Origin of the sequence: Pseudomonas sp. FW305-28 (assembly GCF_017351395.1) — a bacterium.
Classification (GTDB): Bacteria; Pseudomonadota; Gammaproteobacteria; order Pseudomonadales; family Pseudomonadaceae; genus Aquipseudomonas; species Aquipseudomonas fluorescens_AA.
The window spans coordinates 1-41,322 of sequence record NZ_JACNDD010000054.1; the positions used below are offsets into that span (position 1 = coordinate 1).

A 41,322-nucleotide genomic window follows, 5' to 3' on the forward strand; every position below is an offset into this window, starting at 1 on the left:
GCCTCGCTTTTGATCTTGATCTGGGGCGCCCCGTTAACCACGCTGGCCGAACGCAGGCATTGTGGAGTGGGCATCCCGGCATGCATGCCGGGATAGCCGTGGCATTACTCCACAATCCGACTAGAACAGATAGCCTATGTAAATCGCAGCGCCGCCACCGGCCTGCAGGCCAGCGTTTATACCGGCCATGACCACCGCCCCCTTGGCCGACTTCGCCAGCCGCTGGTTGACCAGGGTGGCAGCGATGAGCGAGGTCGCCGGGTTGGAATTCAGTGCCATCGACAACGCCAGCAACTTGGGATCAAGCCCGAACAACAGCGCCGTGGCCGAGCCGCCGATTCCCAGGCCCACCCCAACTTCGGTGTACATGCAAGGTCCGGTGATGTCGTCACTGGTCAGGTCGCGAGCGACCAAGGCATCGCTGACAAACACCTTGCCGGTGCTGGGAAACGCCTCCGCCGCGCCGGCCGCAGCCACCCCCTTGCCCTTGATCTGGATATTGATCTTGCCGAAACGCGGCAGCCGCGCGCCGAATCCGGCACCGACTCCGACGCCGCCGTAGCGGTAGCTGATGTCCTCGCCCTCGGGCGAACGCAGGATGATCGAACCGCCGCTGCCCGCCACCATGACCACGGTCAGGCCGCCGCCGCTGGCGGTCTGATACTGCCAGCGACTTTCATTGACCGGGATCGGGATGTTGTAGCTCATACGTTAAAGTCCTTTATGTGAATGAACCGCACCGCGACCGCGCTGACGGATAGCTTTTGCCAGACCGACCAGCGTGAACACCAGACCGATAAGACCCAGGACCCCGGAAGTGCCCCACAGCGCGGCCAAGTCATCGACGATGGCGCTGTTGGCAGGCTGCTCGGGCAGGTAATGCACCCGCACCGGCTGACCCTGCTGATAGCCGAAAATGAAGCCGCCCTGGGGGTAGGAGATTTTTTCACCACTGCTCGTGGTGAAGGCGATCTCAGGATGCGAACCACCGGCATTCAAGTGGCTGACGATGCCATCGGCGGTCTGTGCGCGATCGAGAAACTCGCGTCGCTCAAGCGTGAGATTGATGGCAATGCTCAACAAACCGATACCAATCAGGGCAAACAGCAGGCCCAGCAATATCTTCCCGATGTGTGACGGGGTGTAGTTAGCCATGGTTTGTCTCAGTGTTCGTCCATGAAGAGGGCGACCAGAATAGCAAGAAGCGGCGCTATGCCGCACCTCCGGAAAATCATTCCCGCAATCGTACGACGCCAGGAGAAGACCGCTCAGTGGCGAGTGGTGATAAACACCCTGATCGACTACCATGCCCAGCGCCGGTTCCCCCACGGGACTAATAGGGAATCCGAGATGCCACGCACGGCATCAAACGGAACTGCCCCCGCAACTGTAGGTGCTGAGCCTGCTCCTCAATGGCCACTGGGATCACCCCGGGAAGGCTGGAGCCAGGCGATGACGCATCAGTCAGGAGACCTGCCGGCCAAGTCAATCACTAACCGGCGGGGTGTCCGGGAAGGGCATCCTTGCGTTGCGCGTCACTGGGCCGATCGGCACTTCAGTGCTTCAGCGGCAGCGTTCGATGATGTGTTTTCCAGTCCGTCCCCTGCTCCGTGTACGGTCAACTGGAGTTTGCGTCATGCTGCTGCCCCGCCTTGCCCCCCTTGTCATCGCCCTGGGTCTGCCGAGCCTCGCCCACGCGGCCCCGACTCACTATCCCCTGACCCTCGAGAACTGCGGCAGCACGCTGACTTTCGAGCAATCGCCCAGTCGCGCCGTGACCATCGGCCAGGCCGGCACTGAAATGCTCTATGCCATGGGGTTGAGCGACAAGGTGGTCGGCACTTCGCTCTGGTTCAACGATGTGCAGATGAAATACAAGGCGCAGAACGACAAGATCGAACGCCTGGCCGATAACGAGCCGAGCTTCGAGGCGGTGATCGGCAAACGTCCGCAACTGGTGGCGGTGGAACTGGAATGGATGGTCGGGCCGCAAGGCGTGGTCGGTACCCGCCAGCAGTTTCACGAACTGAAGATCCCGACCTACCTGATGCCCTCCGATTGCGAAGCCAAGGATAATCTGGTCGGTGCGGACGGCACGCGGCTGGAGGCGTTTCGCATCGACAGCATCTACAAGAGCATCAGCCAGTTGGCTGAAATCTTCGACGTACAGGAGCGTGGCCAGCAGTTGAACGCCCAACTCAAGGCCAGCCTGGCGAAGTCTATCGCCACGGTGCAGGCCAAGGATCTGAAGCAGACGAGTGCGCTGTTCTGGTTCTCCAGCGCCAGTCTGGACATCGATCCCTATGTGGCCGGGCACAAGGGCATTCCTGACTTCATGCTCAGTACCCTGGGCGTGCGCAACGTGGTCGAATCCGATGAGGAATGGCCGACCGTCGGCTGGGAAACCATCGCCAAGGCCAACCCGACCTTCCTGGTCATTGCCCGCATGGATCGCCGACGTTTTCCGGCTGATGACCATGAAAAGAAGCTGCAATTCCTGCGCAGTGACCCGGTGACCCGCAATATGGACGCGGTGAAAAACAACCGCATCATCATTCTCGATGCGATGGCCATGCAAGCGAGCATCAGAATGTTCGACGGCCTGGAAACCCTGGCGACGGCCATCAGCGGCTACGACCTGCCGAAATGATTCCGACGCTGATTCGAACGTTGCTGGCGTTGGCGGCGCTGCTCCTGGCAGTGATTGCCGGCGTGGCCATCGGTGAGACGAGTATCGAGCCGAGTGTGGTGTTCCAGGTGCTGGCCAACAAACTGTGGGCCGCAGGTTATGCCCTCGACCCGATAGACGAAGGCATCGTCTGGAACTACCGGCTGACCCGTGCGCTGGTGGCGGCGGCCTGCGGTGCGGGCCTGGCGACCTGCGGGGTGATCTTGCAATCGCTGTTGCGCAACCCGTTGGCCGATCCTTACCTGCTCGGCATCTCCGCCGGCGCCTCGACAGGCGCGGTACTGGTGGCGCTGCTGGGCATTGGGGCGGGGCTGATTTCGTTGTCGGTCGGGGCCTTCGCCGGGGCCGTTGCCGCGTTCGCCGTGGTCGTTTTGCTGGCCCGTGCCAGTCGCTCACCCGCTGGCACCGGGCAGATCATCCTGGCCGGGATTGCCGGCTCGCAGTTGTTCAATGCGCTCACCGCGTTTCTGATTACCAAGTCCGCCAGCTCCGAACAAGCTCGCGGCATCATGTTCTGGTTGCTGGGAAATCTCAGTGGGGTCCGTTGGCCGTCGGTGTGGTTGTCGGTGCCCGTGGCATTGATCGGTCTTGCGGTGTGCCTGTGGCACCGACGGGCGCTGGACGCCTTTACCTTTGGCGCCGACTCGGCCGCCTCCCTTGGCATTCCGGTACGCCGGGTGCAATTTCTGCTGATCAGCTGCGCGGCACTGGTGACAGCGGTGATGGTGTCGATTGTGGGCTCCATCGGTTTCGTCGGGTTGGTCATTCCCCATGCCGTGCGTTTGTTGCTGGGGACCCGGCATGCGCGCCTATTGCCAGCAAGCGCGTTGGGTGGCGCGGTGTTCCTGATCGCCGCCGATGTCTTCTCCCGAACGCTGATCAAAGGCCAAGTCATCCCGGTCGGCGTCATCACTGCACTGGTGGGTGCTCCGGTGTTCGCGTTGATCCTGATCGGTCGGAGAAATGCCCGATGAATGCCGTCACCTCTGTTATCGGCGAATCCGTGCTGAGTTGTTCCGCCCTCGGGTTCCATGTGCGGGACGCCGAGTTGTTGCACGATATCCACTTGGACATCCGTCGGGGCGAAACCCTGGGCCTCGTCGGGCCCAACGGTTCGGGAAAATCCACACTGCTCAAACTGCTGGCGGGCGTGCGCGCCCCCAGCCGGGGCGACATTCGCCTCAACAACCAGCCCCTCAAGACACTGGCACGGCGAACCGTCGCGCAGACCCTGGCTGTGGTTGAGCAACAAGCCGACACACTGGATGCGATCAGCGTGTTCGATGCCGTTGCCTTGGGCCGAACGCCGTGGTTGTCAGCCTTGAGTCCGTGGTCAAACGAAGACGCGGCCATCGTCCAGCAGGCGCTGTGGGACGTCGATGCGGCGCACTTGAAAAACCGCACCTGGCACAGTCTGTCCGGCGGTGAACGCCAACGCGTCCACATCGCTCGGGCCCTGGCCCAACGCCCGCAGATTCTATTGCTGGACGAACCCACCAATCACCTGGATATCCAGCATCAGCTCGCCATCCTGAAAGTCGTGCAAGCGCTACCCGTCACGACGGTCATCGCCCTGCACGACCTGAACCAGGCGTTGACCTGTGATCGCCTGGCGGTACTGGAACGGGGCCGGCTGGTGGCCCTCGGCAAACCACTGGAGGTGCTGACCCCGCAACGCTTGCAGGATACGTTCGGCGTGCAGGCCCATTACCTGATCGACCCTTTCGACGGCGCGCAGATCCTGCGCTTTCGTTCCGTTTGACTGAATCTCGGGGTTCGGAAAAAACCGAACCCTATGCAAGCGCTGAGTTTAGCCAAGCGACGGGGCGAGCCCCGAAGATAAAGCCGACACATTGGCCCGCGCCGCGTGCAGTTTTTTGTAGCTGTCGATCAGGCGCAGGTGTCTATCGAGCCCCTCCAGCTTCATGCTGGTCGGCGTCAAGCCATGGAAGCGCACGCTGCCGTCCACCGAGCCGATCGCCGCATCCATCCGCTCGTTGCCGAACATCCGGCGGAAATTGACCTCGTAGTCTTCCAGCTCCAGGTCTTCGTCCAGCTTCATCTCCAGCACCACATTCACGGCCTGGTAGAACAACCCGCGCTCAACCGTGTTGTCGTTGTACTGCAAGAAGGTTTCCACCGCTTCCTTCGCCTCTTCAAACTGCTGCAAGGCCAGATAGATCAGCAGCTTCAACTCCAGGATCGTCAACTGGCCCCAAGCCGTGTTGTCATCAAACTCGATGCCGATCAAGGTGGTGATGTCGGTGTAGTCGTCCAGCTCGCTTTCCACCAGACGCTCCACCAGCGCCTGCAGTTCGTCTTCGGCCAGGCTGTGCAGGTTCAGGATGTCGGCGCGGAAAAACAGCGCTTTGTTGGTGTTATCCCAGATCAGATCGTCCACCGGATAGATTTCCGAATAGCCCGGCACCAGGATGCGGCACGCTTTCGCGCCGATATGCTCGTAGACCGCCATGTACACTTGCTTGCCCATGCCTTCGAGGATGCCGAACAAGGTCGCGGCCTCCTCGGCATTCGAGTTTTCACCCTGGCCGGAGAAGTCCCACTCCACGAATTCGTAATCTGACTTGGCACTGAAGAAGCGCCACGACACCACGCCGCTGGAGTCGATGAAGTGCTCGACGAAGTTATTCGGCTCGGTCACCGCATGACCTTCAAACGTCGGCTGGGGCAAGTCGTTGAGGCCTTCGAAACTGCGGCCCTGCAACAATTCGGTCAGGCTGCGTTCCAGCGCCACTTCCAGGCTCGGGTGCGCGCCGAACGAGGCAAACACACCGCCGGTACGCGGGTTCATCAACGTGACGCACATCACCGGGAATTCTCCCCCCAGGGAGGCATCCTTCACCAGAACCGGGAACCCCTGCTCTTCCAGCGCCTGAATACCGGCCATGATTCCCGGGTACTTCGCCAGCACGTTGGCCGGTACATCCGGCAGTGCGAATTCACCTTCGATGATCTCGCGTTTGACCGCGCGCTCGAAAATTTCCGACAGGCATTGCACCTGAGCTTCGGCCAGCGTGTTACCGGCGCTCATGCCGTTGCTCAGGAACAGGTTTTCAATCAGGTTGGACGGAAAATACACCACCTCGCCGTCCGACTGGCGCACGTACGGCAGCGAGCAGATGCCGCGCTCTTCATTACCCGAGTTGGTATCGATCAGGTGGGAGCCTCGCAGCTCGCCGTCGCGGTTGTAGATGTTCAGGCAGTACTCGTCGAGGATTTCCGCCGGCAGCGCATCTTTACGGCCAGGCTTGAACCAGCGCTCGTCCGGGTAATGCACAAACGCCGCGTTGGCGATGTCTTCGCCCCAGAACTGATCGTTGTAGAAAAAATTGCAGTTCAGTCGCTCGATAAACTCGCCCAACGCCGACGCCAGTGCGCTCTCTTTGGTCGCGCCCTTGCCATTGGTAAAACACATCGGCGAGTGGGCATCGCGAATATGCAGCGACCACACATTGGGCACGATATTGCGCCACGAAGCGATCTCGATCTTCATGCCCAGGTCCGCCAAAATACCCGACATATTGGCGATGGTCTGCTCCAGCGGCAGGTCCTTGCCGGCGATGTAGGTGCCGGCTTGGGAAACCGAATTGGGCATCAGCAGCGCCTGGGCATCGGCGTCGAGGTTTTCCACCTCTTCAATGACAAACTCAGGCCCGGCTTGCACGACCTTCTTCACCGTGCAACGGTCGATGGAGCGCAGAATGCCTTGGCGGTCCTTGTCGCTGATATCCGCCGGGAGCTCGACCTGGATCTTGAAGATCTGGTTGTAGCGATTTTCCGGATCGACAATATTGTTCTGCGACAGGCGAATGTTATCGGTGGGAATATTGCGTGTCTGGCAATACAACTTCACAAAGTAAGCCGCGCACAACGCCGATGAAGCCAGAAAGTAATCGAACGGCCCGGGGGCCGAGCCGTCGCCCTTGTAGCGGATAGGTTGATCGGCCACCACCGTAAAGTCATCAAACTTGGCTTCAAGTCGAAGGTTGTCGAGAAAGTTGACCTTGATTTCCATACGGGATTACCAGCATCACGAGCAAAAAATAGGCGGCCATTATCCGCTTTTTCAATCGGAAGTCTTGTGCTTTAGCCCACCCCTTTTGACTTTGAAACGTCCCAGCACACGCTGCATCAGTGAGGCCCGCTCCGAAAGATCCTTGGCCGCCACCGCGCACTCTTGCGAGTTGGACTGGTTTTTCTGCGTCACTTCATCGATCTGCTCCAAGCCGATGCTGGCCTGCTGCAAACCCGAAGCCTGCTCGCTGGAGGCCTGGTAGATCAGCGAAACCAGGTTGGAAACCGCGCTGGTTCCGTGGACGATGTTTTTCAGCGATTCGGCGGTCCGGCCGGCGATGATCATGCCGCGCTGGGTCTTGCTCGACGAATCGGCGATCAATGCCGCCGTCTGTTGGGCGGCCTCGGCGCTGCGGGCGGCCAGGCTGCGCACTTCGTCGGCGACGACGGCAAAACCGCGCCCAAGCTCACCCGCCCGGGCGGCTTCGATGGCCGCGTTCAGGGCCAGCAGGTTGGTTTGAGCGGCAATGTTGTCGATGGTGGTGATGATCGCGGTGATGTCCTTGCCCGAGTTGTCGATTTCAGCCATCGCGGCAATCAGCTCGCTCATCAATTTATCGCTCTCCCCCGCATCGGCGCGCGAGGCCTGGGATTGCTCATCGGCTTTCTTGGCGTTGGCGGCGTTGTCCCGGGTCTGCGCAGCCATTTGCGTCATCACCGCGCTGATTTCGGTAATGGACGACGCGGAGTTCGACGCACCATCGGACAACGACTGGCTCAGGTCGGTGACCTGCGCCGAGCTGCCGGTAATCTGGGTGGCGCTGGTCTGCACCTCGGAAATCAACTGGTTCAGGTTGCTGACCATCTTCTCCAGTGACTTGCCGAGGGTATCGTGGGGCGACGACAAGCGGACCTCCAGGTCCAGATCCCCTTCGGAAATACGCTCGGCCACCCTCACCTGCCGCTGCAGGCTTTCGGACATGTCATTGAGTGCCGCAGACAGTTGCCCGACTTCATCCTCGGATTGCTGCACCAGGCGGCGCGAGAAATCGCCCAGGCTGATGTTGGCGGCCAACGCCGCGGCCTCGCGAATCGGCCCGACGATTTTCGCCGTGGCGAACCAGAGGGCGACCAACGCCAACAGGGAAATGCCCAGCCCTACCGACACTTGCCAGATGCTGTTGCTGATACTGCGCGCTTGCAACTCCTGCTCCAGGGCAATGGCCTGGGCCATGACCACGGCCTTGGGCAAACGAATCAACACCGCCCAGGGCTTGCCTGTGCGACCGAGTGCAATGGGCATCAGCACTTCGATATTCTGGGTTTGTGGATTGAGCAGGCCGTCACCCCGACCGCCCTGGATATCGCTGAGCACTTTTTCCCAAGACTCAGGCAACAGAGCCTTGATGGATTGCCCGATCAGGTCGGTGCGCTGGCTGTCCGCAACCACCAAGCCCTGGTTACTCAGGATCGAAACCGTGCCTTTGCCGCCGTAGAGTTCGGCAGACATCTGTTCGCTGAGTTTCTGGATAAAGGCGATATCGAAGTCAGCCCCGACCACACCGTAGAACTTGCCGTTGGCCACGATGGGCACCGACAGGGTGGTCAGCCAGACGTTCTTGCCCTGGACCACATAGGGAATGGGATCGAGCACACTCTCCTTCAGGGTGTCGCGCGGGCCGCTGTACCAGCCGCCCTTGGGCACGCCGTTAGGATGACGATCCGGGGAGTCATACTCGACCAATGGCTGCACCGCGACATGACCGTCGGCGCTGCGAGTCCAGTAAGGCGTGAAGCGTCCCGTCAGGGGATTATTGCCGTCGGTAGCGTTACGGAACGCCGGATCCTGGCCGTCCAACGCATTGGGTTCCCAGCAGGAGTAGGTGCCGTTGAAGTCCGGGTTATCCTTGAGGACGCTGAGCAATACGCTGTTGATCTGCTCACGCCCCAACGCCAAGGGACTTTGCGCGGCCTTGCTGGCGGCAAAGGTGTTGGCCATGGTGCGGGCGGCGTCCAGCGCATTCTGCAACTTGGCCTGGATGGCATTGGCACGGGACTCGGCCAGGTTCTGGATTTCCCGGATCGTTGACTTTTCAACCAGCGCCGAGACTTCGGAAGCGACGTATTGCTCATTGGTCCGAGCGGTAAAGAGCCCGTAGACAACCAGGCTGATGGATGAAACAAACAGGCATACGCCTGCTGTGACACAAATGCGTGCCTGCAATGACTTGAACTTCATATCATCCCCTACCTGATTCTATTTATTGCCAACGCTAAAGACGACGGCCTTTAACTTGTGCACGACGCGGCAAATAACAATCGATCACGGCTGTTTACGCTGTCCACAAGGCAATCGCCTTGAAAGGGCACAGCGATGCAGCGCTTTATAAGTATTTGAATCGTGGCAGGTTGGGGCGTAAATCCGCTCTATCCACCTGAAAAGCAGCTAGAGGTATTCAAATCAAGAACCGAAGGCCTTAAGTGCCAGGGCAATAAGGGCGATAGGTGGAAAGAATGCGCGATCCCTGCTTTTCCAGTAACCCTGGGGTCACTCTTGAATAATCTCGCAGAATCCATTCAGACCAATAACCACAGCCACAAATTAACACGACCGACTTTTGTACAAAATCGAACTTAGGCGTTATACAAAACAGTACTTTGGTCGTAATTCAACACCGACGCACGAGGTATCACGCCGGGCTATTCGCTCCTGAAGGGGCGGGACGCGCCGTCGCGTCACCTGCTGTAGGAAGGCGCCGCCAATGGCACCGGCTGCGGGTTGGCGATCACCCAATGCACGGCCAACTCACAGAGACGATCAGTCTGCTCGGCGTTATCGTTGCCACCCCGCAAAACAGCAGCCATCGCCCGGGCTTCAGCGAGGTCGGCCTCAGGCAAGGGCACGGCGCTGCCCAGATGGTCAACCAGAGCCACCAACATCGCTTTGAAATCGGCGTCCCAGTTGGCCGATCCGTTGTGGTGAATCTCTCGGGAGATACGGCCACTGATGCGGATCACCTCACCCTGCGCCGTCGCTGCGGCGCCTGAGGATGGCACCAGCAGCTCCCACAATTGCTGATGCTGGTCTGGCCAGCCACTGGCCGTCACGACGATGGCGGCCTGACCGTCGTGAACCTTGCGAGAAGCAACGGGCGCGACGTCGAAAAGGCGATAGAGACGGGTCAAGGCAGCGTCCGTTGCTTCGAGGTAGTCCGGGTTGAAAGAGGCCCGGTGAAATTCGAATTCACGGCCGATGCGCTGCACTTCAGCGAGCATACCGTCATCGCATTGCAGCCCTGCCGCCAGCAGCGTCTGGGCGATTTTCGCGGTGGCCTCGATATCGGCATTGCGGGTAGTGGCCAAGGCAATATGCAGGACACCGTGCCCCTGCCGACTCTTGGCATCGACATTGGCGCCCCGGCGGATCAGGGCCGCGATGGCCTCGGCTTTGTGGCTGTTGGCCGCGGCATGCAACGGCGTATAGCCCTGGTAGTCCTGCGCCTCGATATCGGCGCCCAAATCCAGCAGCAGATCGATACCCCCGATCCAACTCGAACTGCGATGGTGCAGGGGCGTTCGTTGGTAAGTGTCACGGGCATTGATATCGGCGCCCTGCTCCACCAACCAGCGGGCCAGTGCGTCGGGACAGTTGTAAAAGCCCAGCGCGGTGCTTTTGCTGTAGCCGCCAGTGGCTTCAAGCTCGCACGCATCGAACACGGCGACCAACTCGGCAAACGAGGCCTGTTCCAGCAACTGACCGAAATCCTTCGGCAGTGTCTTGCGTTTACGCTTACCCATGGCGGCGGTCACCGTTCTGATCAAAAGATTTTTCAGCATGAAACTCAACGGCTATCTGGAGGCGGATCAGACTTTTTTAGTCCTCGGCAAGAAAATCGCCAACACCCCGAGTAACGGCAAGAACGAGCACAACCAATACACGTACTCAATGCCACGGATGTCCGCCAGATGCCCCAGCAGCGCGGCGCCAATCCCGCCGAAGCCAAACATCAGCCCGAAGAACACGCCGGCGATCATCCCGACATTGCCCGGCACCAGTTCCTGGGCGTACACGACGATGGCCGAGAACGCCGAAGCGAGGATGAAGCCGATGACCACGCTGAGGATGCTGGTCCACAGCAGGTCGACGTGAGGCAGAATCAGGGTGAACGGCGCCACACCGAGGATCGAGAACCAGATCACCGCCTTGCGCCCGATCCTGTCGCCAATCGGTCCGCCAAAAAAGGTCCCCGCCGCCACTGCGCCGAGGAACAGGAACAGATACAACTGCGAAGAGGCCACCGACAGGTCGAACTTCTCGATCAGATAGAACGTGAAGTAGCTGGTAAAACTGGCCATGTAGAAGTACTTGGAAAACACCAGCAACCCCAGCACCACCAGCGCGCTCAAGACCCGGCCCTTGGATAGGCCATGGGTGGCCGCCTGGCCTTGCTTGAGCTTGAACAGGTTCAAGTGGTTGGCGTACCAGCGGCTGATGCGGTACAGCACGAACAGCGCAAACAATGCAAACAACCCGAACCAGGCCACATTGCCTTGCCCGTAGGGAATGATGATCGCCGCCGCCAGCAGCGGGCCGAAGGCAGAGCCGGCGTTACCGCCCACCTGGAACGTCGATTGCGCCAGCCCGTAGCGTCCACCCGACGCCAGTCGTGCCACCCGCGATGCTTCCGGGTGGAAGGTCGACGAGCCGATACCGATCAATCCCGCCGCCAATAGGATCAAGGCAAAACTGCCGACCATGGACATCATCACAATGCCGATCAACGTGCACACCGTCCCGGCCGGCAGCAGCCAGGGCTTGGGATGGCGATCCGTGTGATAGCCGACCCAGGGCTGCAACAAAGATGCGGTCAACTGGAACGTCAGGGTGATCAGGCCAACCTGGGTGAAGGTCAGGCCATAGCTGTCCTTGAGCATCGGGTAGATCGAGGGCAGCACGGCCTGGATCAAATCGTTGATCAGGTGCGCCAGCGCCACGGCGCCGATGATGCGCATGACCAACGGGCTGCTTTGCACCGGGGCGGCAACGGATGGGGTGGCAGCTTGGGTATTGCTGATAGCCATGGGAGTTTCCATACGACAGAGGGTGCACATGGGCAGGTGCGTCAATGTGCCATTTTTCGGTGCGACAAGGCTATCCCCTTAGCTTGCTATCGACCTTGAAAAATTTGTCGAATTCCAAAGTGATAGCCCAACGCCATGGTCTGAATCTTGCCTTGTTAATTAGCTATAACGCGGCTCCTTACAAAGGAGACCGAGAATGGGAAGTTTCGCTACAGAGCTGGCCTATCAAGCCGATTTGGACAAACTTTCGAGGCCTTTTAAAAGGGCACCCGTTTTAGCACTGTGTAAAAAACGCACAAAAACAGTGCAGGGGTGTCCAGGGGAGTATGGGCATGCAGGCTTTTCTATCACCGGGAATCAGGTTGTTGGGGCGTTTCGGCTTCGCCCGCAAATTCCAATTGCTGTTCCTGCTTTTTATCCTGCCGCTCATGGGCAGCCTGTGGCTGATCGGCCAGGACTATCGCGACAAGCTCAGCCTGATTTCCGGAGAACGCGCCGGGGTTCGCCAATTGCTGGCCCTGGATAATCTCGACAACCTGCTCACCGCCCAGCGCAACCGCGCCGCCCGCTGGCGTGCCACCGAGACCAATCGGCAGCCGACACCCGCGACGCTGGCCGCCATGGCGGCGTACGAAACGGTGCAACCCGCCCTCAACCAAGCCGCCAGTGACCTGGCCAATACCCTGCAAACCGAAGGAGTCGAACCCGATACCCTCGCCCGCTATCAAACCCTGCAAACCAGCCTCAACGGTCTGGACTCCAAGAGCCTGGGCAGCGTGGGTTGGTGGCCGGACGGCTACGACCGTTTCACCGCGGCCCTCAGTGCACTGCAGGCGTTGCGCGAGCAGATGGTCATGGACAACCGCCTGACCCTCGCCTCCTGGCTGGAAACCTACCTGCTGACCCAGATTTCGACCCAGCAGACACCGGACCTGATCGAACGGGTCGGCCGTCTGGCCAGCGTTGGCCAGGCCTCCGTGGTGTCGGGCCAGTTCACGCTGCAGAGTCGCCTGCAACTGCGGGACCTGCGCAGCCGTATCGGTGATGCCCGGGACCAACTGGTCAAGACCGGAGCATTGCTGGAAACCCGCCTGCCCAGCGATCTGCAAACCTGGGCCGGACAATTCCAAGGCAGCCTCAAGCACTTGGACGCCGGCCTGAAAGTGCTGGATGACGGCGTGTTCGGTGGCGCCATCAACCTGAAGCCGGAAGACTTCGAAAAACACATGGACGCCCTCCTCACCGACCTGGCGACCCTGCGACAACAATCACTGGTGGCACTGGACACGCGGCTGGATCACTACCACGGTTCGGCGATTCGCCAGTTCAGCCTGGTAGCGACGGTGCTGGGCTGCCTGCTGCTGGCGGCGCTGTATCTTTTTGTGTGCCTGCAAGCGTCGATCCGGCGCAGCGCCAGCGGCATCACCCTGCTGGCCGAAGCCCTGCGCGACGGCAATCTCAGCCTGCAAGTGCCGGTGCAAGGGCGCGATGAACTGGCGGCCATCAGCACCGCTCTCAATGTCGCCGTGGTGCAGTTGCGCAACAGCCTGCTGGGGGTGGACCACGAAACGTTGCAGTTGAGCAATGCCGTGCGCACCCTCAATACCCACTCCAGCGGCGCCCTGGGAGAAGTCGAGGCCCAGCAGATGCAGATCAGCCAGATCGCCGCCGCCGCGACGCAACTGGCCGCCACCTCCCAGGGCGTGGCCAAGAGTTGTGAACAGGCCTCCGACAGTGCCCAGCAGACCCGCCGCATCGCCGCCGACAGCAGTCGCGACAGCCAGCGCACCACGGCGAGCATCCAGCAGCTCAACCAGCGACTCAACGAAACCGCCGCCGCACTGGGACGCGTCAGCGAACAAGGGCAGCAGATCCAACTGGTGGTCGATACCATTCGTGGCGTGGCCGAGCAGACCAATCTTCTGGCCCTCAATGCCGCCATCGAAGCGGCTCGCGCCGGGGAACAGGGCCGTGGTTTCGCCGTGGTGGCCGATGAGGTGCGCAGCCTGTCGCAACGCACCCAGTCCTCCACGCAACAGATTGCCGGCACCGTCGACAGCCTGCGTGCCACAGTCAACGAAGCGGTCAGCCTGATGGAAGCCGCCTGCGGCCAGGCCCAGACCGACGCCCAAGCCGTCACCGGCCTGGGCGAACGGCTGGGAGAAATTGCCAGCGCCGTGCAAAGTGTCACCGACACCCTGGCGCAAATCGCCACCGCCGTGGATGAACAAGCCAGCACCGCCGACGAGGTCAGCGGCAATATCCAGCAGGTCGACCAGGCGGCCATGCGCTTGCTCGAAGGCGCACGGGCCGTGAACGTGGCGGCGGATACCTTGAGTCAGGGGAGCCAGGCCTTGAGTGCCAACACAGGGAGATTTCAGCTCAGCTGACAGGGATTTGCGGCGGGGATTGTTAAGCGGTTGAAAGCGCAGAGAAATATTTCAGATTTACGCTTGACACATCTTCGTTACCGGCGAATAATGCGCGCCACTTGGCTACATAGCTCAGTTGGTTAGAGCATAGCATTCATAATGCTGGGGTCCGGGGTTCAAGTCCCTGTGTAGCCACCAAGTACCGATTCATAGATGTCTACAGCAGTCTATGAATCACCTCAAGAAGCCCGCCTCGTGCGGGCTTTCTTGTTTCTGGCTGTTCACCTCTGTCTACTCCTATCTTTCCCCACCGCAATGCAAAGCCAGCCACCGTGGCGCTTTATCGCTTCCACCTTCAGCCCGACGCCGTTGAACTGGTGCAAACGCGCCGACGGCAAAACCACTCAATAGCGCCGCAAGATCTGCCCGATCCGCGTCCTATGCTGCGCCTTGATAACCGACCCAGGGCGATGACGCATCGGTAAGGCTCGCGCCAATGATCGAGGACAAGCGGGCCGACAGGTACAGGAGTGGCGCTTGCTGTTTCTTTCGACGGGCGAGAAGACGCTGGCACAGCACATGGAGGGGCGCATGCTGGCCGTGCCAGCGGACGCCAGCAAAGGCCTGGGGATGTTCGACGTGTTGAGTGGTTTCAACGGACGCAGCGGCCCTCTCTGACGCACTCAAGGCTCGGGTAGCCAAATGCTACGGCACGCCACTCACCGCATTCCTGGCGGCCCTTTGCGAGCCCGGCAAGATGCGCTGATGGTCAACCATCCTCCGTCGGACTCTGGAAGGGTTCGTCGCCAAAGCCCTCCCCGCCTCGGCCAGCGGACAAGCACACCGAGCCGCTGCACGCTTTGGGCTGGCCGCAGCAGCCGGAGAATTGGCTACCGCTCTCGGCATCACCGGCTGGCCCGACGGCACCGCGACCACGGCGGCACGCGTATGCCTTAGCGCTTGGCTGAATGAGCGTGGCGGCGCCGGAAACCTTGAAGGTGATGCGATCTTGGCCCGCCTCCGCCAGATCATCGAGCACTTTGGCGAAAGTCGCTTCACCCGGTGGGAGTCCACCGCCGCGAAGATCAATGAGCACGGGCCACGCACCATTGACCCCCTGGGCTTTCGCAAAACGCTGGAACATGGCATGGGCGACACCATGCACACCACCCACACCTACTACGTGCTGCCCGAGGCAGGCGATCCGAGATATTTCGGGGGATGAACATCAATGCCGTGAGATCGGAGATACCCTGGGGGGGGTCCGCAATGGTTTGAATGACCTGCGACGCCGAGGCCGCCTCACGGTGACAGCTAGGCTTGCAGTGTACCTGGGCGCCTTTTCCTTGGCCCCACGTTTCGGGCAGGATTTGGGGTATAACTGTTTTGTACCCTGTTATTAATAGCACGGCAAATAATAGATTATATTTTAAAAACTCGATCTAAAAACCCCTCAGATGCAAAACCTTTCGGAATTCCCGAACGTGTGACACCTTGTTTTTTCCAATAATCAGAGACATGCTCAAAGTATAACCCTTCTAATTTATCGCGATCTGCATTTGTTATTTTTTCCAAGCTCATAATAAAGCTTACCGCATGCACACCCCTTAAATAATAATTAATAAAATCACAAGAATTCAAAGGCAAATACAACACATCTGGATGAGACCAGTACAACGTAATATCTTCATCATAAACCCAATCACTCACTTCATTATCTTTGTTTTCTATTTTAGCCTTAAGCCGCTCAATATGATCTGCCGCTTTTTCTTGATGCTTCTCAACAAGTTCTTTTACATACTCAATACTCAACATATATCAACCCATATTCAATACAATTAAAATATAAACTTTGGCTAAGGGCGGGCTTGAGGGTGAAGCTCATTTCCTTGGGAATTCGACTGCTTGATTAAACAGCAATTTCAGCCCATGCCTCTCCAATGCCGAAAATCGAAGGATCGCCAGACGGGAAGACTACTGCAAAAGCCTTCGTCTGAGCATACTGACCATGGCCACGCGGCTCGTTGTCCCAAGCTGCAACCACATCAATCGCGTCTTTCAGCTCTCCACTCCCTAATTGGTGATTTGGCAGTAATGATGGTAGATATCGAGCGCGTCAGGTCGATCAGACTCTGATAGCTTGCCCCCAATCTCCGTCGCCTGTCGCAAGACGTTGTAACAGGCTCTTGTGGCAGTCAGAGTAGTGAAAACCGTACCGATCTTCACAATAACTTTCTTTGCCATGGCGCTTTTCCTATGCCGGTCGGATATCTGCTCTTTTTCAAGCGCAATCAGTGGCCTGACGAATCAGGCAACCTAGTCCTTTCACGGTAGCCGTCCTTGCCGATAGAGTGTGACTATAGTCCACCGTGGAGGTTGACGCCGCAGCAGTCGTGCTCGATCATCACGCACTAACGAATCACAAGGAGAAATACCATGTTCTGGATCGAACGATGCGCCGATGGCAGTTATCTGCACCAAGGCGTCGAATACCCTCTACTAGCGGAAGCCATTGAGCAGCTCGACGCTTATGAGATCGACAACTCGGGAAATGAAGGGGCTAGGATCGTTTACCCATTCGAGTTGGAAACCAAACACGGATGGTTCAAGTGGGATTTCGTCATCATCGAATACGTTGAGCAAGACGCCGCCAGCTTCGTCGGCTTCGAAATCACCGACTTCCCTACTGGGGTTCGACTCAAAGACGAGCTGGAGCTTCGCCTGCAAGACGGTTGGCCTGACTGAAGCACTCGACATGACGTCAGCGATGAGTAAAATGCGCCACGCTCGAAAGAAGATATCTCCCCATGATCGATGCAGTTGACCTTTTCTGTGGTGCTGGCGGACTGACCGCCGGCATGCTTAATGCCGGAATTGCAGTGCGGGCGGGCTACGACATCGAAGCCCAATGCGAATACGCCTATCACGAAAATAACCGTGCGGCTTTCGTCGCTTGCGACGTAAAGGACGTGACCGCCGAGCAGCTTCTCGGCTGGTACCGCCCCGAACGCTACCGCCTCCTCGCAGGCTGCGCTCCCTGCCAACCCTTCTCTACGTATAACCAAGGTAGGGATACCCGTACCGATCGTAAATGGCCGCTGCTGTACCATTTCGCGCGCCTAATAGAGGAAACCGAACCTCACCTCGTGACGATGGAAAACGTTCCCGACGTAACCAAGCACCAGGTCTACCGCGACTTCGTCAAAAGCATAGAAAATAAGGGCTACAAGATTTGGGACGGGCGTGTTTCATGCGTCGATTACGGCCTGCCTCAAAAGCGCCGCAGGCACGTGCTTCTCGCATCGAAATTGGGCCTGCCCATCAGCATCATTCCACCAACCCACAAAAATACTCACGTATCGGTGGAGAGCGTGATAAGGCACTTGCCACGTATCGCAGCAGGTCAGTGCGACCCGAATGACCCACTTCATCGAGCAGCGACCCTATCTCCGCTTAACTTCCGGCGAATAATCCATTCGATACCTGGTGGAACCTGGCGAGACTGGCCGAAGGAACTGGTCGCCGAATGTCATCTCAAGGAGAGTGGGAAGACTTACGCCAGCGTTTATGGACGCATGCGAGCGGATGAGCCGGGCCCTACCATGACCACCCTCTGCTACGGTTTTGGCAATGGCCGCTTCGGCCATCCCATTCAGAACCGTGCGATATCCCTTCGCGAGGCAGCGATCCTGCAATCCTTTCCTGACGACTATGTCTTTATGGAGCCCGAAAACATCACCTTCAAGGCAGTGGGCCGCATGATCGGCAACGCGGTGCCCGTCCGTTTAGGTGAAGTTATCGGCGAAAGCCTGATGAATCATGTCAGGGAGTATGAGGCGCAGCAGGCGGGAGGCCGAATTCGCGCCTGAGCCGAACGTCCAGAGCTACTAAGTCCTTCGTTTCACATTCCCACACGATCAGCACACGCCAGCCCAGCTCCTGCAGTTGGGCTTCCTTTCGAGCATCTCGCGCTACGTTTCCTTCGAACTTCGGAATCCAGAACTCCTGGCGAGTCTTGGGCGTCGTCGCGTATTTACAACCAGGATGACGATGCCAAAAACAACCATGCACGAAAACTACGGTGTGATGCTTCGCTAGAACAATATCTGGCGAACCTGGGAGCAACTTGGCGTGAAGCCTGAAGCGAAGCCCGAGCGCGTACATCGCCTTGCGAACGAGCACCTCGGGCTTTGTATGAGCGCGTCGTACGGCGCGCATGATGCCACTTTGCTTGAACGGCCCCTCAGAGGCCATCGACAATGCCTTTTATTCGGCCAGCATGGTGAGAGGCGGCAATGTAGTCCTCATAGATACGAGTAGCCTGGTTAACGAGATCACTGTATGTGCGAATACTGCCATTCATTATTTTCATTCGAGAGTCGTATTCGTCAGCCAGGAAATTCGAATACACCGGCTGTTTCTCAACGATGAAAACAATATCGATCATCGGAGGGCCACCGGGAAATGGACTTGATGCGGGATTCTCATGAAAATACTGCTTGAGCGCACGCGAGTACTTAGTACCTTGCTCAATTAGAGCATCCATACCAACTGTGAGGCCTGGCTTTTTTAATTCCAGAACGATGAATCTATTAGCAGTACTCGTATATGCAATATCTAACCTCGCACCTGCCTCAGCCTCCGGACAAATCCTTTTCAGATAGTTGGTAAGCGTCATTTCATATTCTGTTGGTTTCTCTTTGTATCCCCATGAAGGGTCAACCAACCATAGGTGCTTATAGATATGATCTTGGACTACTCGCTCTTTGACCTGTTGCTCCTTATGCTGATCAAGTTTCCTGATAACAGTCAACCTTTGTTCGATCACCTCCATCTGCATAGCGGCTTCGATATCCTCAACGGTAACCATAACCTCCCGAAAACCGCTAATATTTTTTTCGATGTCTATCGACTCAATTGCTTCGATATTATCTTGAACCTTCAATTTCTCGAACGCTAATATCTGCGCTTTCAAAATTTCACGCTTTTGGCTTTTCTGCTCAGCAGCAGTACCATTGAAACGCATGGTGTATATTTTATTTATCAGCTGCTTGGCTTTTTTCTTAAAGTTCGGCTTAAGACTTTCTATCCACTCTTCCAGCTTAGGGAACTCATCTACCAGTTCTGCAGAGCCTAATTCCCTGCGCCATTCATCCCAATCGGAAGCGATATTCTTGAGCCTAGTTCTTATGTAACCCATGAATTCTTGGAAGCGGGGATCATTTTCCTGCACCCCCTGGCGACTACTTACGGCTATATCTCTCTGGCCGTTAGCATCCAGAACGTCATATTGAAGCTCGCCAACAAGGTAACTATTGAAAACCTTGGAATCATCAATTCGTTTCTGAATATCTTCTTCAAAGATGCGCCCATTGGCCAATAGAGTAATGGCATTATTATTATCGTCATCCTTTTTCAACTGTTCGGGCACAACAACGCTGCCTATGAAGCCATTGACTACGGCCCCAGCCACAGTAACCCCATCAAAATGATGATGTTTCACATGATTGGCACAAAGCGTTAGAGTTGAAGCCTCCGCGTCCCCGAAAGTCCATACGAACTGGATGTCAGGATAGAACCCTCTGTCGGCGAGAGTGATGGGCGTACCGTTGACATGAATTTTGAAGTCATGTGACTCACCGATCACACTGAAACGCCGGGCTATCCGCCTACGAAGAAAGGACTCGGTGGCGGATGTCAGATTCTTGTTGAGCGCCTCAAGCTTGATGACGGTGCCCGAACTTTGTATTTCAATTTCATGTGGCGCAACCTTCGGCTCAGGAAAATACTCTCCGTTTCGCTCGATGGTAGTGGCTAGCTCATCAACCAAAACTTTGAACCCATGCTGCGTGTCGCCAGCCCTTCGGCTGTAAAGGGTTACATCGTTAGCCAATGAAAACATGGCTAGCTTACCGATCCCTTTACGCCCCATACACTGCCGGCCTTTAGGGGTGATACTTTCCCCATTATTGCGGCGCGCATATCCTACTGTAAGAAACTTATCTTGAAGAGCAACATAATCCATTCCATGACCGTCATCGGTGATGGTAATCTCACCATTACCTAATTCTATGAAGACATTTTCGGCATCTGCGTCCCAAGCATTCGCAACTATCTCGGTCAAAACCGCTGGCGTGTTACTGTACAGGCCGATTCCCAAGTGATTTAGAACGTTCGAGTCAATTTTTATTTTTAGGGGAGAAATAGTTGACATGTTCATCCTTGAAAGTGTTGATTATTTTAATTGATGATCAAAGCTATAAAGTGTAATGCTGCCCAACGTTACTCTCCACTAGGGCGCGATGAATTGCTGGCCAGCGCTGCAATCATCGTCTTGGTGTAGCCCTGCTCACCATATGACAGCAGGCGAAAGTGTTCGAGCAGATCCGCCTCGGAGCCGCTGATGCTGTCCGCCGGGAGCGGTTCCGTGCTCCGGTTACGACGTACAGCACGTCGACGCCCAAGCACTCCACAGTTGCCAGGTAAAACGCATCCGGCGCTCCCGACCCTTTCTCGTAATTGATCTGAGTGGTTTTATCCACCTCGTCGGCCGTAGCCATGTCGATCTGATTAAGACACAGGAGCGACCTTTCTTCCTTCAGCCGAACACCGATACCCATATTTGTGAACCTCAAACACTGGCAGGATCAAATATCCGAAACAATATCACCGCGTCATCACACGAAACGGCACTATGCCGAACGCCTACCCACTGAGCAAGCGTTCAAAGCAGCGCGCGAGCTGCTTCGAGAAAAAATTCTATGGACCTCAGATAAGTATCTCTTGAGGCGGGCCCTATCCTAGTCTCGGCATCCTAACGCCCACAGTCAGTCCTGCAAGCACTCTGGCAGTAAGGGAGCGCCTGCCGCTGTGCGATGATCCCTGATGGGTAGGCGAAAGTTCAACGAGAGCTTTTTTCCTGTTTTAGGGCTCTACTTCAGACCTCGGAAGCGTTGCACCAGTTGGCTTAGTAACACTCCTAAAAAACCCATGTTCAAACACAGTGTTACGCCGATAATATTCAATAAATACAGTTAGTTATCGAAAGCCGTTACACCAGTAACGTTCGTAACACTGCTTTTCAGAAGGATGCGTATTCCCCCGCTCCCCGGAAGCATCAATGCCACCAGCGAACGTCAGGAGCAGTTCCAAATTTTGCCGGGGCCCCTGAGGTTTCTTTAAGACACGGGGTCTGAAACCCGCGGGACCTTGTTAGCGGACAGCCGCCCAGCTTAGTGAACAGGTGAACCAGGTGAACACCCAGTTCACCAGTGCAATTCCACAAGGGGTTGAGAGGTCGCCGGGGACCCGGGCATTGCTGAAGGACACGGGCAAAAGAACCCGCAGCATGTTGTTAGCGACTGTGTTTCCTACGTCGGTTGACAGGTTGACGTGGTTGACACCATCCCCAAGGTTGACCGGGTTCAACCGTTCGCTATCAACAACACAATGGCTCACCTTTACCGTGCGGTAACGATGCCCTTTTCTCTTCAATATCCTTTCAATTTCAACGTCGAAATTTCAGTAAGCTCAGGGAACTGCCGCTACCGAGATCTCGCGGGTTTCATGCCCCGTACCCTTGTGTTTGCTCCAGGGTCCCCGGCAGTATCTAACGCCCACCTCGGCCAAAAACGCCCACAAGACCTCGGCCATTATCTATATGCAGGGAATGCCATCTTGGAACTCAGCCATTTTTGTAATTACGTAACCCCTCAGGGTGACAACACATGGACACTCGCGACACGTCTAGCAAATATGCTCTACAAAGCAGAACAGCTATACGGCCCTAGAGACCTTTCTTGGACGGTCGTTGGCGTGGAATTCGGTACCGATATACCTAGCATCTGGTTTCCGCGGCCAGGCAAAAACGTTGCTATCCGACTCACCACGAGCGCTCTAAATAGCAAAGAAACGGCCTACTATGAGCTTGCCCATGAATGTATTCACCTGCTGTCGCCCGCAGGCCGCGTAGTGGTACCAGTCATTGAGGAAGGTCTAGCGACCGTATTTTCAGAGGACTACTACGAAGAAGTTTTTCAACAAAAAGCAAGTACGCGGATGCCCTCCTACGCCAAAGCAGCTGCACTGGTTCGCGACTTACTCTCCATCGCTCCTGACGCAATTCTAAGGATCAGATCGGTACAGCCCGCATTTACACTGATCACTGAGAAGACGTTCCTCGACGCTGGTCTCAGCGTCCCGCAGGCTCTGATAGATGAGTTACTTCTACCCTTCCAGCGTGTATGAGTTCGCCCTTAGGACATTTTTAATTTCAGGAGCAGCATCCAGCCTTTGAGGAGCTCTCGAACTGGGTTGAACATCGAAGGATCTACAGAAGTGGCACAGAACATCCGGGGGGCGCTGGACACCCTAGATGAGAATGCAGGATTCATCACCCTTGCTCTCGCCTCATTGGCGGCAGAAGGTCGGACAAAGAAGTAACTACCCTGCCAAATGGCAACACACCCAACTAGCTGGTGGTGCTTTACCTAGCGGGATACCACGATATCAGTGGGCAGAAACAGGCAGCGTGTATGCCTACATGTATGCCTAACTGAAAGAAAATATTTAAATTCCTTTAAATACAACAAATTAGTAGACCAGTTCAAATGACTGTGTACCACCAAGTACTAAAAACGGCCTATCGAAAGATAGGCCGTTTTTTTATGCCTCAAAAAAAGGGCCGCTCAGCAGGCCGGCAGTCGACGTACTTGGCTGAGCTCTCGCAGATACGACGCAACCTCCTCACCCAGCCATTCGGCAAACTGCTGCCGCTTGGCCTCGACGCGCTCGCGGTCGGGTAGCAGCAGCCAATACGGGTAGGCATACGGCACCGCATGCTCGCTCAACTGCACCAGCTCACCACGCCCGATGGCGTCATGCACCAGGCTGCGACGCACCAGCGCGATACCCTGCTTGAGTCGCACGGCCTCCAGCACCAGATTCGAATCGTTGCTGCACAGCCCCTTGCGCGTGACCTCGGTGTCCAGCCCCGCCGCCTCGCACCAGGGCTGCCAGGAGTCCATGGTGAAAATGATCGGGCTCGCGACGATCTGCACCGGCGTATGCGGTAGCTGTCCGCCATTGAAGCCCGGGGAAGCGACAACGATCATTTCGTCGTGAAACAACAGCTGTTTTTCCACCTGCTCCCAGTCGCCCCGCCCCATGCGCACGCTGACGTCCACCGCCTCCTGCGCCAGATTGGTCACGGTGAGACTGGCCTGCAGACGCACCGTGATATGCGGGTAACGCGCCTGGAATCGACCGATGCGCGGCAGCAGCCAGGAGAAGCCGAAGGAAGGCATGACCGCCACCACCAGCTCCGAAGCCTTGGGCTGCGCTTTAACCTGGCGAGTCGCATCGGCGATGTTCTTCAACGACTCACGCACCTGCAACGAGTACAACCGACCGTCTTCAGTGATGCGCAAGGTACGTCCCTCACGCACGAACAGTGTCACACCCAGCATCTCTTCCAGCACCTTGAGCTGCTGGCTGACCGCCGAATGAGTGACGTGCAGCTCCGTCGCCGCCAAGGTGACACTGGACAAGCGGCTGACAGCTTCGAAACTGCGCAGACAACTGAGGGGAGGGATCGCCGACATGTAAGCCCCGCTAACAATTACTTCAAGAAATTACTGATGTTTTTACCGAAACCGGCCATTTAATGTAAGCGCAGATGTATTTTCCAATGACTTTTTCAGAAGGAAGACCAGGGTGCGTACGTTGACGGTCTCTTTCAATGCCAATTCCCAGGGCTCATCCGACGGCGAGCCGGACTGGGTCTACATCTATCTTCGCCCGACCGAGCTGATGTCGTTGCACTTGCGCCAGGACATCATTGCTTACGCCCTGAGCGGCAGTCATTGGGTGAGCTGGGAAGGTCGCGACATACTCCTGGAGCAAAGCCAGAGCCTCAGGTTGAGCGCCGGCAAAGCGCTGATCGACGGTACCGGGGTGCTGCAGCTTGCCTTGGCGCCGGCGCCACAGGAAACCATCAAACGCTTGGGCCAATGGCGCATCGCCCCCCTGTTACCGAGCCGGGCCCTGCCGCTGCGGATCGAGATCCGCTGATGGCCCTGTCAGTGGCTGGCGAGGCGACGGGCCTCCATAGCCGACTGGGTTTCGCTGTCACGATCCTGGCGTCCACATTTCTCATGGGCTCAAGTTTCGTGTCGGGCAAGATATTGCTCGAGCAGGGATTCGATCCCTTGATGCTGGTGGGCTGGCGGTTCTTCCTGGCCGCGCTGGCAACCTTGCCGTTGGTGTTCATGCAAGGTGGTTCCTGGCGTGCCAACCTGCTCCCACGCCATTTGGACGCCCGACAGGTGCTGGTGATCGCCATCATCGGCCTTACCCAGACCACGGCCGTGATGAGCCTGCTGTTCCTGGCAATGCGCACCGTCTCGGCCTCCACGGCCGCGATCCTGCTTTTCACCAACCCCGTGTGGGTCGCGGTAGGCAACCGACTGTTCTTCGCGCAGCCGCTCAAGGCCAACCGCCTGTTGGGCCTGGTTACAGGCTTGGTCGGCGTCGCGCTGGCCATTGGCGCTGACTTTGCAAAAGACCCACAGCCTGGCGCCTGGATCGGCGTAACGCTGGGTTTGGGCGCCGCCGTCAGTTGGGCCACCGCGACACTGATCATCAAGCGTAACCCGGTGGCGGTCGGCACGTGGACCTTGAGTTTCTGGCAACTGTTCATCGGCGCCCTGGGGGCACTCGCCTGCGCCCTCCTGGCCGGCGAACACTGGCCCGATCACCTCTCGATCCAGCAGTGGGGCTGGTTTGCCTGGCTGGCCATACCGGCCTCGACCGGCTCGTTCGGGCTGTGGTTCGTCGCGCTGAAACAGGCAGACGCTACCAGCACCAGTGGCTGGCTGTTCCTGGCGCCAATGTTCGCGGTGCTGCTGTCCTGGGCTGTACTGGATATCCAACTCTCCGTTTGGCAATGCCTTGGAGGTCTGTTGGTCGCGGCTTCGATCTGGCTGATGAACCGTTGATCCGCATCCTGCGAGCTGAGCCGGCAATCATTGAAAAGGAAATGAATGATGTTATCGCAAGCGCTTGAGTTTCTTCTGGACGGCCCCGGCATCTCGACCAGCAGCGATCTGTTCGATCGCTTGAAAGAACCGGTTCTGCAACTGGGCTTTGGCCGCTATGAACTGCGCCTCAAACCAGACAGAAACGCACGGGAACGCAGCGAGCTGGTTATTGGCGATTACCCACAAGCCTGGCATGAGGCCTACGAACAGGCAGGCTACGTCAGGATCGACCCGGTCATGTTGCACTGCATGCACAACGTCACGCCCATCGTCTGGACCGAGCGACTGTACAGCTCACCGCAACAACACAGCCTGCGAGCGCTGGCCGTGGCGCACGGCCTGGAGCATGGCGTCACCTTCGCCCTGCACGGCCCGCAAGGCCAGTTCGGGACATTGGGCCTCAATCTCCAGGCACGCGACGCTGATCAGGCGCAAGCGATGATCAGGCACCACATGGGTACGCTATCGATGCTCAGGGACGCAGCCCTGCAAGCCGCCCTGGCCCTGATGGTTCCGCCAGCGCCCGTCACCCAGGTCAAGCTGACCCGGCGTGAAAAGGAAATACTGCGCTGGAGTGCCTTTGGCAAGACCAGTTGGGAGATCTCGAATATCTGCTGCTGTTCGGAAGCCAACGTGGACTATCACTTCAAGAATATCCGCCGAAAGTTCAGCGTGACGACGCGTAGCGCCGCCGTTGTCCAGGCCCTGTCGATGCAGCTCATTCAGATCTGACACAGCAAGGCATCCGGCCAGGCGCCTGGTGCCAGCTGAAATCGAGTTCTGGCGACCACTCACCGCACAGGGCCAACCGTGAAGGCAACAGATCGGCTGTAAGCACCTCACCGGTGAGTGTGCCGACCCCTCCGGCCAGGTTGAAACTGCGCTGGGAAGGGGCGGCATCTTCGGGGCGACATAAGCACCGCGTATCACCGCGTATCCCACTCCCCCGGTATTTGAGCAGACTCTCGCGCCGGGTCCACAACCACACAAAGTCGGCTTCCCGCGTCCCCTCATCGCGACTCTGGAGCCAGCGACGCTCACTCTCGCAAAAGTATCGACGTACAGCACTGCGCCAGAAGACCGGGGCGGCACCGTCCTCGTAATCAAGGCCCACACGGGACGACCCCACGGCCAGCAGGCCCAGGCGCTGTGCATAAGTCACACTGGCGAATAGCCGGGGATGGGTACAAATGCGCAATTGCCCCGAGGCCTGCTGTTCGATCAACACTCGTTGCGGATCGCACTGCACAAGCCCGGCCACCGTCAGGCGCAGGGCAATGCGTGCGTTGAGGTAACGAACTCGCTGACGCTCGCCCAAGGTCGCGGCATGGCGCATCTGCTGTGCATCCAGCACGGCATGCCAAGCGGCATCAGCCTGTGCATGGACCGGGAAGACAACCAACTGCAACGCGCTCATGCAGATTGTTCACGGGCATTGTGACGGACCTGCAACCGGGCATAGAACAAAGCATAGGCTCCCGCCAGGCCCAATACCGGGAGCAGGGTCAGCACCGGGTCCGGCGTGCCGATCATCGTGTGCACGCTCAGCAGCACAGCCGCATAGATCACCATCGCCCAAGCGGCCACTCGCACCGCAACGGCCTGGTGCGGGCTGCTGCCGATCCGGCGGCTGATAAAGGCCGAGAACGCGAAAGTAGCCGCGAAACTGAGCAGCCACTGCGCCAAGGCCGATTGCGCCATGGCCATCCAGGGTAACTGACGGGCGCAGAATGCCACCCAACCGGCGTACAGGGTGGCCGACGCGGTGGAGCTGACAAGCCTCACGACCGAAGGGTTAACCCATGAGTTTCTTGAGCGCACGCGCGATCCCCCGCTTGACCCGTATTCCCGTGGCCGACACCCGGAATTGAGCGGCCAGCTGGCTAATGTGCTGGCGATGCACGCTGTGCCCGATGGTCGGACCGAAAACAAACAGCCACTGGGGCAAATGCCAGTCGAGACGGCTCAGAAGACGGCCAACGTCGAAATACATCACGCGCACGGTTTCACCGCTATAGGGGTGCTTTTTGCTGATCGGCAGGCATTGCGCCCCTAGTCGGGTGTAGATCGGCACCAGGATATCGATGGCGTCCAGCACGATGTACCGGCTCTGCAAATGCAGGGTAATCCTGCCCAGTTCGCGCAGCAGTGCCAGCATCACGTGATGCCCGGCGTACTCGGGCAAAATGGCGACCCGGGACATCTCGACAAAGCCCGCCGCCCACAACCATTGAGGCAAGGGCGTCGACATCTCGATCTCGCAGCGCTCACGATAGCCGCTGTTGACGACGACACGCCCCGCCCCCACACATTTGTTGCCCAGCCGCGCGCAGACCTGGATGGCGTAAGGGTCCCATTCATCCCACAAGACTCGCGGATCCTGCACGTCCTCCAGACGACCGTAGTGACGGTTGGCAGCCAGGCGGCACGTCAGCAAATCGTCCATGGTGCCGGTCCCTTCGATAATCGCGACATGGATCAGGCGATCGATGGCCGGACTCTTGCGTAGCGCCACGGGCAGGCTGTCGAAGGAGAAGTGCCGACGCTGGCACAGCAGCATCAACGCCACCGCGGTGCTCGAGGGTTTGTCCAGCACCCGGAAATGACAGAGGAAGCGGCCCTGGTCCTCGAAACGCCCCAGGACCTGCACACGCACCATGGCCAGGCCACTCCAGGGACAGTTGAACTGCAGTTCCAGATCCATGCCCGGCACGATCACTACATCTCGGTCCAGTACCTCGAAGGCGCCGTTGAGCGGGCTGAGGTAATGCAGTTGTACGGTCAGGCGACGATTGAACAGTATGGGGCTTCGCGCCGCCGCCCTGAGTGACGCGTCGGCGCGATCGCGCTCATTCAGGTACGCCGGCCTGGAGCCGCAGCTCACCAGTTCCAGGCAGGGTCGGTCATTGCCTGACCACCGTCCCTGCATGTTCACCGGCACTTGCGGGCGATGCAGGCACTGCTGGAAACACAGCGTCACGGTGAAAGGCTCGGGGTTGGCACTGTAGAGACCGGCCGGCACTTCAAGCACGCAATGCGCCTCGTCCCGGACCGCCAACGTGGCCGGCACACTGTGCCCTTCAAATCGGGCATGCACCGGGATACGGTGGCACTGCCCTTGCGCAACCCCTCGAACCGATGGCGATAATGCGGCGCCAAGCTCATCGCCCGGCAGCACAGACACGGCATTAGCTGACATAGCATCGTCCTGATGGCTTAAAGAAATACAGGCCGCCGTGGGCAGCCTGTGTTCAATCGTGACTCAGTGACCGGGCAAAGGATTGCAAGAGGTTGTAGCCCTGATCCCAGTACCCCAACTGCGACTTCCCATTGATGTGGCCCAGCTCGCCCAGGTTGGTGCAACCGCAACCCAACTGGCGGGCGCTGCGCTGCACGTAATCCAGGTCCCCGTAGGGATCGTTCTGGCTGGTGATCACCGTGACCGGAAAGTCGACGCTCAGTTGGTCGGCCGGTCGGAAGCCACGGGCCTGCTCCGGAAACTGCTTGCCATTGGGGTCCGGCACCGCGACCAGAAACGCGCCGCGCATCAGGTCCGAGCGATGTCGCGCCGCCCACTCCAGGAGCAACAGGCACCCCAGGCTATGGGCGACCACGACCACCGGTCGCTGCTGCCCGGACAACAGCGCCTGCAAATCCGCGACCCACTCCTCGCAGTCCGGATTATCCCAGTCACGGTGCTCCAGCCACAATGAATCGGGATGCTCGGTGTTCCAATGCCGCTGCCAGTGGGTATCGCCGGAGTTGCCGACGCCCGCCAGGAAAAGCCAACTGAACCCCTCGTCATACTTCATATTCGACACCTACCCCATCGAAGCGCAGGCGATCCTGCACCAGCACTCGTTGCCCATGCTTGTCGAAACCATCGAGCAAACCGGCCTCCATCAGCCGGATAACGAACTGCGAGGAGTTCACCTCCCCCACTTCGTTGAGGCGCACCATCAACTCCTTGTAGCCGAACTTCTGCTCGTAGAGGTCCTTGAACAGCTGCACCAGGGCTTCGCTCACGGTGTACTTGGTCATGTCCTTGCCGGCCCCGTTGGACAGGATCCGCTTGAGGCTCAGCTTGAAGCTCAGGGGCTCGATCTTGAAATAGTCGGCGGTCTCGACCCGGTCGCCCAACCAGTTGAAGCTGGCGATGCGGTTCAACTGTTTGGTCAAGTCGGAGATCCAGCGCACGCGAGCCGGGTTAAGCTCGGCATCCATGAACTCGTCGGTCAACTCATTGCGCTGGTGCCGGCCAATGGCAATCATGGTGGAGGCGCGGTCCTTGAAGTCGCCAATCTGCGGGCGGTTCTGTTTTTCCCCGTTGACCAATTGCTCGAACCACTCCTTGCGCTTCAAACGTTCGTCGGCCGACTCGCTGATGCGACGCTTGGTCCAGAACTCGGATTCCGGCTCAGTGAACGAGGCAAACGTGTAGAAGGACGCCAGAAACTCGTGGTACTGGTTGTAGGTCTCGCTGTAGCTGCGGTTGTACCAGGCGTGGACCTTTTCGTTCTGCTCCGGATGCTGCATCAGGTAGTCAATGCTGCTGGCTGCGCTGACCGCCGACTGCGAGGCCAGGTGCACCCCTTGGGAGAACAATGGGTCGGTGAAGCAGGCCGAATCGCCGCACAGGAAAAAGCGGTTGCGGGAGAAGTATTTGGTTTCGTAGGACCAGTCACGCACCAGCTTCACATCCTCGCAACGCTCCACACCGTTGAGGATCGACAGGGCTCGCTCGCTCTTGGCCAGGGTCTTGTCATAGAAAGCATTGAGCCCCATGGCCTTGATATCGGCCAGCTTGCTCTGGTCGACAATGGTACCCACGCTGTAGATACCGTCCTTGAGCGGGATCATCCAGATCCAGCCATCTTCGAAGGTGATCGAGAAAGTGGTGCCATTGAGGTCGTTCTTGAACGGGTCCGGGGTCTTGAAGTACGACCACAAGGCCACGCTTTTGTAGAACTCATCATACTCACGCAGATCCAGCTTGCGCACCAGCGGGCTATTGCTGCCTGAAGCGTCGATCAGGTAGTCGGCCGTGAATTCGCTGGTCTCGTCCTTGTGCCGTACCGTTACGCTGACGTTGTCGGCCTGCTCGGCATCCACATCGATGACTGCCGCCTCCTCGAACACGCGCACACCGCGCTCACGGCAGGTGTCGAGCAGCATCTGGTCAAAGTCCGAGCGCAGAACCTGGATGGCGTGGTCGAACACCCAGTCTTCGGTCTTGGGCGTGCTGAACGAGAAGGTCCACGGCGCTTCGGTCTTGCCCCACAGGAAGGTGGCGGAAGGCTTGAGCACGTAGCCGGCCTGCGCAATCTTTTCACTCAGCCCGAGGCGGTGCAGGATCGACAACGTGCCCGGCAAGAAAGACTCGCCTACGCGGTAGCGCGGGAACTTCTCTTTTTCGAACACCGTCACCTGGTGCCCGAGTTTTTGCAAGGTCAACGCTGCGATACTGCCAGCAGGACCACCACCCATGATAATGACGTGTGCAGACTTGTTCATGCGGGTACTACTCCTTTAGACCAGTTGAAGGATTTTCTGGCGGGCCGTGGATGTGCAGTGCGAATGCGCCGGGATGCACTCGCTGAGGGTGCAACCGGCCTGGATCGTCACATCGTCTTCAATCACCGTCTGGGGCGTGACCACGGTACTGAGCCCGATGAAGCAGCGATTACCGAGGGTCACGCTGTTACCGGCATTGAAATGCGGTGACAGGAAGTTGTTGTCGCCCAACTGCGAATGGTGGCCCACGCTGCAGTGGTAATTGATCATGTTCCAGGAACCGATCCGGGTGTTGACACCCACGTGGCAATCGGCGGCGATGACATTGCCGCGGCTGGTGCGCAGGTCCAACCGATGACGGACGCTGGGGTGGATGAAGTTGGGCGCCAACAAGCGGCCATCGCTGAAGTACGCGTCGATCAGTTGCTGGCGCAAGGCAATATCGGCCACCCCCAGCACGTAGCGATAACGCGGGTCCAGGCCTTGGGCGGGCCACGGCGCGGCAGGGGCGGCATCGCCCCCGGCCTCATCCGGCACGATCAGGTGACGCACCACTGCCAACGGCTCGATGTCTTGCAGGTAAGTCGCCAGTTCCAGCGCGAAGCGCCCGGCGCCGAGGATCACGATATCGCTCATGAGAGCACCGCCCGGGTCTTCTTGAACCGATTGGAAAAAGCGATTTCGTCGACCTTGTTGACTTTGACGGGCAACTTGTAGGCTTCCAGGCAACTGCCCAGATGCTCGAGCACATGCTGTTTGAGGGCCTTCTTGCTCTCCACGCCTGCGGCCATGACATCCATGTGTACGGCCTGGCCAGTGATCGCATTCGGCACGCCGTAGACCACGCAGTCGTCGATCAGCGAGCTGCGCAGCATCACGTCTTCGATTTCGGTGGGTAGCACCTTGAGCCCCCCGACGTTGATCAGCTCCTTTTGCCGTCCCTGGATCCGCAGATAACCCTCTTCGTTCTGCTCCACCAGATCACCGGTACGGAACCAGCCATCTTCGGTGACGTTATCGGTGTCCTGGTTCAGGTAGCCGACAAACTGGCTGCGGGTCTTGAGCTGCAACTCGCCATCGACAATGCGGTACTGAGTGTTCGCATCGGCCAGCTTGAAAAAGGTGCTGGCCGAGGACTGGCTGACCGTAGCGCTGATACCCGTTTCACTGGTGCCGAATGTTTGCAGCATCTTGGCCTTGGGGAACGCCTGCTGGACCCGTTTGAGCAGGCTTTGCTGCATGCTTTCAGTGCCATAGGTGATCAGCCGTACCGAGGACAGGTCATGCTGTTCGTGATGCCGCCCCATCAGGATCAGGTTAAGGAAGGTAGGGCTGACCGGCAGCACCTTCACCCCATGCCGCGCCACCAGCGCGCAGATCGATTCGGGGGCCCGATCGACCGGCATCACCGCGCACCCGCCCACCGCCAGCGTGTTGAGCAAGGAGTTCAAGCCGCCGATGTGGTCGAACAACAGGAACATCAGGATCGAAAGGGGCTTCTTGCGCTCTTTGCCCAGCTTGGTGTCGATCAGGTCATCCAGGTCATGCAGGATCGCCTTGGGCGCGCCGGTACTGCCGCTGCTCAACAACACCAGGCCTGAGCGCCCCTTCTCCCGCAGCGCGCTGTAGTACTCAGGGCTTTCGTCGGCGACCGGTTGTGCCAGCGAGTGATGCACCCAGGCATCGTCGACGATCTCGATCCGATGCTGACACCGGGCGGCACCTTGCAGGGTTTGCAGGGAACGCTCACTGAGATCGACCAGCGGCGCCACAATATTGCGGTTCAGGTACAAGGCCAGCAGCGCAGCGACGCCAGACACGCTGTAGTCACTGTTGAGGATGACCGCATCCCCCGGCTTGACGCCGTGGTCGACCAGCCAGGCCAGGCACTGCTGCACCTTGGCATGCAGATCGCTGTAGGTGCACTGCTGCTCGCCGTGCAACAGCGCCACGCGCTGCCCCGGTTCGGCCAGCGTTGCCAGCAAGGCATCGCGGCTCATTGCACACCTCCCAGGCTGAGGGTTTCACCCGTCACAAAAGCCGACTGGCTGGAGATAAGAAACGTCAAGGGTCCGATCAGGTCGGTAAACACACAGGGCCTGGCTATCGTCTGGCGCTCAATCATCTTCTGTCTAATCTCTTGAGGAAGTGTGCGGGTCAAAGAGCTTCGGTACAGCGGTAACACCAGGTTATTGATGCGAATGCCAAAAACCGAAAGTTCCTTGCTCAACGTTCGGGTCAGCTGTTCGACAGCGGCTTTGCTGGCGGCATATATCGATTGGCCTGGAATGGCCCAATGGGTCGCCACGGTAGATATATTCACGATGACACCCGGATGCTCGTTCTTCTGCATTAACTTGACGGCTTCGCGGGTAACATTCATCAAGCCAAATACATTGCTCGCAAATAAACCCTGGACCGTCTCGGCAGGCGTCAACTGAAAAGGCGCCATATTGGCTTCACCGGCGTTATTGATCAGCACATCCAGTTGCGCATGACTCAAGCGAATATGCTTGATCATTTTCCTGACCGCACTGGCGTCATTCAAATCCAGACAGAAGTGCGTGTAGCGCTCATGTTCAATTGAACCTTCACCGCGACTGCAACCAATGACGACGTGGCCCTGTTCCAGAAAATACAGCGCCGCTTCTTTACCAACGCCTTTGCGGGTACCGGTCAACAATATAATCATATCAATGCAACTTATATCCGATGAGTAGCGGCAGGCTGTACAGCGGCTTTATCGGTGCATTTGCCAAACTGCCAGAAGCAGGTTTTACCAGTGACGGAACTTCGCGCTTGATCAACCGCACACCGCTAAGGGGATACCCTGCCAGTTCCGCCGCATTACTCACCAGGCACTGAACGCGCATTTGCAGGCATAAGGACAATCGCCAACTGTCGAGACTGCGTGCAAACAACTGCGGGTTGCCGATGAACAGTACCCGACCGATCGGCTCGAACCAGCGCCGGGTCATGCGCTTGACTATCAGGTAGCAGGACTCGCCGGTCACTGAATCGACGATCATCAGGTGCCGACACTCGACCCCCGCGTGATCCCGGAAGACCACGCTTTCCTGCTCGCTCAGCCAGCCCGCGACTCGATGGACATCGGTTTCCAGGCGATAGCGCCGACGTATTTTCAGCGGATTGGGGAAGGGGTACATCAGCACCAGCTCGGTTTCCAGGTCGATAAAGCCGAACTTCTTGCTGATCTCGTACACATCCGGCGTGGGCGTATAGTTGAGCAGCGTGACTTTGCGCATCGACAGTACCGGCAACAACAGTTTCAGGCTTTCCTTGCGGTACTCGACCTGTACAAACCAACTATGCAATTCGCAGAAGCGCTGCTGCCCGTTGCAGGGCTGGGTGGTAAACAGCAAACCGAGAAAACCCACCACCACGTCGCCGTCGAGCATCACATAGCCGAAGTAATCCTCTCCCCCGGACCAGATATCGGCAAACATGCGCTTGCGCACATTTACGCCTATCCAGTTGGAGTTCAAGGTGGACTCGCGCAACAGCTTGCACACCGGGTACATGTCACTGCTCAGCGCTTTACGGACCGTCACGTTCACGTCAATGCTCCCTGCGTGGCGTTCATTCAGGCAGAGGCCAGTTGAGGAACCTGCTGCTCGGCGATAATGAAATCAATCAAACAGGCAACACTGCTGAACGGGCTGACGGTCTGTGACACCGCTTTTTCCGACGTCAACGAGATTTCAATATCCAGTTCGTCGTCCAGGCCTTCTTCTACCGCAGCCAGAAAGCTGACCAATTGCATGGAATCGAACACCCCGGTAGTACCATAAAGCGCCAACGTATCGATATTCTGCAAATCGATCTTCTCTTTACGCGTGGCATTAACTTCAATCAGGGCTTGATGAATGATCGTAAATATCGCGTCTTTCATAATCGACCTTCTGAATTATCGGCAAACATGAGTCGGGCACGACTAACAAGCCGCACAACAACGAAGCGAGGAAAATCTAACAGGTTCATCTCATCAAAAAATACTACCAGATCTGATAGTTTTTTTATCCCTGCGCGCTCCGCTAACATCCTCTGCCTACTGCCAGCACGTTATATAGAGCCCGGTGGCGGCGTACCCTCAATTCTCGGACAAGGTAACCCCATGCTCTTCTTGCAAATCGTTTTTATAATATTAACGGCCAAGGTTGCAGGTGCCTTTCTAAAAAGACTAGGGCAGCCAGAAGTGGTTGGCGAGATGATCGCCGGGTTTGTATTGGGCCCTTTAGTACTTGGTTTTTTCTTTCCCGACTTCCACCACGCACTATTTAAGGGCGACGCTGTTACACAATTAAAGGTGCTCAGCGACCTCGGTATTCTGCTGTTCATGTTTGTCGTTGGCGCCGAGTTCCGTATGCCCGAACAGCACGCCCCCTACGCCCATGGCAAAGTGCTGCTGATCGCCGGCTGCAGCATTGCCCTGCCCTTCATTCTGGGCGTTGCGATCGCCCCTCTTCTCTACAGTACCTTCGCACCTGCCGGCGTCCCCCACTTAGGCTTCAACCTGTTCATTGCAACGCTGTTTTCGGTCACCGCGTTCCCGGTCCTGGCGCGCATTCTGAAGGAGCGACGGATGCTCGACAGTGAGGTTGGTGCGCTCTCGCTGATGGCTGCCGCCGTGAGTGATGTGTGTGCCTGGGTGTTGCTGGCGATCACCGCGATGAGTTTGCAATTGGACCGTCAATGGCAGGAGTTGGCTCTGCGATTGTGTGGCCTGGCAGCCTTGTGCGGCGCGTCATTCTGGTGCGTACGTCCCTTGTTGAGGCGCTGGATAGCCCACCTTGAGGGCAGGCGTACCTTGACCCTGCTCGCGGTACTTGTGTGTGGTGCGCTGGTGTACGGCAGCATCACCGAATGGCTGCAAGTTCATGCCGTGTTCGGGGCTTTTCTGTTCGGCGCATGCCTGCCGCGAGACCAACGGCTGCTGAACATGCTGGTCGAGCGAGTGGAGCATATTGCGGTCATCGTGCTGATGCCCGGTTTCTTCGCCCTCGCCGGGCTCAACACCACCGCTGCGACGTTTTCGGCCGTCGGTGTAAGCCTGCTAGGCCTGGTGCTGCTGGTGGCAATCGCCGGCAAACTGTTGGGCGGTGCATTGGGCGCCCGCTTCGCCGGTTATTCGACACCGGTCGCCATTGACATCGGCGTATTGATGAACGCCAGGGGCCTTATGGAACTGGTGGTACTGAAAATCGGCCTCGACCTGGGGATTATCGGCAAAGAGCTCTTTACCCTTTTTGTCATCATGACCGTGGTCACCACGGTCATGACCGGCCCCTTGCTCAACCTGCTGCAACGGTTGCGTCACGCTCGCCAAAGGCTGGGTGTGCAATGACCGCCCTCAACGTCCCCCTGCCCCCCACGTCCCTTGCAAAACCACGCATGCTCAAGCGCATCGGCGTCTTCGTTGCGGCGGCGCTGCTGATCGGCGTTACCGTGATCGCCATCTACCTCTATGGCAAGCAACCGCAGCGACAGGGGCTGGCCAGCCTGCCTGGACTACAGTCGCCAGTCGAGGTGCGGTTCGATGAGCGTGGCGTACCGCATATCACTGCCGGCAACGAGCCCGACGCATACCGAGCCTTGGGCTACGTGCATGCCCAGGACCGCCTGTTCCAGATGGAAATGCTCCGGCGCCTGGCCCGCGGTGAACTGGCCGCCGTACTGGGCAGCAAGCTGCTGCCCACCGACAGACTGTTCCGCACCCTGCGTATCCGTGAACAAGCAGACTGGCAGGTGGCGCATGCCGATCACCAGAGCGCGACCTGGCAGGCGTTGCAGGCGTACCTGGACGGTATCAACGCCTATCAGATGGAAAATCCACGCCCTGTAGAGTTCGACTTGCTCGGTATTGAGAAGAGGCCGTTCACCGCCCAGGACGTCTACAGCGTGGTCGGCTACATGGCCTACAGCTTCGCCGCTGCGTTTCGTACCGAACCCATGCTGACCTACGTCAAGGACACGCTGGGGGCGCCCTACCTGGCCATTTTCGATCGCAGTTGGGACCCAAGAGGCGCCCTTGGCAGCCAGGCCCTGAACGCCACCGACTGGCAATCGATGGCGGCGCTGGCGCAGCTCAGCGAACAGGCCGTGAACCATTCCGGGCTACCGCAGATGGAGGGCAGCAACGCCTGGGTTGTCTCGGGCCGGCGCACGCAAAGCGGCAAGCCGTTGTTGGCGGGTGACCCGCATATCCGTTTTTCCGTACCATCGGTGTGGTACGAAGCCCACCTCAACGCCCCCGGTTTCGAACTCTACGGCGATTACGAAAGCCTCGTGCCGTTCGCCTTGCTGGGGCACAGCAACGACTTCGCCTGGACCCTCACGATGTTCCAGAACGATGACATTGACTTGATTGGCGAAACCACCAATCCCGACAACCCCGATGAAGTCTGGTACCAGGGCCGTTGGGTCGCCATGCAGGAAGAACAGCAGAGTATCGAGGTGCGTGATGCCGAACCGGTCATGCTGCGCCTGCGCCGCTCCCCCCACGGCCCGATCATCAATGATGCGCTGGGCGACAATGCCCCTGGCCGGCCCATCGCCCTCTGGTGGTCGTACCTGGACGGCGATAACCCGGTGGTGGATGCCTTTTATCAGCTCAACCGTGCCAACACGCTGGACAAGGCTCGCACGGCGGCGTCATTGATCAAGGCCCCGGGACTCAACGTGGTGTACGCCAATGCCCAAGGCGACATCGCCTGGTGGGCGGCTGCGCGATTGCCCAGGCGCCCGTCCCAGGTCACCGCGGATTTCATTCTCGACGGCAGCACCCCCGAGGCCGACAAGGACGGCTACTACCCGTTCAGCGCCAACCCGCATGAAGAAAACCCGGCCAGGGGCTACATCGTCTCCGCCAACGCCCAGCCCGTCTCGCCAGATGGCATGGCGATACCCGGTTATTACAACCTGCCCGACCGAGGTCGACGCCTGACCCGACAACTGGACCGGGACGATCAGTGGAACATCGAAAAAAGCACCCGGCTGCAACTCGACACCCAGACCGGCTATGCCCAACGTGTGTTGCAACCGGTGTTGCCGATCCTGCGCGCGGCGATTGCCGACCCGCGTCAACGCCAGTGGCTGGAGAAGCTTGCGCAGTGGCAGGGCGACTACCCGCTGGACTCGATCGACGCCACGCTGTTCACACAGTTCCTTTATGACCTGAGCTATGGCGCCCTGCACGATGAGCTGGGCGATATGATGTTCCAGAACCTGTTGAGCACCCGCGTAATAGACGCTGCACTGCCGCGTCTGGTCGCCGACGAGTACTCGCCCTGGTGGAAGGACAGGACACAACCGGACGTGCAGACGCGGGCCGACGTGATCGTTCGTGCCTGGAACACCAGCATCGCCCATTTGCGGGCCACCCTGGGTGACGACGCCACGCAGTGGCAATGGGGCAAGGTGCATCAACTGACGCAGGGGCATCCGCTTGGCAGCCAGAAATGGCTGGCACCGCTGCTCAACGCAGGCCCTTACCCGGCCCCCGGGAGCCACGAAGTGCCGAACAACTTCTCCGCACCGCTGAGTCCGGCGCCCTGGTCGGTCACCTACGGTCCCTCGACGCGACGGGTCATCGACCTGGCCACGCCGGACAAAGCCCTCGGCATACTCCCGGTGGGCCAGAGCGGCGTTCCGTTCAACAGCCACTATGAGGATCAGGTCCTGCCCTTCATGCGCGGCGAGTACCAGGCCTTGCACCTTTCATCGACGGACGTGGCCCGGCATACCCAAGGCACCCTGACACTGACGCCCGCCCCTTAGGCCCATCGGCCCTGGATGCCACGCCACACTGCGGCGTGGCAAATGCACTGTCGAGCCCCCAAGACTGGGAATGGCGCGTGAACAATTCGGCTTCTGGTTTGCGCCCTACACCTCCCATCGCTACAGTCGTTCTCTATATTCCACACCACGGATGGAGCGACACGTGCCTACAGACCTCAAACCGAATTCTCATCGCCTGTCAGCCGTTTCGCTGCTGGCTGTCGCTCTAACACTCGCGGCCTGTAAGGCGCCACCCTCCTCCACAGCGACACCGGCATTGCCCGCCCCACCGGAGGTCATTTCCGGCTTCCGCACCGATCTGCAGACCCGCTACGCCGAGAAGCACATGGCCGCAGCGGCCAATCCTTTGGCGGCCGAGGCCGGGCGCGAGATGTTGCGGCGCGGCGGCTCGGCCATCGACGCGGCCATCGCGATGCAGGCCGTGCTGACCCTGGTGGAGCCGCAATCCTCGGGCATCGGTGGCGGTGCGTTCATTGTGCTGTGGGATGGCAAGGCCGTGCGCACCTACGACGGGCGCGAAACGGCACCGGCTGGCGCCACCGAAAGACTTTTCCTGCAAGCCGACGGCAAGCCCATGCCGTTTACCGCCGCCCAGATCGGCGGTCGCTCCGTGGGGACACCGGGGGTGTTGCGTGGGCTGGAACTGGCCCATCGCAAACATGGCCGCCTCAAATGGGCGACGCTGTTCGAGCCAGCCATCACGCTGGCGGAACAAGGCTTTGCGATTTCACCCCGCCTGCACACGTTGATCGCTACCGACCCGTCCTTGCCGGGCTCGCCAGACATGGCCGCCTACTTTCTCAACGCTGATGGCAGCCCGAAGGCGGTTGGCACGGTGCTGAAGAATCCAGCCTTGGCCGGCGTGCTCAAGCGCATCGCCAACGAAGGCCCCGATGCGCTGTACAAAGGCCCGATCGCCGAGGAGATCGTCGCCAAGGTACAAAACCACGCCAACCCCGGCAGCCTTTCGCTCAATGACCTCCAAGGCTACACCGCACGGGAGCGACCAGCGTTGTGCACCGACTACAAGCGCTGGCAAGTCTGCGGCATGCCACCACCGTCTTCGGGCGGGGTTGCCGTGGCGCAGATCCTCGGGACGTTGCAAGCCCTGGAACAGCGCGACAGCCACGCGGCCCTCGCGCCTTTGAAACCGGTCAAGACCGCCAAGCCTGCCGGCATTGAACCCACCCCCGAAGCGGTGCACCTGATCGCCGAAGCCGAGCGCCTGGCCTATGCTGACCGCGCCCAATACATTGCCGACCCCAATTTTGTCGCCGTGCCGCTCAAAGGCTTGGTCGATGCCGGGTACCTGGCCAGCCGCGCCAGCCTGATCGGCCCTCGTAGCATGGGCGTCGCCAAGCCCGGCACACCACCGGGCATCCAGGTGGCCTACGCCCCGGACCGTTCCCCCCTGCGTATTTCCACCTCGCAAGTGGTGGCCGTGGATGACCAGGGTGGCGCCGTGTCCATGACCACGACCGTGGAATCGGCGTTCGGCTCACACTTGATGGTCCAGGGCTTCATGCTCAACAACCAGATGACCGATTTCTCGTTCATCCCCGAAGAGAATGGGCAAAAAGTCGCCAACCGCGTCGAACCGGGCAAGCGCCCACGCTCGTCCATGGCACCGACGCTGATCTTCGACCGTCGGGGAGAACTGGTGGCCGCTGTCGGCTCCCCCGGCGGCTCCCAGATCATCGAATACGTCGCCAAGTCAATGATTGGCCTGTTGGATTGGGACCTCGACCCGCAAACCGCCATCAACCTTCCCAACTTCGGCAGCCGCAACGGCCCAACCGAACTGGAGAAAGGACAGTTCAGCCCGGCACTGATCCAGGCGCTGAAAGACAAAGGCCATGAGGTGAGCGAGATCGACATGAACAGCGGCACCCAGGCGATTGTCCGGGTGCGTGACGCGCAAGGGAAAACCTCGTTGGCCGGCGGTGCGGATCCAAGGCGCGAGGGTCAAGCGCTGGGCGACTGATCGCCCTCGCCCTGCGGTTGATAGACCAGCAGATCCGCGGGCTGACAGTGCAGATAGCTGCAGATGGCTTCAAGGGTCGCCAGGCGTATGCCCTTGACCTTTCCTTGTTTCAACAAGGAAAGGTTGGCTTCAGTAATGCCGATTGCAGCAGCAAGGTCCTTGGATTTGACCTTGCGCAGGGCCAGCATCACATCGAGTTGAATAACGATGGGCATGGGGATCTCAAACGAATGTTCTGTTTTCTGAATCGATTTCACTGGCCTGGGACAATATCCGGGCAATGATCGCAATACAGGCGGCAAGAAATAAAGCGACGAAAGACGGTGCGGTAATACTGAAGGTCAGCAATCGCTGGCCGACCGGCGCATTGATCGTCACCAGCAGGCTGAGAAACGGCTCGCAGATGAAGTCCAGCAGCACCCACAACGCCACCGCGCGCCCCGCATTTCCCAGGTAAACCGCTGCTGCAGTGGAAAAGTATTGCCCTTGGGCGTAGTGCTTGAAGAGCCTGCGCAAGTTGGTGAGCCCGACCGCCAGGGCCAGCAAGGGAATGCTCGTCAACAGTATCCCACCCAGGCGCTGCCACCCCGTCAAGCGCATCGTCTCTTCAGGCAAGCTCGACAGCTGCCGCTCGGTCAGGGCAAACCCCAGGCCGTATCGGGAGGCCGCTTCAGGGTACAGCCAGGCCACGGCGTTGACGACCATCATCGCGACCATGAAAACAAGGGTGACGGCGGCCATCCGCTGGCTGTACAGCGCAAGACGATTCGAGTGCATGTGAGGCTCCAA

Annotated in this window: 35 protein-coding genes, 1 tRNA gene, 2 pseudogenes and 1 riboswitch; of the genes and pseudogenes, 15 read left to right on the top strand and 23 right to left on the bottom strand. The window is 58.6% G+C overall.

The window, feature by feature from the left end:
* Nucleotides 1–120 precede the first annotated feature (120 nt).
* A complete protein-coding gene (locus tag J4E53_RS14410) occupies nt 121–708 on the bottom strand; it encodes a hypothetical protein (protein ID WP_103308937.1) in 588 nt (195 codons plus the stop codon).
* A 3-nt stretch (nt 709–711) separates the two neighbouring features.
* Complete coding sequence (locus tag J4E53_RS14415; protein ID WP_060740644.1) at nt 712–1,155, bottom strand: DUF3592 domain-containing protein; 444 nt, start codon at nt 1,153–1,155, stop codon at nt 712–714.
* 145 nt (nt 1,156–1,300) lie between these two features.
* Nucleotides 1,301–1,496, top strand: a riboswitch (cobalamin riboswitch).
* Nucleotides 1,497–1,636: 140 nt separating this feature from the next.
* Here J4E53_RS14415 and J4E53_RS14420 point away from each other — a divergent pair.
* The 3 genes from J4E53_RS14420 to J4E53_RS14430 are packed head-to-tail and all read left to right on the top strand — an operon-like array spanning nt 1,637 to nt 4,451.
* Complete coding sequence (locus J4E53_RS14420) at nt 1,637–2,650, top strand: ABC transporter substrate-binding protein (protein ID WP_060740643.1); 1,014 nt, start codon at nt 1,637–1,639, stop codon at nt 2,648–2,650.
* A complete protein-coding gene (locus J4E53_RS14425) occupies nt 2,647–3,663 on the top strand; it encodes an iron ABC transporter permease (RefSeq protein WP_060740642.1) in 1,017 nt (338 codons plus the stop codon). The genes J4E53_RS14420 and J4E53_RS14425 overlap by 4 nt, the downstream gene beginning before the upstream one ends.
* Nucleotides 3,660–4,451 (top strand): ABC transporter ATP-binding protein, encoded by a 792-nt coding sequence (locus tag J4E53_RS14430; protein WP_103308938.1) that lies wholly within the window; start codon nt 3,660–3,662, stop codon nt 4,449–4,451. The genes J4E53_RS14425 and J4E53_RS14430 overlap by 4 nt, the downstream gene beginning before the upstream one ends.
* 48 nt (nt 4,452–4,499) lie before the next feature.
* Here the strand turns inward: J4E53_RS14430 and J4E53_RS14435 are convergent, their stop codons facing one another.
* The 5 genes and pseudogenes from J4E53_RS14435 to J4E53_RS14450 form a co-directional block, all read right to left on the bottom strand.
* Nucleotides 4,500–6,725 (bottom strand): OsmC domain/YcaO domain-containing protein, encoded by a 2,226-nt coding sequence (locus J4E53_RS14435; RefSeq protein ID WP_103308939.1) that lies wholly within the window; start codon nt 6,723–6,725, stop codon nt 4,500–4,502.
* A 51-nt stretch (nt 6,726–6,776) separates the two neighbouring features.
* A complete protein-coding gene (locus J4E53_RS31100; RefSeq protein WP_371919218.1) occupies nt 6,777–7,706 on the bottom strand; it encodes a methyl-accepting chemotaxis protein in 930 nt (309 codons plus the stop codon).
* Nucleotides 7,701–8,963, bottom strand: a pseudogene (locus J4E53_RS31105) (HAMP domain-containing protein); the annotation flags it as partial. The pseudogene J4E53_RS31105 and the gene J4E53_RS31100, both read right to left, overlap by 6 nt.
* A 497-nt stretch (nt 8,964–9,460) precedes the next feature.
* Nucleotides 9,461–10,522: an ankyrin repeat domain-containing protein gene (locus J4E53_RS14445; protein ID WP_103308972.1), complete on the bottom strand. Its 1,062-nt coding sequence runs from the start codon at nt 10,520–10,522 to the stop codon at nt 9,461–9,463.
* Between the two features lie 66 nt (nt 10,523–10,588).
* Nucleotides 10,589–11,806, bottom strand: a complete 1,218-nt coding sequence (locus J4E53_RS14450) for an MFS transporter (protein ID WP_103308941.1) — start codon at nt 11,804–11,806, stop codon at nt 10,589–10,591.
* A gap of 332 nt (nt 11,807–12,138) precedes the next feature.
* Between J4E53_RS14450 and J4E53_RS14455 the strand changes: the two genes are divergently transcribed.
* From J4E53_RS14455 to J4E53_RS14465, 3 genes and pseudogenes are all read left to right on the top strand, one after another.
* Nucleotides 12,139–14,196, top strand: a complete 2,058-nt coding sequence (locus J4E53_RS14455) for a methyl-accepting chemotaxis protein (protein ID WP_103308942.1) — start codon at nt 12,139–12,141, stop codon at nt 14,194–14,196.
* 103 nt (nt 14,197–14,299) lie between these two features.
* Nucleotides 14,300–14,376 (top strand) — tRNA-Met (locus J4E53_RS14460).
* Nucleotides 14,377–14,658: 282 nt separating this feature from the next.
* Nucleotides 14,659–15,429 (top strand): annotated as a pseudogene (locus J4E53_RS14465) (DNA/RNA helicase, superfamily II protein); the annotation flags it as partial.
* A 171-nt stretch (nt 15,430–15,600) separates the two neighbouring features.
* On the opposite strand, the gene J4E53_RS14470 reads toward J4E53_RS14465, so the two are convergent.
* The gene (locus J4E53_RS14470) at nt 15,601–15,993 is read right to left on the bottom strand and encodes a hypothetical protein (protein WP_146042624.1); all 393 of its coding nucleotides are present in this window, start codon (nt 15,991–15,993) and stop codon (nt 15,601–15,603) included.
* A 621-nt stretch (nt 15,994–16,614) separates the two neighbouring features.
* On the opposite strand from J4E53_RS14470, the gene J4E53_RS14475 reads away from it, so the two are divergent.
* The gene (locus J4E53_RS14475; RefSeq protein WP_103308946.1) at nt 16,615–16,923 is read left to right on the top strand and encodes a hypothetical protein; all 309 of its coding nucleotides are present in this window, start codon (nt 16,615–16,617) and stop codon (nt 16,921–16,923) included.
* A 62-nt stretch (nt 16,924–16,985) separates the two neighbouring features.
* Nucleotides 16,986–18,047, top strand: coding sequence for a DNA cytosine methyltransferase (locus tag J4E53_RS14480; RefSeq protein WP_103308948.1), 1,062 nt, complete (start codon nt 16,986–16,988; stop codon nt 18,045–18,047).
* Here J4E53_RS14480 and J4E53_RS14485 read toward each other — a convergent pair.
* Nucleotides 18,001–18,432: a very short patch repair endonuclease gene (locus tag J4E53_RS14485; protein WP_103308949.1), complete on the bottom strand. Its 432-nt coding sequence runs from the start codon at nt 18,430–18,432 to the stop codon at nt 18,001–18,003. The two genes, J4E53_RS14480 and J4E53_RS14485, sit on opposite strands and share 47 nt — an antisense overlap.
* Nucleotides 18,422–20,392 (bottom strand): ATP-binding protein, encoded by a 1,971-nt coding sequence (locus tag J4E53_RS14490; RefSeq protein ID WP_158249657.1) that lies wholly within the window; start codon nt 20,390–20,392, stop codon nt 18,422–18,424. Before J4E53_RS14490 ends, J4E53_RS14485 begins: the two co-directional genes overlap by 11 nt.
* Before the next feature lie 1,178 nt (nt 20,393–21,570).
* Here J4E53_RS14490 and J4E53_RS14495 point away from each other — a divergent pair.
* On the top strand, nt 21,571–22,425 hold the full coding sequence (locus tag J4E53_RS14495) for a hypothetical protein (protein ID WP_146042625.1): 855 nt from the start codon (nt 21,571–21,573) through the stop codon (nt 22,423–22,425).
* A 440-nt stretch (nt 22,426–22,865) separates the two neighbouring features.
* On the opposite strand, the gene J4E53_RS14500 is transcribed toward J4E53_RS14495, so the two are convergent.
* The gene (locus J4E53_RS14500) at nt 22,866–23,780 is read right to left on the bottom strand and encodes a LysR substrate-binding domain-containing protein (RefSeq protein WP_103308954.1); all 915 of its coding nucleotides are present in this window, start codon (nt 23,778–23,780) and stop codon (nt 22,866–22,868) included.
* A gap of 112 nt (nt 23,781–23,892) precedes the next feature.
* On the opposite strand from J4E53_RS14500, the gene J4E53_RS14505 reads away from it, so the two are divergent.
* The 3 genes from J4E53_RS14505 to J4E53_RS14515 are packed head-to-tail and all read left to right on the top strand — an operon-like array spanning nt 23,893 to nt 25,949.
* Nucleotides 23,893–24,249, top strand: coding sequence for a hypothetical protein (locus J4E53_RS14505; protein ID WP_103308956.1), 357 nt, complete (start codon nt 23,893–23,895; stop codon nt 24,247–24,249).
* The gene (locus J4E53_RS14510; protein WP_103308958.1) at nt 24,249–25,175 is read left to right on the top strand and encodes a DMT family transporter; all 927 of its coding nucleotides are present in this window, start codon (nt 24,249–24,251) and stop codon (nt 25,173–25,175) included. The genes J4E53_RS14505 and J4E53_RS14510 overlap by 1 nt, the downstream gene beginning before the upstream one ends.
* Nucleotides 25,176–25,220: 45 nt before the next feature.
* On the top strand, nt 25,221–25,949 hold the full coding sequence (locus J4E53_RS14515) for a LuxR family transcriptional regulator (protein ID WP_103308959.1): 729 nt from the start codon (nt 25,221–25,223) through the stop codon (nt 25,947–25,949).
* Here the strand turns inward: J4E53_RS14515 and J4E53_RS14520 are convergent.
* Genes J4E53_RS14520 through J4E53_RS14565 form a run of 10 tightly spaced genes read right to left on the bottom strand, consistent with a single transcriptional unit; the run spans nt 25,936 to nt 34,644 of the window.
* Nucleotides 25,936–26,634, bottom strand: coding sequence for a 4'-phosphopantetheinyl transferase superfamily protein (locus J4E53_RS14520; RefSeq protein WP_103308961.1), 699 nt, complete (start codon nt 26,632–26,634; stop codon nt 25,936–25,938). The genes J4E53_RS14515 and J4E53_RS14520 overlap by 14 nt on opposite strands.
* Nucleotides 26,631–27,002 (bottom strand): hypothetical protein, encoded by a 372-nt coding sequence (locus tag J4E53_RS14525; protein ID WP_146042626.1) that lies wholly within the window; start codon nt 27,000–27,002, stop codon nt 26,631–26,633. The genes J4E53_RS14520 and J4E53_RS14525 overlap by 4 nt, the downstream gene beginning before the upstream one ends.
* Before the next feature lie 10 nt (nt 27,003–27,012).
* Nucleotides 27,013–28,416, bottom strand: coding sequence for a hypothetical protein (locus tag J4E53_RS14530; RefSeq protein ID WP_146042627.1), 1,404 nt, complete (start codon nt 28,414–28,416; stop codon nt 27,013–27,015).
* Between the two features lie 52 nt (nt 28,417–28,468).
* Complete coding sequence (locus J4E53_RS14535) at nt 28,469–29,029, bottom strand: alpha/beta hydrolase (RefSeq protein ID WP_103308966.1); 561 nt, start codon at nt 29,027–29,029, stop codon at nt 28,469–28,471.
* Nucleotides 29,019–30,731: a chloramphenicol-biosynthetic FADH2-dependent halogenase CmlS gene (cmlS, locus tag J4E53_RS14540; RefSeq protein WP_103308968.1), complete on the bottom strand. Its 1,713-nt coding sequence runs from the start codon at nt 30,729–30,731 to the stop codon at nt 29,019–29,021. The genes J4E53_RS14535 and cmlS overlap by 11 nt, the downstream gene beginning before the upstream one ends.
* A gap of 15 nt (nt 30,732–30,746) precedes the next feature.
* Entirely contained in the window at nt 30,747–31,367 is a 621-nt protein-coding gene (locus tag J4E53_RS14545) for a hypothetical protein (protein ID WP_060740627.1), read from the bottom strand.
* Complete coding sequence (locus J4E53_RS14550; protein ID WP_060740626.1) at nt 31,364–32,731, bottom strand: fatty acid--CoA ligase family protein; 1,368 nt, start codon at nt 32,729–32,731, stop codon at nt 31,364–31,366. Before J4E53_RS14550 ends, J4E53_RS14545 begins: the two co-directional genes overlap by 4 nt.
* The gene (locus tag J4E53_RS14555; RefSeq protein ID WP_060740625.1) at nt 32,728–33,423 is read right to left on the bottom strand and encodes an SDR family NAD(P)-dependent oxidoreductase; all 696 of its coding nucleotides are present in this window, start codon (nt 33,421–33,423) and stop codon (nt 32,728–32,730) included. The genes J4E53_RS14550 and J4E53_RS14555 overlap by 4 nt, the downstream gene beginning before the upstream one ends.
* A gap of 1 nt (nt 33,424) precedes the next feature.
* Complete coding sequence (locus tag J4E53_RS14560; RefSeq protein ID WP_103308970.1) at nt 33,425–34,309, bottom strand: hypothetical protein; 885 nt, start codon at nt 34,307–34,309, stop codon at nt 33,425–33,427.
* A 26-nt stretch (nt 34,310–34,335) separates the two neighbouring features.
* Nucleotides 34,336–34,644 carry a hypothetical protein gene (locus J4E53_RS14565; protein ID WP_060740623.1) on the bottom strand — a complete coding sequence of 103 codons (309 nt, stop codon included), beginning with the start codon at nt 34,642–34,644 and terminating at the stop codon, nt 34,336–34,338.
* Between the two features lie 222 nt (nt 34,645–34,866).
* Here J4E53_RS14565 and J4E53_RS14570 point away from each other — a divergent pair, with 222 nt between their 5' ends.
* From J4E53_RS14570 to ggt, 3 genes are all read left to right on the top strand, one after another.
* Nucleotides 34,867–36,096 (top strand): cation:proton antiporter, encoded by a 1,230-nt coding sequence (locus tag J4E53_RS14570; protein WP_060740622.1) that lies wholly within the window; start codon nt 34,867–34,869, stop codon nt 36,094–36,096.
* 47 nt (nt 36,097–36,143) lie between these two features.
* Entirely contained in the window at nt 36,144–38,528 is a 2,385-nt protein-coding gene (locus J4E53_RS14575; RefSeq protein WP_103308974.1) for a penicillin acylase family protein, read from the top strand.
* A 151-nt stretch (nt 38,529–38,679) separates the two neighbouring features.
* Nucleotides 38,680–40,533 carry a gamma-glutamyltransferase gene (gene ggt, locus J4E53_RS14580; protein WP_103308975.1) on the top strand — a complete coding sequence of 618 codons (1,854 nt, stop codon included), beginning with the start codon at nt 38,680–38,682 and terminating at the stop codon, nt 40,531–40,533.
* Here the strand turns inward: ggt and J4E53_RS14585 are convergent.
* Together J4E53_RS14585 and J4E53_RS14590 are read right to left on the bottom strand one after the other, a co-directional pair.
* A complete protein-coding gene (locus J4E53_RS14585) occupies nt 40,515–40,748 on the bottom strand; it encodes a helix-turn-helix transcriptional regulator (RefSeq protein WP_060740620.1) in 234 nt (77 codons plus the stop codon). The genes ggt and J4E53_RS14585 overlap by 19 nt on opposite strands.
* Nucleotides 40,749–40,755: 7 nt before the next feature.
* Nucleotides 40,756–41,322, bottom strand: a 567-nt coding sequence (locus tag J4E53_RS14590; RefSeq protein WP_310650537.1) for a DUF2975 domain-containing protein, incomplete at its 5' end; no start/stop codon positions are given.

What these genes read in the sequence shown, in the direction of transcription:
- J4E53_RS14410 (WP_103308937.1), bottom strand. Translation starts at nt 708, where the DNA reads ATGAGCTACAACATCCCGATCCCGGTCAATGAAAGTCGCTGGCAGTAT.
- J4E53_RS14415 (WP_060740644.1), bottom strand. Translation starts at nt 1,155, where the DNA reads ATGGCTAACTACACCCCGTCACACATCGGGAAGATATTGCTGGGCCTG.
- J4E53_RS14420 (WP_060740643.1), top strand. Translation starts at nt 1,637, where the DNA reads ATGCTGCTGCCCCGCCTTGCCCCCCTTGTCATCGCCCTGGGTCTGCCG.
- J4E53_RS14425 (WP_060740642.1), top strand. Translation starts at nt 2,647, where the DNA reads ATGATTCCGACGCTGATTCGAACGTTGCTGGCGTTGGCGGCGCTGCTC.
- J4E53_RS14430 (WP_103308938.1), top strand. Translation starts at nt 3,660, where the DNA reads ATGAATGCCGTCACCTCTGTTATCGGCGAATCCGTGCTGAGTTGTTCC.
- J4E53_RS14435 (WP_103308939.1), bottom strand. Translation starts at nt 6,725, where the DNA reads ATGGAAATCAAGGTCAACTTTCTCGACAACCTTCGACTTGAAGCCAAG.
- J4E53_RS31100 (WP_371919218.1), bottom strand. Translation starts at nt 7,706, where the DNA reads ATGTCCGAAAGCCTGCAGCGGCAGGTGAGGGTGGCCGAGCGTATTTCC.
- J4E53_RS14445 (WP_103308972.1), bottom strand. Translation starts at nt 10,522, where the DNA reads ATGGGTAAGCGTAAACGCAAGACACTGCCGAAGGATTTCGGTCAGTTG.
- J4E53_RS14450 (WP_103308941.1), bottom strand. Translation starts at nt 11,806, where the DNA reads ATGGCTATCAGCAATACCCAAGCTGCCACCCCATCCGTTGCCGCCCCG.
- J4E53_RS14455 (WP_103308942.1), top strand. Translation starts at nt 12,139, where the DNA reads ATGCAGGCTTTTCTATCACCGGGAATCAGGTTGTTGGGGCGTTTCGGC.
- J4E53_RS14470 (WP_146042624.1), bottom strand. Translation starts at nt 15,993, where the DNA reads ATGTTGAGTATTGAGTATGTAAAAGAACTTGTTGAGAAGCATCAAGAA.
- J4E53_RS14475 (WP_103308946.1), top strand. Translation starts at nt 16,615, where the DNA reads ATGTTCTGGATCGAACGATGCGCCGATGGCAGTTATCTGCACCAAGGC.
- J4E53_RS14480 (WP_103308948.1), top strand. Translation starts at nt 16,986, where the DNA reads ATGATCGATGCAGTTGACCTTTTCTGTGGTGCTGGCGGACTGACCGCC.
- J4E53_RS14485 (WP_103308949.1), bottom strand. Translation starts at nt 18,432, where the DNA reads ATGGCCTCTGAGGGGCCGTTCAAGCAAAGTGGCATCATGCGCGCCGTA.
- J4E53_RS14490 (WP_158249657.1), bottom strand. Translation starts at nt 20,392, where the DNA reads ATGTCAACTATTTCTCCCCTAAAAATAAAAATTGACTCGAACGTTCTA.
- J4E53_RS14500 (WP_103308954.1), bottom strand. Translation starts at nt 23,780, where the DNA reads ATGTCGGCGATCCCTCCCCTCAGTTGTCTGCGCAGTTTCGAAGCTGTC.
- J4E53_RS14510 (WP_103308958.1), top strand. Translation starts at nt 24,249, where the DNA reads ATGGCCCTGTCAGTGGCTGGCGAGGCGACGGGCCTCCATAGCCGACTG.
- J4E53_RS14515 (WP_103308959.1), top strand. Translation starts at nt 25,221, where the DNA reads ATGATGTTATCGCAAGCGCTTGAGTTTCTTCTGGACGGCCCCGGCATC.
- J4E53_RS14520 (WP_103308961.1), bottom strand. Translation starts at nt 26,634, where the DNA reads ATGAGCGCGTTGCAGTTGGTTGTCTTCCCGGTCCATGCACAGGCTGAT.
- J4E53_RS14530 (WP_146042627.1), bottom strand. Translation starts at nt 28,416, where the DNA reads ATGTCAGCTAATGCCGTGTCTGTGCTGCCGGGCGATGAGCTTGGCGCC.
- J4E53_RS14535 (WP_103308966.1), bottom strand. Translation starts at nt 29,029, where the DNA reads ATGAAGTATGACGAGGGGTTCAGTTGGCTTTTCCTGGCGGGCGTCGGC.
- cmlS (WP_103308968.1), bottom strand. Translation starts at nt 30,731, where the DNA reads ATGAACAAGTCTGCACACGTCATTATCATGGGTGGTGGTCCTGCTGGC.
- J4E53_RS14545 (WP_060740627.1), bottom strand. Translation starts at nt 31,367, where the DNA reads ATGAGCGATATCGTGATCCTCGGCGCCGGGCGCTTCGCGCTGGAACTG.
- J4E53_RS14550 (WP_060740626.1), bottom strand. Translation starts at nt 32,731, where the DNA reads ATGAGCCGCGATGCCTTGCTGGCAACGCTGGCCGAACCGGGGCAGCGC.
- J4E53_RS14555 (WP_060740625.1), bottom strand. Translation starts at nt 33,423, where the DNA reads ATGATTATATTGTTGACCGGTACCCGCAAAGGCGTTGGTAAAGAAGCG.
- J4E53_RS14565 (WP_060740623.1), bottom strand. Translation starts at nt 34,644, where the DNA reads ATGAAAGACGCGATATTTACGATCATTCATCAAGCCCTGATTGAAGTT.
- J4E53_RS14570 (WP_060740622.1), top strand. Translation starts at nt 34,867, where the DNA reads ATGCTCTTCTTGCAAATCGTTTTTATAATATTAACGGCCAAGGTTGCA.
- J4E53_RS14575 (WP_103308974.1), top strand. Translation starts at nt 36,144, where the DNA reads ATGCTCAAGCGCATCGGCGTCTTCGTTGCGGCGGCGCTGCTGATCGGC.
- ggt (WP_103308975.1), top strand. Translation starts at nt 38,680, where the DNA reads ATGGAGCGACACGTGCCTACAGACCTCAAACCGAATTCTCATCGCCTG.
- J4E53_RS14585 (WP_060740620.1), bottom strand. Translation starts at nt 40,748, where the DNA reads ATGCCCATCGTTATTCAACTCGATGTGATGCTGGCCCTGCGCAAGGTC.